The following is a 56,474-nucleotide window of genomic DNA, read 5'->3' on the forward strand; positions in this document are numbered from 1 at the left end:
AGCCCTTTGCTTACTTTGGGGCTTTTCCAAAGTGAGTCGCCGTAAGGGCGAAACCATAGGCGGCCATCACCCAAATACCGGATATACACCCAAAGCCCGACCAGCGGCCCCTTGCACCCACCCCGTTTCCTTGCTAGCTTCTAGCAAAATGTTAACGATAACATTTGCTCTAAAAATAAAAACAAAACAGAGACCCACGCCATGAAAATGCTCCCGAAAACCCTGTGTTTACTGGCTGTAAGCATCACCCTAGGCTCAGCTACCCCCGCTTTTGCCGACGCCGCCAAACCGATTCGCATCGGCGCCTCGTTCCAGGAAATCAACAACCCCTATTTCGTCACCATGAAAAACGCCCTTGAAGAAGCCGGCGCGACCATCGGTGCGAAACTGATCATCACCGATGCCCGCCACGACGTGTCCAAGCAGGTCAGTGACGTCGAGGACATGCTGCAAAAAGGCATCGATATCCTGCTGATCAACCCGACGGATTCGGTCGGCGTGCAATCGGCGGTCAAATCCGCCCACGCCGCTGGCGTTGTGGTGGTGGCGGTAGACGCCCAGGCTGAAGGCCCGCTTGATTCCTTCGTCGGTTCGAAGAACTTCGACGCCGGTTTCCAGGCTTGCGAATACCTGGCCAAGCACATCGGCGACAAAGGCAATATCGCGATCCTCGACGGCATCGCCGTGGTACCGATCCTGGAGCGTGTACGCGGTTGCAAAGAGGCCGTGGCCAAGCACCCGGAGATCAAGATTGTCAGCATCCAGAACGGCAAGCAGGAACGTGACCAGGCGCTGACCGTCACCGAAAACATGTTGCAGGCCCAGCCCACCCTCAAGGGTATTTTCAGCGTGAATGACAACGGCTCCCTCGGCGCCTTGTCGGCCATCGAAGCCAGTGGCCTGGACGTGAAACTGGTGAGCGTCGACGGCGCGCCGGAAGCGATCAAGGCGATCCAGAAGCCCGGCAGCAAGTTCATCGCCACGTCGGCCCAATACCCTCGCGACCAGATCCGACTCGCCCTGGGCATTGCCCTGGCCAAGAAGTGGGGCTCGCAAGTGCCCGCCACCATCCCGGTGGACATCACCTTGATCGACCAGGCCAAGGCCAAGGATTTCAGCTGGTAAATCACCCAGGCCCCACGTCAATCGTGGGGCCCCGGTCATCCTTCTGAATACGAGGTCGGCGGTATGAGCAGTCTTTTGCAGCTGGAAAACATCTGTAAGCGTTACCCGGGAGTACAGGCCCTCAAGTCCATCAACCTGCAAGTGGAGCGTGGTGAGATCCACGCCTTGCTCGGGGAAAATGGCGCGGGCAAGTCGACCCTGATGAAGATCCTCGGCGGCGTCGAGCATCAGGACGAGGGCCAGATTCTGATCGACGGCCAGGCGCAGCATTTCGCGACGTACCGCGATGCGATCGCCGCCGGCATCGGCATTGTGTTCCAGGAATTCAGCCTGATTCCCTACCTCACGGCGGTGGAAAACATCTTTCTCGGCCACGAGCTGAGCAACCGCTTCGGCCTGTTGCGCAAGCGCGAAATGGTCGAGGCCAGCGAGGCGTTGTTCAAGCGCCTGGGTGTGAGCATCGACCTGCAGTGCGCGGTCAAGTACCTGAGCGTGGCCGAGCAGCAGTTCGTTGAAATCGCCAAGGCCCTGGCCCTGGATGCACGCTTGCTGGTGCTCGATGAACCCACCGCGACCCTCACGCCCAGCGAAGCCGAGTTGCTGTTCGAGATCATGCGCGAACTCAAGCGCCAGGGCGTGGCGGTGATTTTTATCTCCCATCACCTGGAGGAAATTTTCCAGGTCTGCGACCGCATCAGCGTGCTGCGCGACGGGGGTAATGTCGGCGTGACCGATGTGGCCGACAGCGACATCGACCGCCTGGTGGAAATGATGGTCGGCCGGCGCCTGGAGTGCAGTTTCCCGCCCAAGCCCAGCGCCGAAAAAGGCCCGTTGCTGCTGGAGGTCAAGGACATCCAGCTGGTGCGCAATGGCCCGCACAACAGTTTCAGTTTGCACAAGGGCGAGATCCTCGGCTTCGCCGGGCTGGTCGGCTCCGGGCGCACCGAACTGGCCCTGGGCATGATGGGCGCGCTGCCGTCGGTGAGCAAAGACGTATGGCTGCGCGGCGCAAAAATCACCCTCGACGACCCGGCCCAGGCGCTCGCCCACGGCATCGGCCTGCTGCCGGAAAGCCGCAAGAGCGAAGGGCTGATCACCGATTTCAGCATTCGCGAAAACATCTCCCTGAACAACCTGCCCAAATACCAGTACGCCAGCGGCTTGATCGACAAGGGCCGCGAATGCGCAAGCGTCGACAGCCTCATGAAACAACTCTCGATCAAGGCTCCCAGCGGCGAAAGCCGGGTGTTCAACCTGAGCGGCGGCAACCAGCAAAAGGTCGTGATCGCGCGCTGGATCAACCACCACTGCGACGTGCTGGTGTTCGACGAACCCACGCGCGGTATCGACGTCGGCGCCAAAGCGCAGATCTACGCCTTGATGCGCAGCCTCACCGAACAGGGCTACGCAATCATCATGATTTCCTCCGAACTGCCCGAAGTCATCGGCATGTGCGACCGCGTCGCCGTGTTCCACAAAGGCGCGATCGTCAAGGTGCTGGAAGCGTCCGCCGTCAATCCTCAAGAGGTCATGCGCCATGCAACAGGGGGCTCAAGTGAATACGTCCATTAACACCGCCGAGGCCAGCCGGCTGCGCCTGAACCTGGCGCGGCTGCTGCGTTCGCCGGCGTTTTATCCGTTTGTGGGGCTGGTGGTGGTGACGTTGGTGATGATCCTCGCCAGCGACACCTTCCTCACCGCCAGCAACCTGTCGAACATCGCCCGCCAGGTGTCGATCAACGCGATTATCGCGGTGGGCATGACCTGCGTAATCCTCACCGGCGGCATCGATTTGTCGGTGGGGCCGGTGATGGCGTTGTCCGGCACCTTGACCGCCGGCCTGATGGTCGCGGGTGTACCGCCCGGCCTGGCGATTGGCGCCGGGATGCTGGTGGGCGTGGCCTTCGGTATCGGCAATGGCTTGTTCGTCGCCTACCTGCACATGCCGCCGATCATCGTGACCCTGGCAACCATGGGCATCGCCCGTGGCTTTGGCCTGATGTACACCGACGGCTACCCGATTTCCGGGCTGCCGGACTGGTTCGCGTTCTTCGGCCGCGAGAGCGTGTTCGGCATCCAGGTGCCGATCCTGATCATGTTGCTCACGTACCTGGCGGCCTATGTGCTGCTGCAACACACCCGTGTCGGTCGCTACATCTACGCCATCGGCGGCAATGAAGAAGCGGTGCGCCTGTCCGGGGTGCGTGCGGCGCGTTTCAAGTTGCTGGTGTATGGCATCAGTGGCCTCACCGCGGCGATTGCCGGGCTGGTGCTCACCTCTCGCCTGATGAGCGGCCAGCCGAATGCCGGCGTGTCGTTCGAGCTGGACGCGATTGCGGCCGTGGTGCTGGGCGGTGCCTCGATCGCCGGCGGGCGCGGAGTGATCGTCGGCACCTTGCTCGGCGCCATGCTGCTCGGCGTACTCAACAACGGCCTGAACATGCTCGGCGTTTCGCCCTACGTCCAGAGCGTGATCAAGGGCGGGATCATTTTGCTGGCGATCTTTATCAGCCGTCAGCGCCATCGCTAATTACCTATCAACACAGGACCGAACACCATGGACAAGCACACCGAAATGCAAGCCGTCGTCTGCCACGGCCCGAAAGACTACCGCCTGGAGCGCATCGGCAAACCCCAGGCGCGCCCGAATGAATTGGTGATCCGCATCGCCGCCTGCGGCATCTGCGCCAGCGACTGCAAGTGCCACTCCGGCGCGGCGATGTTCTGGGGCGGCGACAACCCCTGGGTCAAGGCGCCGGTGGTGCCGGGCCACGAGTTTTTCGGCTACGTGGAGCAAGTCGGCGAGGGCGCCGAGGAGCTGTTTGAGGTCGCGGTAGGCGACAAGGTCATCGCCGAGCAGATCGTGCCCTGCGCCAAGTGCCGCTTCTGCAAATCCGGCAAATACTGGATGTGCGAAGTGCACAACATCTTCGGCTTCCAGCGCGAAGTCGCCGAAGGCGGCATGGCCCAGTACATGCGCATCCCCAAGACCGCCATCGTGCACAAGATCCCTGAGTCGGTGTCGCTGGAAGATTCGGCGCTGGTGGAACCGATGGCCTGTTCGATTCACACGGTCAACCGTGGCGACATCCAGCTCGATGACGTGGTGGTTATTGCCGGTGCGGGCACCTTGGGGTTGTGCATGGTCCAGGTCGCCGCGTTGAAAACCCCGAAAAAACTGGTGGTGATCGACATGGTCGACGAGCGCCTGGAGCTGGCGAAAAAATTCGGCGCCGACGTGGTGATCAACCCGTCCCGCGACAACGCCCGCGAGATTATCAACGGCCTCACCGACAGCTATGGCTGCGACGTTTACATCGAAACCACCGGCGTACCGGCCGGCGTGACCCAAGGCCTGGACCTGATTCGCAAGCTGGGGCGCTTCGTCGAGTTCAGCGTGTTTGGCGCCGAGACCAGTGTGGACTGGTCGATCATCGGCGACCGTAAGGAACTCGACGTACGCGGCGCGCACCTCGGCCCGTATTGCTACCCGATTGCCATCGACCTGTTCGAGCGTGGCCTGGTCACCTCCAAGGGCATCGTCACCCATGACTTCCCGCTGGATAACTTTGCCGAAGCGTTCGAGTTGGCCAACTCGACCAAGTCGATCAAGGTGCTGTTGAAGCCGGTGGTCTGAGATGAACTACGTCATGGGGGTCGATATCGGAACCCAGAGCACCAAGGCGCTGCTGGCGGATGCGCAAGGCCGGATCATCGCCCAGCACAGCCAGGGGTATCGCGTAGACACCCCGAAAGTGCGCTGGGCCGAGCAATGGCCGCAGGTGTGGCTGGACGCCGTGGAGGCTTGCGTGGCGCAGTGCATGGCCAAGGCCGGGGTCGATAAAAGCCAGGTCAAGGCGCTGTGCATCAGCAGCCTCTACGGCGGGTCGGGGATTGCCGTGGATGCGCAAATCACCCCGCTGCACCCGTGCCTGATCTGGATGGACAGGCGCGCCGGCGAGCAGGTGGCGTGGGTGCGTGAGCATGTCGACCTGAAGCGGCTGTTCGCGGTCACTGGCAACTCGGTGGACAGCTATTACGGCTTCACCAAGATGCTCTGGCTCAAGCAGCACCAGCCCGAGGTGTGGGCCAACACCCGTTACCTGCTGCCGCCCAACAGCTACATCAACTGGTGCCTCACTGGTGAATTGGCGGTGGACCATAGCAGCGCCGGCAATATCGGCGGTGTGTATGACGTGGCGGCGCGTGGCTGGTCGGGCGAGATGCTCAATGCGCTGGGCATCCCGCAGGCGATGATGCCTGAGCGCCTGCTGCATTCCGGCGAAGTGGTGGGCGGGCTGCTTGAAAGCTGGGCCACGCGCCTGGGCTTGCAGGCGGGTACGCCGGTCCTGGCGGGCGGGGTGGACGCGGCCATGGCGACGTTGGCGGCGGGGGTGACGCAGCCGGGCAACCATGTGGCGATGATCGGCACCAGCATGTGCTGGGGCTACCTGAACCAGCACGTGGATGCGCACCATGGACTGGTGAGTTTTCCCCACGTCTACAACGGTCATCGCGACCTTTACATCTTCGGCGGCGCGATCACCGCCGGGGCATCGGTGAGCTGGTTTCGCGAGCAGTTCTGCCAGGCCGAGGAGCAACAGGCCAAGGCCAGCGGCCAGGACAGCCTGGTGCTGCTGGAACAGAGTGCGATGCAGATCCCGGCGGGCAGCGAGGGCTTGCTGTTCCTGCCGTACCTGATGGGCGAACGCAGCCCGGTGTGGGACGACCGCGCCAGTGGCAGTTTTGTCGGGCTCAACCTTTACCACAGCCGCATCCACCTGTACCGCGCGGTGCTCGAAGGCGTGAGTTTTGCCCTGCGCCACAACATCGAGGCCGGCACCCGTGGCGCGCATTCCCTGGACCCGCGCCTGATCGTGGTAGGCGGCGCGAGCCATTCGGATCTGTGGATGCAGATCATCGCGGATGTCACGCGGTACCCGGTGTACACCATCGTCCAGGAGGTCGAAGCGGCGTTGGGCGCAGCGTTGCTGGCGGCGCATACGGTGGGGTTGGTGACGGATGAAGCGATGGACACGGGCTGGGTGCAGCTGGAGCTGCGGGCTGAGCCAGAGGCGGAGCATGTCGAGGCGTATGACCGGGCGTTTGCCGAGTACTTGAAGCTGTACCCGGCCCTGAAACCGATCATGCATAACCTGCAAAACAGCTGACACCACACAATCAAAATGTGGGAGGGGGCTTGCCCCCGATGGCGGAGGGTCAGATTACAGATCTTTCAACTGACCCACCCTCATCGGGGGCAAGCCCCCTCCCACATGGGATCTCCATTGGTTTTGGGATGTTCATTCATGACGACGACTTTTGACTTTACTCACCAACGCATCCTCGTCACCGGCGCCAGCAGTGGCATTGGCCGGGAAATTGCTGTGCAGCTGATCAAGAGCGGCGCGCAAGTGATTGCATTGGGTCGGGATGCGCAAGCCCTGTCCCAACTCGGCTGCCAGACCCTGGCCCTCGATATCGCCGACAGCACCGCCCTCGACAAAGCCCTGCAAGACCTGCCGCCCCTGCACGGCCTGGTCAACTGCGCCGGCATCTCATGCCTGGAACCGGCAGCGGCGATCAGCGCCGAATCCTTCGATCAGGTGATGCACGTCAACGCCCGCGCCGCCGCGCAAGTCGCCAGCCGGGTGGCGGCCAAAATGATCGAGGCGAAGATCGCCGGCAGCATCGTCAATGTCTCCAGCCAGGCGTCGTTGGTGGCGCTGGACGATCACCTCAGCTACTGCGCCTCCAAGGCCGCACTGGATGCGATCACCCGCGTGCAATGTGCCGAGTGGGGTCGCTTCGGGATTCGCGTGAACAGCGTCAACCCCACGGTCACGTTGACGCCGATGGCAACCATGGCCTGGTCCGACCCGGCCAGGCGCGACCCGGCGCTGGCGGCGATTCCGCTGGGGCGCTTCGCTGAAACGCTGGAGGTGGCCTTGCCGGTGCTGTTCCTGCTGAGCAGCGCCGCCAGCATGATCAGCGGCGTCAGCCTGCCCATCGACGGCGGCTACACCAGCCGCTAGCCGTTTTCCAGAGTGCCTGCGATCACCACTTTGTCGCGTGGCTTGAACGGGTCTTCGAGGCGGTCCAGCAACAGGCGTACCGCGCTGCTGCCGGCCAGGGAGGCGTCGTGGGCCACGCAGGCGATGGGCACGCCGAAGATATCGGCGAAGGGCAGGCGGTCGATGCCGCAGATGGTCAGGCTGTCGTGGGGGATGTTGTGCATGCGCAACGCGCGCAGGGCGCCTAGGGTGATCAACTGGTTGAAGCCCATGATCGCGTCCGGCGCCGAGTGCTCGGCCAGGTAGTCGAGGGTGTGCAGGTAGGACGGCATCAAGGTGTAGTCGCCGGCCTGCACTTCGAGGTGCACCTGAGGGTGTTCGGCGAACACTTCGCGCAAGCCCTTGAGGCGCTCCACGGTGATGCGTGAATGCTCGGGGCCGGTCAGCACCAGCAGGCGCTTGAGGTTGGGCGTCTGGCGCAACAGGTAGTGCGCGGCCTGGATGCCGCTGTGGTAGTTGTCGAGCACCACGCGGCTGAACGGGCTGTCGTGGATCGTGCGGTCGAGCAGCACCACCGGGGTCTTGCCGTTGCCCAGGCGCTCCAGGTAATCGGGCTGGTAGCTCGGCTCATCGGAGACCGGCGACAGGATGATCCCCGCCACGCGGTAGCCCAGCAGGGTGTCCACCGCCTTGCTTTCCAGCTCCTCCAGCTCATCGGTGTCTACCAGCATGATGGTGTAGCCGTGCTTTTTCGCCTCGCGGGAAATCGCCTTTATCATCTCGCTGTAGAACGGGTTGTCGACCGACGCGGTGATCACGCCGATGATCAGGCTTTCACTGCGCTTGAGCCCACGTGCGAAGGCGTTGGGCACGTAGTCGAGTTCACGCGCCACTTCAAGGATGCGCTCCAGGGTGGCCGGCTTTACCAGGTCAGGTTTGCTCAGCGCACGGGACACGGTGATGGTGGTCATGCCGACGCGTTTGGCGATGTCGCTGATGGTGACGGATTTTTTCTTGTTCATCGGCAGGGGAGACCAGAAGAAAACAGTAGCAGGCTAACATGTGGCCTGAATCAAAGCACCGGATCCCAGCGCTGCGACCAATCCTTTTCGGCCTCGACCACTGTGCGCAATAACCCCAGCGCCTGTTGCAGCACCGCCGAATCCCGCGCCCGTGAGTACACCAGGTACGTCGGGAAACCGAACTCCGGCGCCTTGGCCACGCGTTGCATCACGCCGCTGTCCAGGTAGCTTTGCACCACCCGCGTGCGGAAATACCCGGCGCCGCCATTCTCCAGGATGTACTGCAACGCCAGCGGCCCCAGGTTGAAGCTCAACGCCGCGCGGGCGCGGTCGGGCAGGGCGGCGTCGTGCTGCTGGCGAAAGCCCTGGCCCCAGTCGATATACACGTAGGGGTCGGGCTTGCTCACCAACTCCACCAGGATGAGTTTTTCTTCGAGCACCTGCTCCACCTGCAACCCTGGCCAGTACTGCGGCTGAAACACCAGCGCGGCGTCAAGCACGCCGAGTTCCAGTTGGCGCAACAGGTATTCGCCTTCGCGGATTTCGGTGCGCAGGGCATGCCCGGGGATGTGTTCACGCAGGGCCTGGGCCCAGCCGAGCATCAGTGGGTTGCACAGGCTGACCTCACCGCCGATATGCAGCACGTTGCGGTAGCCGTCGGGCAGCGGCAGGTCGCGCCTGGCGGCTTCCCAGGTTTGCAGCAGCTGGTTGGCGTAGACCACAAAGGCCTCACCGTCGGCGGTCAGCTTGGCGCCGGCGCGGTTGCGGATGAACAGCGTACTGCCGAGTTGGCTTTCGAGGTTTTTGACCCGGGCGGTGATGGCGGTCTGGGTGACGTGCAGTTTCTCGGCGGCAGCGGCGAGGCTGCCGCAGCGGGTGATTTCGAGGAAGGTGCGTGCCAGTTCGATGTCCATGAAACCCCCGGGGATGAATGGGAGACATTCTCCCACATTTGGATCTTCATCTAACCACCCACCGGCCCCGCCAAATGCCGACCAGGAAACGCCTGCGAATAAACCTGACACACCCTCAACACCCGCTCATCCGCAAACCGCGCTCCCACCACATGCAACCCCACCGGCAACCCGTTCGCCAACCCGCACGGCACCGACGCCGCCGGTTGCTGAGTGAGGTTGAACGGATAGGTAAACGGCGTCCATTGCGTCCACTCCGTCATCCCCGACCCCGGCGGTACGTTATGCCCGGCCTCAAACGCGGTGATCGGCATCATCGGCGATACCAGCACATCGTAATGCTCATGAAACGCCGCCATCCGCGCCACCAGCGCAGCGCGCGCTTCCAGGGCCGCGTTGAAGTCGTCCAGGCTCAAGCGCTCTCCCTGTTGTGCAATACGCAGCAGGCCAGGGTCCAGCAGCTGTTTTTGTGCATCACTCATCGTACTGGTCAGCCGCGCCGCACCCGCCGCCCATAAGGTGCTGAACACCTCCAGCGGGTCGCTGAACCCCGGGTCGATCTGCTCGACATGGGCGCCGAGTTGCACCAGCCCGTCTACGGCCTGGGCGACTACTTTTGCCACTTCAGGGTCGACATCCACATAGCCAAACGTGGGGCTGTAGGCCACACGCAAGCCCTTCAGGTCCGTACCCGGCGTCAGCCAGGGCGTGGCGCGCGGCGCGCCGATCAGGCCATCGCGGGCGTCCGGTTGCGCGATGGTCTGCAGCATCAGCACCGCGTCTTCCACGGTGCGGGTCATCGGCCCCAAGTGCGACAGAATGGTCATGGAGCTCGCCGGCCACTGCGGCACGTAGCCAAAGGTCGGCTTGATCCCGAAAGTGCCGGTGAACGCGCAGGGAATGCGGATCGAACCCCCGGCATCGCTGCCCTGGTGCAACACGCCCAGGTTCAGCGCCGCCGCCGCGCCCGCGCCGCCGGACGAGCCGCCCGCCGTGGTGCGTGTGTCCCACGGGTTGCGGGTGATGCCGTACAGCGGGTTGTCGGTGACGCCTTTCCAGCCGAACTCCGGGGTGGTGGTCTTGCCCAGCAACACCGCGCCGGCCTTGCGCATCAAGGCCGGGAAGGGCGCGTCGACGTCCCACGGGCCTTCGGCGCTGGTGGTGCGTGAGCCCTTGCGGGTGGGCATGCCGAGGGTCAGCGTGAGGTCTTTGATCGATGCCGGCACGCCGTCCAGCGCACCGCACGGTTCGCCTTTGAACCAGCGCTGCTCGGAGGCCCGCGCGGCCTGCAGTGCGCCCTCCGGGTCGACATGGCAGTAGGCGTTTACCACCGGGTTGAAGCGTTCGATACGCAGCAAGGCGTCTTCGGTGACGTCCACGGGGGACAGGCTCTTGTTACGAAAACCCTGGAGCAATTGCACCGCCGTCAGTTGGCCGATCTCACTCATGCCACGTCCCCCTGCGCTGCGTTGACCATGGCGCGCAACAGCACCGCGCAACCTGCCGCGAGGTCATCCGGCGCGGCGTTTTCGATTTCGTTATGGCTGATGCCGCCTTCGCACGGCACAAAGATCATCCCGGCCGGGCCCAGTTCGGCGACGAAAATCGCGTCATGCCCGGCGCCGCTGACAATGTCCATATGGCTCAAGCCCAAGGCGCTCGCCCCGTCGCGTACGGCGTTGACGCACGCCGTGGCGAAGTCCAGGGGCGGAAAGTCGGCGGTTGGGGTCAGCTCAAAGGCCAGGCCGTTGCGGGCGCAGGAGGCTTCGATTACGCCGCGCACCTCGTCGACCATGGTTTGCAGCTTGTCCGCATGCAGGTGGCGCAGGTCGATGGTCATCTGCACTTGGCCGGGGATCACGTTGCGCGAACCCGGGTGCAGGCTCAGGCAGCCCACCGTGCCGCACGCGTGGGGTTGCTGTTGATGGGCGATGCGGTTGACCGCGCTGACCACCTCGGCGGCGCCCACCAGGGCGTCCTTGCGCAGGTGCATTGGCGTCGGGCCGGCATGGGCTTCGACGCCGGTGAGGGTCAGGTCGAACCACTTCTGGCCCAGGCAGCCCATGACCACGCCGATGGTGGTGGCCTGGTCTTCGAGCACCGGGCCCTGTTCGATATGCGCCTCGAAATACGCGCCCACCGGGTGGCCGAGCACCGCGCGGGAGCCGGCGTAGCCGATGCGCTGCAACTCGTCGCCCACCGACAGGCCCTGGTCATCGAGCTTGTCCAGGGTGTCCTGCAAGTCGAACTTACCGGCAAACACCCCGGAGCCCATCATGCACGGCGGAAAACGCGAGCCTTCCTCGTTGGTCCACACCACCACTTCAATCGGCGCTTGGGTTTCGATCTTCAGGTCATTCAGGGTGCGGATCACTTCCAGCCCGGCCATCACCCCGTAGCAGCCGTCGAACTTGCCGCCGGTGGGCTGGGTGTCGATATGGCTGCCGGTCATCACCGGGGGCAGCGCCGGATTGCGCCCGGCGCGACGCGCGAAAATATTGCCGATGGCATCGACACTGACGCTGCACCCGGCGGCCTCGCACCACTGCACAAACAGGTCGCGGGCCTGGCGGTCGAGGTCGGTGAGGGCCAGGCGGCACACGCCGCCTTTGGCGGTGGCGCCGAGCCGGGCCAGGTCCATCAAGGATTGCCACAGGCGGTCGCGGTTGATCAGCGGGGCGTTGCTCTTGAGCGGTTGCGCAAAGCTATTCATGGGCAATCTCCGGTCAGGCACTCAGGGCCAGATAACGATTTTTGATAGTCGGGTCGGCGCGGAAGGCTTCGGCGCTGCCCTCGTACACCACGCGGCCCTGTTCGAGCACGTAATGGCGGTCGGCGAGCTTGTCGCAGACCATCAGGTTCTGTTCCACCAGCAGCACCGGCAGGCCGTCGTCCTTGACCTTGCGCAGGATCTTCACCAGCTCGTCGACGATCACCGGCGCGAGGCCCTCGGTGGGTTCGTCGAGGATCAGCAGCTTGGGGTCGTTGAGCAATGCGCGGGCGATGGCGAGCATCTGTTGCTCACCGCCGGACAACGCGTGGCCGGCGTTTTTGCGCCGTTCCTTGAGGCGCGGGAACATGCCGTAGACGTCTTCGAGCTGCCAGCGGCTGGTTTTGCGCGCAGCGATGCGCAGGTTTTCCTCGACTGTGAGCAGGCGGAAAATCCCGCGGTTTTCCGGCACCAGTGCCAGGCCCTGGCGCGCGATTTCGAAGATCTTCTGCCCGACCAGCGCCTGGCCATTGAAATGAATCTGGCCCTGGCGCGGGCAGATGATGCCGAGGATGCTGCGCAACGTGGTGGTCTTGCCGGCGCCGTTGCGCCCCAGCAGGGTCACCAGTTCACCGGGGTTGACGGTCAGCGACACGCCTTCGAGCACGTGGCTCTTGTCGTAGTAGGAATGGATATTCTCGACGATCAGCATCAGGCAGCCTCCCCAAGGTAGGCAGTGCGCACCCGTTCATCGGCACGCACGAATTCCGGCGTGCCTTCCACCAGGATCTGCCCGTGGCTCATCACCGTGATGCGTTGGCTGATGGACATGACAATGCTCATGTTGTGTTCGATCAACAGCACCGTGTGGTCGCGACCAAGGTCGCTGATCAACTGGGTCATGATCGGGATATCGTCGATGCCCATGCCCGAGGTGGGCTCGTCGAGCATCAATAGTTTCGGTTTGGAGCAGATCGACATGCCCACCTCCAGTACCCGCTGCTGGCCGTGGGACAACTCGCCGGCCAGGGTGTCGGCGCGGGCGCTGAGTTGCAGGCGCTCCAGCACCTGGTCGGCCATCTCCAGGTGTTCGCGCTTGCTGTCGACGCGACGCCAGAAATTCAGGGCGCGCGCGCCGTCGCGGCCTTGGGCGGCCAGGCGCAGGTTCTCGCGCACGCTGAGGTTCTGGAACAGGCTGGTCAGTTGGAACGAGCGCGCCATGCCCAGGGCGACGCGGCCGTGGGCGGGTTTGCGCATCAGGTTCTTGCCGTCGAAATGAATCGCCCCGGCGGTGGCCTGGCGCTCGCCGGTGAGGCAGTGGAACAGGCTGGTCTTGCCCGCGCCGTTGGGGCCGATGATGGTGTGGATGGTGCCGGCCTCGACCTTGAGGTTCACGCCATTCACCGCATGGAACGCGCCATAGGCCAGTTCCAGGTCTTTGGTTTCCAGCAGGATGCTCATAGCCCTTCCTCCTTGGCGACGACGGCGGCCTTGCGGCTGCCGCGCACCCGTTCAAACAGCGACACCAGGCCGCCCCACAAACCACCGCGCATGAAGATCACCACCAGGATCAGAATCACCCCCAGCAGCATCAGCCAGCGCGGCCACAGGTCGGAGAGGAAATCCCCCAGCAGCACGATGGAACCGGCGCCCAGCAACGAGCCGAACAACGAACCCGTGCCGCCGACGATGGTCATGATCAGGATGTTCTCGGACATCATCAGGTCGATATTCGACAGCGGCACAAAGTGCAGCAGCATGGCGTACAGCGCACCGGCGATACCCGTGACCGCGCCGGACAGCACAAACACCAGGATCTTGAAGTGGCGTGTGTCATAGCCGATGGCCGAGGCGCGGGTTTCGTTTTCGCGGATCGCCATCAGCGTGCTGCCGAACGGCGAAGCGATGACCCGGCGTGCGCCGATGAAGATCAGCAGGAACAGCACGGCGACAAACCCGTAGAAGGCGCGGGCATCGGCCAGCGACAGCAGCACGGTGTCGCCGATACGGATCTCCGGGCGCGGCACGCTGAGCAGGCCGTTGTCGCCGCCGGTCCAGTCGCTCAAGGTGTAGGCGACAAAGTAGGCCATCTGGCTGAACGCCAACGTGAGCATCACGAAGTAGATGCCGGTGCGCCGGATCGCCAGGGCGCCCACCAGCAATGCCAGGAAACCACCCGCGATGGCGGCACCCAGCAGCGCGGTGAACAGGCCCAGTTGCAGGTGGATCATCAGCAGCGCAGCGCAATAGGCGCCTGCACCAAAGAAGATGCCTTGGCCGAACGACAGCAGCCCGGTGTAGCCCAGCAACAGGTTGCAGGCCAGGGCGGCCATGGCGAAGATCAGGATCTCGGTGGCCAGGGTCGCCGAGGGCAGAATCAACGGCAGGCCGATCAGCACCGCCAGTACCCACAGCAACATGGCTTTGGATTGGGTCTTGGCAAACGGCAGGGGGTTTTTCTCGCTCATGTCAGGCTCTCCCGAACAGGCCGTAAGGGCGCACCAGAATCACCACGGCCATCGCGCCGTAGATCATCAGGCTCGCGCCTTGGGGCCAGAGTGTGGTCATCAGGCTTTGCACCACGCCCACCAGCAAACCGCCGACCAGCGCACCGCTGAACGAGCCCATGCCGCCGATCACCACGACCACGAAGGCCACGCCGAGAATTTCCGGGCCTACAAACGGCTGGGCACCGCGCAACGGCGCGAACAGCACGCCGGCCATGCCCGCCAGGCCGACGCCCAGGGCGAAAGTCATGGAAAACAGGCGGAAGATATTCGTGCCCAGCAGCGACACGGTTTCGGTGCTTTCACTGCCGGCGCGTACCAGGGCGCCGAAGCGCGTGCGTTCCAGCAGCAGCCACAGGCCCAGGCCAACCAAAGCGGAAAACACAATCAGGAACAGGCGGTAGTAGGGGTAGACGAAATCCCCCACCACCAGCACGCCGCGCAGCAGTTCCGGCACGGCGACGCTCTTGCCCACCGGGCCCCAGATCATCACGCTGGCTTCCTGGATGATCAGTGCTATCCCCAGGGTGACCAGAATCTGGAACATATGCGGCAAGTGGTAGATCCGCTGGATCAGCAGGCGCTCGATCACCCACGCCAGCGCGGCCACCACCAGCGGCGCGATCAGCAGCGCCAGCCAGAAGTTGCCGGTGAGGCTCACGGCGGTGTAGCAGATGTAGGCACCCAGCAAAAAGAACGCGCCGTGGGCGAAGTTGACGAAGTTGAGCAGGCCGAAAATGATCGTCAGCCCGACCGCGATCAGGAAGTAGATCATCCCCAACCCCAGGCCGTTGAGTATCTGGAACAGGTAAAGATTAAGCATGCAGGAACCCTCGGGCAGGCGGCCACCGGGGTGGCCCTGCCGTATGCAACTGGTCAGTGTCAGGCGAGCGTGCAGCCCGTGGCGTCCACCGGCGGGAACGACTGGCCGGCGCTGAGCACCTTGGCGAGGTCGTCCTTGTCGGCCATCTCGCTGCTGGCTTTGCCGACCAGCAGGTAGTAGTCCTTGATCACCTGGTGGTCGCCGGCGCGGATCGATTCCTTGCCGGTGGGGCCTTCGAAGCTCAGGCCTTGCATGGCCTTGGCCACGGTGGGGCCGTCGAAGCTGCCGGTAGCAATGATGGTTTCGAGCATGACCTTGGTGCTGATGTAGTCAGCGGCCAGCGGGTAGGTGGGGTTGATGCCGTATTTGGCCTGGGTCAGCTTGACCAGCTCGCGGTTGAGCGGGGTGTCGACCTGGTGCCAGTACTGCGCGCCGAGGTACACGCCGTCGAGGATGTCGCTGCCCAGTTCCTGGAACTGGTCGAGGCCGGCGGACCATACCAGCAGCACTTTCATGCGTTCCTTGATGCCGAAGTTCACCGCCTGGCGCAGGGTGTTGGACGACTGGCTGCCGAAGTTCAGCAGCACCAGCACATCGGGTTTGGTCGAGATGGCGTTGGTCAGGTAGCCGGAGAATTCCTGTTCCTGCAGCGAGTGGTAGCTGTTGCCGACATGCTCCAGGCCGTGCTCCTTGAGCACATTTTTTGCGCCTTCAAGCAGTGCTTCACCGAACACGTATTGCGGGGTGATGGTGTACCAGCGCTTGGCGTCGGGCAGCAGCTTGATCAGCGGCACCATGGTTTCGCGGATCGCGCCGTAGGTGGGCACCGACCAGCGGAAAGTCGCCTTGTTGCAGTCCTTGCCGGTGACTTCATCAGCGCCCACCGGGGTCATGAACACGCCGCCGACCTTGTCGACTTCCTTGGCCACCGCCAGCGCGGACGACGACAGGGTACAGCCCTGGAAGAACCGCGCGCCGTCCTGCTGGATGGCTTCCTGCACCTTGCGCACCGCCTTGCCGGCGTTGCCTTCGGTGTCGATGACCTTGTAGTTCAGCGGGCGGCCGAGCACTTCGGGGTGTTGTTCCACCGCCAGGCGCGAACCCATGTCGGCAAACTTGCCATAGCTGGCGAACGCGCCGGACATGGACTTGAGGCCGTAAAAGGTAAAGGGCTCGGCGGCGAATGCCGAACGCACGCTCAGCGGGAGGCTGAGGGCGGCGGCGGCGGTGAGGCTGGCTTTCAATAACGTACGACGCTGCATGGGGTGACTCCCTGGTTTAGTTATTGGCAGGAGCGGCAAGGGCGATACGGTGGAGCAAGGGCCTGTGGGCAGGCCTTTTTTATTGAGGTGAAGCGGTCTATTGATTGGAATACAGGCCAAGTGTGGGAGGGGGCTTGCCCCCGATAGCGCTGTGTCAGTCAACATAAGTTTTGAATGTGCTGACCTCATCGGGGGCAAGCCCCTCCCACAGGGTTTTTCGGTGTTTTTACGAGTGATCGAACTCCAGCAGGAAATGCGGGCTGACCTGGCCTTCCAGCGCGGTCATGTGGTGTTCGGCGTCGCACATGTGTTCATGCATCAGGCTACGCACGGCGCTTTCATCACCGGCGCGAAAGGCGATCAGCAATTGCTTGTGGTAGTCCAGGTTGGCCGCGTCGAACTGCTTGCGCTTGGGCTTGTAGGCTTTTTTCAGCACCACAAGGTCGCGCAGCAGGTCGTTGAGAAACTGCGCCATGAAACTCAGCAACGGGTTGGGGCAGGCCTTGGCCAGCAGGTTGTGGAACTCCAGTTCCGCCAGGCGTTGCTCGCGCTGGCCGGCTTCGCTGTCTTCCGGGGCGCTGCAAAAATCCACGTTGTCCTGCAGGGCCCTGTAGTCGTCTTCGCTCAGGCGCCCGAGCACCGACACGGCCAGTTCCACTTCAATCACCTTGCGCAGCTGGTACACCTGCTCGCCGTCCAGGTGCTGGAAGTGCAGGTAGTTGCGCAGCGCCCGGCTGGCGGGTTCGGTACCGGCCTGGTTCAGGTATGCGCCGCCGCTGGGGCCGGTGCGCGTGCTCACCAGGCCTTCGACCTCGAGCGCCTTGAGCGCTTCGCGGGCCGAGCCCTTGGAGCACTGGAAGCTTTCCATCAGCTCGCGCTCGGTGGGCAGGCGGTCGCCGGGCTTGAGGGCATCGGTGACGATGGAGCGCTTGACCGACTCGACAATCACGTCGGACAGCTTCTGGCGTTTGCGTCGTAGCGGGCGGCTTAGCATGGCATCGATTTATCGTATTAATGCGGATAAATAGCACTTAATAGCGATTGTGCCGGAGCGTCAACGCCGGGTGTCGTTTTCGGCGGCAACAGGTCGTAAACGAGGCATTACTCCCAGCGGCCCGAATCAAGGCAGCGCGTCGATGCAGGCGGGCGTTTGCCGTATACCAGAAAGTCCCCCACCCAGCGGTTGATGCACCCGGCGCCTATGGCTGTGGGCTGCGTCGGCGCTTTGAGCAGCAACTGCTCCACGCTGGCGTTGAGCGGTGTATCGCGCCCGGTGTTGACCCAAACCATGCGTGCGACACGCTCGGGAAACAGCGCCGCGTAACGGCTGCCGAGCCGGGTGGCGTCGGCGTTGCCGAAATAGTGGAGGCGCGCGTCGCCCAGTTGTGCGCGCACAAACTCCATGTCCCGCGCTGCCTGTTCGATGCCGTTTTCCTGGCTCAGGTCGCGAGGGCTCAGTTCGATGACGTCATAACGGTTGACCAGGGTGCGATAGGCCGGGGTGGCGTAGGACGCCCAACGGCTGACCAGGTGGATGACGAACGTGGTGCCCTGGCCCGTTTGCGGCTCACCGGCCTGGATAAACACCACGCCTTCGCGGCTGAGCGGGTCGCGCGCGCCGACGCGGGTCAGGGCCAGGCGCACGTTGCCGCGCCGGGGTGCGGCGTGGTCGCGGGGCACGCTCACGCTGCCACATTGGGTTCGCTCAAGGACCTCGGCGTCCGGCCGCGCAAAGCCGGGGAAGGGGCAGTCCAGCAGCCAGTCAATGGCGGTGGGCGCAATCAGGGGCTGGGCAAGCGCAAGGTGAGCGGTCAGCCCGATGCAGCCGCACATCAGGCGTGTTAACAGAACGCCGGGTTTCATCACAAGGTACCAGGGAGCCGTCTAAGGACGGCTTTTTACCAAGGACCTTGGGTTGAAAAATGTAGGATATGGAGATGGGGTCTGTGGGATGTTTGATTTTTTATCGGGCGTCGCTACTCCAGCCGCCCCCCAATGCCTTGTACAGGGCAATGCTGGCTTGCAGCCGCGACAGCCGCAGTTGCACGTTCAAATCCTGGGCCGCATACAGCGTGCGCTGGGTTTCCAGCACGGAGAGCAAGTCTTCGGCCCCCGCCTGGTAGCGGCTTTCGGCGATCTGGAAGGCGCTCTGGGCCTGCTGCAGCTCTTCGGCCTGCCATTGGCGCTGCTGGTCCAGGCGCGTGATGCTGCTGAGGGCCTTTTCCACATCGGCAAAGCCATTGATGATCGCGCCGCGGTAGGTTTGCAGCAGTTCGTCCTGGCGCGCGCGGGCCTTGTCGCGTTCGGCGCTTAAACGCCCGTTGTTGAAGATCGGCCCCACCAGGCCTGCGGTCAGCGTGTAATAAGGGCTGCGCAGGATCTCCATGGCCTTGTAGGCGTCAGAGCCCAAGGTGGCGCCCAGGGTGACGGCCGGCAGCATGGCGGCACGGGCCACGGTAACGTCGGCTTGCGCCGCCGCCAGCTGCGCTTCGGCCTTGGCGATGTCGGGGCGGCGGCTCAGCAATTGGCTGGGCAGGCCCGCGCCGATGGTCGGCCAGGTCAACGCCTGGAACGGCTCGGCGCCCAGGTCCAGCGCCTGCACCGGCTGGCCGAGGAGGGCGGCGAGGGTGATTTGCGATTCTTCGGCCACTTGCTCAATCAACGGCAGCTGGCGTTGCTGGCTGGCCACCAGGCTTTTTTGCTGGGCCAGTTCCAGGGCGGTGGCGGAACCGGCGTCATAGCGGGTTTGTACCAGGTCGAGGACGTTGCGCGCATTGGCCAGGTTCAGCTCGGCAATCTGCTGGCGTTGGCGGGCTGCAAGGGTTTGCGCGTAACGGTCGGCGACATTGCCGAGCAAGGTCAGCTCCACGGTCGCCCGGTCAAACTCGCTGGCCCGCAGGCTGTACACGGCGCTGTCGCGCGCGGCGGCGCGGCCGCCCCAGAAGTCGACTTCATAGGTGGCAGTGAGGTTGGCGCCGAAATTGTCGACGGCGTCATCGCTTTGCGAGGTATCGAGGTCCGGGCCGCCCGGGCCGCGCAAGAGTTTCTGATGGCTGGTGGCAAGGTTGAACGTGACTTCGGGCAGCAGCGGCGCACCCGCAACCACTGCGCTGGCCTGGGCCTGGCGTACGCGGGCCATGGCGGCGGCCACGTCGAAGCTGTCACGCCGGGCCTGGTCGACCAGGCGGTTGAGCTGCGGGCTGCCAAATTGCGTCCACCAGCGCTGGTTGGTGGCCTGGGCCGCATCGCGCTCGGCAAACTGCCAGGCGGCCGGGGGCGCGATGCCGCTGTCGACGCGTGGCGGGGTGGCGGCGCAGGCACCGAGCAGCAGGCACAGGCTGAGCAGCGACAGGTGTGTGGGATGGGATCGTTTATTCACTGGTCAACGCCTTAACCGGATCGAGCCGGGCAGCTTTACGGGCCGGCATGAAGCCGAATACAACGCCGGTGACCAGCGCGCAACCGAATGCGCCAAGCACGGCCACCAGGGAAAACTGCACCGCCACCTTGGCCAGCATCAGCACGCCGCCCACCAGCAGCGCCAGGGCGATCCCGCACAGGCCGCCGACCACCGAGAGCATCACCGCCTCGGTCAGGAACTGGCGCAGGATGTCGCGCTGCCGGGCGCCGGTGGCCATGCGGATACCGATCTCGCGGGTGCGCTCGCGCACTGTCATGAGCATGATGTTCATCACGCCGATGCCGCCCACCAACAGGGAGATGGCGGCAATCGAGCCGAGCATCAGCGACAGGGTGTTCTGGGTGTGCGCTTCGGCCTGGATCATGGCCGCGTTGTTGGTGAGCTGGTAGTCACGCTTGCCGTTGTGCAGCCGCAGCATCAGTTGATCGATGGCCATTTCTGCCTCATGCACCTTGCGCGCATCGGCGGCGGCAATCGCCACGTATTCGGGGTCGTAGGTGCCGAACAGACGCACGCTGGCGGCGGTGTAGGGGATGGCGACACGGTCGTCGCTGTCTTTGTTGCCGGAGCTGGAGCCTTTTTCCGCGAGCACGCCGATCACTTGAAAGGGCACGTTTTCGATCAGGATGTATTGGCCAATGGGGCTGGGCAGGTCCTTGAACAGTTTCTCGCGGATGCGATGGCCGATCACGGCGACCGTGGCGCCCGCGCGCTCGTCGGCTTCGGTGAAATAACTGCCCTCGACCACCGGCCAGTTGAAGATCTCCGGGAAGTTGATGTCATTGCCGCCCACATAGGCCAGGTAGTCGAGGTTGCCGAAGCGCACCCCGGCATCGCTGCCGTTGACCGGCATGATGCGCTTGACCTGGGGCAGCGCCGCCAGCGCCGCCACGTCGTTGAGGGTCACCACACCCGGCGGTGTGCGCGGGTTAGGCGCAGAACCGCTGAGGTAGATGATGTTGGAACCGAACGCGCCCATCTGGGCCATCACCTGGCGCTTGCTGCCTTCGCCCACCGCCAACATCACCACCACCGACGCGACGCCGATGATGATCCCCAGCAGGGTCAACGCGGTGCGGAAGCGGTTGATCCACATCACCCGCCACGCCGCTTGTACCGCGTCCAGCAGCTCGGCCTTCCAGGCGCCGTTGTGTTCGGCGCCGTCGATCAGCCGTTGGCGCAGGTCCACCGCTTGCAGGGCGCCGGCCGTGGCGGTGGGGGCCACCGCGTTGCCCTCGGCCGAGTCACTGATGATCAAGCCGTCGCTGATCTCGATAATGCGATTGGCCCGCGCCGCCACGTCGCGGTCGTGGGTAATCAGGATCACCACATGGCCCTGGCTGGCCAGCTCGTCGAGCAGGGTCATCACCTCGGCGCCGCTGTGGGTGTCGAGGGCGCCGGTGGGTTCGTCGGCGAGGATGATATGGCCGCCGTTCATCAATGCGCGGGCGATCGACACGCGCTGCTGCTGGCCGCCGGACAACTGGTGCGGGCGGTTGCCGGTGCGCTCGGCCAGGCCCAGGCGAGTGAGCAGGGCCTTGGCGCGGGCATGGCGTTCGGCGGCGCTGATGCCGGCATAAATGGCCGGCATCTCGACGTTTTCCTGGGCCGAGCCCGAGGGGATCAGGTGGTAGCCCTGGAACACAAAACCGAATGCCTCGCGGCGCAGCCAGGCCAGTTCGTCGCTGTCCAGGTGCGCGACGTTTTCCCCGGCGAACAGGTAGTCGCCGACCGTGGGGCGGTCGAGGCAGCCGAGGATGTTCATCAAGGTGGACTTGCCGGAGCCCGAGGCGCCGACAATCGCCACGAATTCCCCGGCATGGATCGCCAGGTCAATGCCGCGCAGCACGTCGACCTGCGGGCTGTCGCCGCCGCCGTAGGATTTGCGGATGTTCTTGAGTTCGATCAGGGGCGTGGTCACCTCAACCCCCGTTGCCATTGGCCGGGCCGATCAGCAGGTGATCGCCTTCGTGCAGGCCTTCGAGCACCTCGACGCGCAGGCGGTCGCTGATGCCCAGGCGTACTTCACGGTCTTCGATGCGACCGTTTTGCGCGACCACACGGGCGATCTGCTTGTCGGCGCTCGCGGTGCCCTGCAGGGCGGCGACCGGTACGGTGAGCGCGTCCTTGACGGCCGCGGCGACAAAAAATACCTGGGTGGTCATCTCGGCCATCAAGGCGTTGTCGCCGTTGTCCACGTCCAGCAACACGGTGTACAGCACCACACGGCCGCTGCCGCTTTTACTGGAGCTGTTGGGGCTACCGCTGCCTTGGGTCTCGTTCAACGGTTTGGGCGGGATCGGCAGGATCTGGCGCACGGTGCTGGTCCAGCGCCGGTTGCCACCGCTGAGGGTGGTGAAATAGGCGGTCATGCCGGGTTTGACGTGGCCGATGTCGGCTTCGGAGACTTCGGCCCACACGGTCATCGGCGACAACTTGGCGATGCGCAGGATCAACGGCGTCTGTTGCTGGGCGTTGAGGGTCTGGCCGACGCGCGCATCCACCGCGACCACGGTGCCGGTCATCGGCGCATAAATGCGCGTGTAGCCAAGCTCGGCTTCGTCGCTGCGCAGGCTGGCCTGGGCTTGCAGGATCTGCGCCTGGAACATGTCCATGCGGGCCTGGGTTGCGCTCAGCTCGGCCTTGGCGGTTTGCACGTCTTCTTCGCGGGTGGCATTACCGGCGGCCAGGCGTTGCTGGCGCTGGTATTTCTGGCGGGCCAGTTCGTGCTGGGCCTTTTGCTCCTGCAACTGGGCCTTGAGGTTTTCGATGGCGTAGCGGCTGGCGTCGAGCTTGGCTTTTTGCGTGGACGGGTCGATTTCCACCAGCAGTTGGCCTTCCTGGACCTGATCACCGGCCTCGACGTGGATCTTGCGGATCTGCCCGGAGGCCTGCGCGCCGACGTCGACATAGCGGCGCGGTTGCAGGGTGCCGAGGGCGGTGACGCTGTTTTCGATATTGCCGCGGCTGACGGTGACGGTGGTGAGGGTGTCGCGCCCCGGCGGCATGACCTGCCAGGCGGCGATAGCGACGATGGGGAGCAGGCACGCCACAACAAGCAGGGCGCGTCGGGCAGGTCGAGGGCGTTTCATGCTTAGGTTCCAGCCAGGAAAGTTCGGAGCGCAGTTGCGCGCAGCTGACAAGTAAACGAGAGAATTGCGCGGGGATTTAGGCGGTTACATAAGCAGTTACAGCTCCCTGCAAGAAAAAAATCGTCCGTTGATGCAAGTCTGCTTTAAAAGTAGATGAGAATTACTATAAATTGCACGCACTCAAACTGCCATCACCAAACAGCTGTCTTTTTTGCACCCAAGGGCCTAATGCCGCCACCCGGCGGTCGGGAGTCATGTTGGAAAACTACTATCGCGAGCTGGTGTGTTTCCTGAACGCCAAGCTGGGCAACCGTCAGGTGGCCGAAGATGTGGTGCATGACGCTTATGTCCGGGTGCTGGAACGTTCCAGCGACGTGCCCATCGAACAACCCCGCGCCTTCCTCTATCGCACCGCGCTGAACCTGGTGATCGACGGCCATCGGCGCAACGCCCTGCGCCAGGTCGAACCGCTGGAGGTGCTGGACAACGAAGAGCGCTTTGCCGCAGGTTCCCCCCATACCAGCCACGACCACGCCCAGCGTCTGGAACTGCTCGAACGCGCCCTTGCCGAGCTGCCGTCGGCCTGCCGCAGCAGTTTCCTGCTGCGCAAACTCGATGGCTTGACGCACGTGCAAATCGCCGAGCGGCTGGGCATTTCCCGCGCGCTGGTGGAAAAACACATCGTCAACGCCATGAAGCACTGCCGGGTGCGGATGCGTGAGTGGGAAGCGCACTGATCACTGATCAGTTAAATTTTATTTCACTGTCCTCGTTTCCTATCAACACATGGCCTGTTGTTCAGGTCTTGAAGGTATTCCCGCCCCAACCGCCAAGGGGCTTATCCAGAGGACACTGGAATGACACAGGCAATTGCTTCGCCCGCGGTTCACGACCTGATCGGTATCGGTTTCGGCCCTTCGAACCTGGCGCTGGCCATCGCCCTGCAGGAGCGCGAAAAGGCGCAGGGCAAGCTGGACGTGCTGTTTCTCGACAAACAGGCTGACTACCGCTGGCACGGCAATACCCTGGTGACCCAGAGCGAGCTGCAGATTTCATTCCTCAAGGACCTGGTGACCCTGCGCAACCCCACCAGCCCTTACTCGTTCGTCAATTACCTGAAAGCCCACGACCGCCTGGTCGACTTCATCAACCTGGGCACCTTCTACCCGTGCCGCATGGAGTACAACGACTACCTGCGCTGGGTGGCGGGGCAGTTCCAGGCCCAGTCGCGCTACGGCGAGGAAGTCTTGGCCATCGAGCCGATCCTGCATCAGCAGCAGGTCGAGGCGCTGCGCGTGATCTCCCGCGATGCGCTGGGCGAGCAGCACGTGCGCACCACCCGTTCGGTGGTGGTCAGCGCCGGCGGCACGCCGCGTATCCCCGAGGCGTTCAAGGGCCTCAAGGGTGATAGCCGGGTGTTCCACCATTCCCAGTACCTGGAGCGCATGGCCAACCAGCCGTGTGTGGACGGCAAGGCCATGCGCATTGCCATCATCGGCGGCGGCCAGAGCGCGGCCGAGGCGTTTATCGACCTCAACGACAGCTTCCCGTCGGTGCAGGTGGACATGATCCTGCGCGGTTCGGCGCTCAAGCCGGCCGATGACAGCCCGTTCGTCAACGAAGTGTTCTCGCCGGCGTTTACCGACCTGGTGTTCCAGCAAGTCGGCGCCGAGCGTGAACGCCTGGTCGCCGAGTACCAGAACACCAACTATTCGGTGGTGGACCTGGACCTGATCGAGCGCATCTACGGGATTTTCTACCGTCAGAAAGTTTCCGGCATCGCGCGCCAGGCATTCCGCACCATGACCGTGGTCGAGAAGGCCACCCCCGGCCCGCTGGGCATCGAGCTGGTGCTGCGCAACAACGCCAACGGCGAAACCAGCATCAACCATTACGACGCGGTGATCCTCGCCACCGGCTACGAGCGCCAGACCCACCGTGCCTTGCTGGCGCCGCTGGAAGACTACCTTGGCGACTTCGAAGTGGCGCGCGACTACCGCATCGTCACCGACGAGCGTTGCAACGCGGGCATCTACATCCAGGGCTTCAGCCAGGCCAGCCACGGCTTGAGCGACACCTTGCTGTCGGTGCTGCCGATCCGCGCGGATGAGATTGCGGCGTCGTTGTATGCGCTGGATCGTGGGCGCGGTAAAGCGCGTTCGGTGCAGGATTTGCTCCTCGCCACCGCCAGCTGACAGGCTGCACTTGTGACAGAGGGGGCTGGCTGATACTGTACAAAAAACCAGTATCGGTAGCCCTCCATGCAGTTGATCGAAAAACTCAGCATCCTCGCCGACGCCGCCAAGTACGACGCCTCGTGCGCCAGCAGCGGCGCGCCCAAGCGCAGCTCGGAGGGCAAGGCGGGGCTGGGCTCCACCGATGGCATGGGCATCTGCCACAGCTACACGCCGGATGGGCGCTGCGTGTCGTTGCTCAAGGTGTTGCTGACCAACTTCTGCCTGTACGACTGCCAATACTGCGTCAACCGCCGCTCCAGCGACGTGCCCCGTGCACGCTTCAGCCCGGAGGAGGTGGTCACCCTGACCCTGGATTTCTACCGGCGCAATTGCGTCAGCGGGCTGTTTCTCAGCTCCGGCATCATCCGTTCGTCCGACTACACCATGGAGCAGTTGGTACGAGTCGCCAAGCTGTTGCGCGAAGAGCATGACTTTCGCGGTTACATCCATCTCAAGACCATCCCAGACGCCGACCCCGCGCTGATCGCCGAGGCCGGGCGCTACGCCGATCGCCTCAGCGTGAATATCGAGCTGCCCACCGAGGCCAGCCTGCAGACCCTGGCGCCGGAAAAAAAGATCGTGTCGATCAAACAGGCCATGCAGACCATCTACACCGGCGAACAGACGGTACGCAACGAACCACGCGCCCCCCGTTTTGCCCCGGCCGGGCAGAGCACGCAACTGATTGTTGGCGCCGACGACACCGACGACAGCACCATTTTGCATGGTGCCGAGGCGCTTTACGGCAACTTCAAGTTGCGCCGGGTGTATTACTCGGCGTTCAGCCCTATCCCCAACAGCCCGAAAAGCGTGCCCCTGGCCGCGCCACCGCTGATGCGCGAACACCGGCTGTACCAGGCGGACTTTCTGTTGCGCAGTTATGGGTTCAGCGCCAATGAACTGTTCGAAGGCCCCGGCCACCTGGCCCTGGATATCGACCCCAAGCTGGCCTGGGCGCTGGAGCATCGCGAGGTGTTCCCCCTGGACCTGAACCGCGCCGAGCCGACGTTGATCGCACGTATCCCCGGCATTGGGCTGCGCACCACCCAGCGCCTGGTCGACCTGCGCCGTGAACGCAAGATCCGCTTCGAAGACCTGGCCCGCATGCGCTGCGTGCTGGCCAAGGCCAAGCCGTTTTTCATCACCAGCGACTACCACCCGCAGCAGGCCGAGAGCACCAGCGTGCTGTTGCGCGAACAACTGCGCGACCGCCCGCAGCCGCAACAGATGGGGCTGTGGGGATGATCAGCCTGGAATGCGACAACCTGTTCAGTACCTGGCGCGAACAGGCGCGCTGGCTGCTCAGCTATCAGGTCGACCCCAGCGAGGTCAGCTGGGGCGAGGCCGAGGTCGCCGACCTGTTCGCCACTGACGAGCCTATTCCGGCCGGGCTTGGCCCGTACCAGACGCGGGTGCCCAAGGCTTTGCTGGAGCTGCTGGAGTCGGCCGCCTGTTACCACGGCGACCAGCGCTGGAGCCTGTTGTACGAAGTGTTGTGGCGCGTCAGCCATGGTGACCGCACCGCGATGCTGGCGGGGGACAAGCTGGGCAGCGAGTTGCAGCGGCGGATCAAGCAGGTCAGCCGCGAAGCGCATCACCTGCACGCCTTTGTGCGCTTTATTGCGTTGCCGGCCGAGGCAGGGCCGGAGTTGCCTGAGTATGTGGCCTGGCATGAGCCGGCCCACGATATTTTGAAGTCGGCCAGCCAGCACTTTATCGGGCGCATGGGCCGCCATCGCTGGATGATCGCCACGCCGCTGGATGGGGTTTATTACGACGGCCAGCAGTTGATCCATCAGCGCGAGTGCCCTGAGGCGTGGCGGCAGTTGGCGCAGAATGTTGAGGATCCGCACAGTGCGATGTGGCTGACGTACTACAGCCATATCTTTAACCCGGCGCGCTTAAATCCGAAGGTGATGGAGGGGCATTTGCCGAGTCGGTTCTGGAAGAATTTGCCGGAGGGTAAATTGATTCCGGGGTTGATCAGTGAGGCCAGGACGGGGAAGCAGAAGGATGGGCAGGCGAAGATGATTGGGGCCAGGCCCGGCAAGAAAATCTTGAGCGGGCACGGTTAAAAAATGTGGGAGGGGGCTTGCCCCCTCCCACATTTGGCCCTCATTGTTGTGGCGACTGAAGTTCAGGCCAGTTCGGTGGCGGTGTTTTTGACGACGGCCAGTTCGGGGTGCGCCACCAACTTGTCGATGTGCAATTCATCATTGTTCAGCCAGGTTTCGGTCAGCACGCGGTAATGCTCCATATCCCGGCAGCGCATGCGCAGGCTGTAGTCGAATGGCCCGCTGATCAGTTGGCATTCGAACACCTGGGGGCAGGCTTTGACGCAGGCTTCAAAGGCCTTTTGCGCCGAGCGCCCGCTTTGGTTGGACAAGGCCACCAGCACCAGCAGCGACAGGCCCGGTGAGACCATCTGCACATCGATGATCGCCCCGTAGCCCCGGATTACCCCGCGTCGTTCCAGCTTGCGCACCCGCTCCAGGCAGGGCCTGGGGGTGAGGTGGACCAGCGACGAAAGCTTTTCGTAGGTGATCCGCCCCTGGTGGCGCAGCACGTCGATGATCGCTTCATCGATGCGGTCCAGTACGGGGGTGGCGTTGTGGCCGGGGGCCTTGGTATCCATGGCGTTCACTTCAAGCGGTTGGAAAAAATGGCAGCAAACATTGCATGTTTGCCCGACCCTCCACATGGTACGGCCTTCCTCCGTCAACGTCTGTATGCGGCAGGGGGCTTGCCTGCAAACCTCAGGCGCGCTTTTTTTGCTGCGCGGCGGGTTGTTGGGCCAGGCGGGCAAACAGGTCTTTCGGGTCGGCGAGGTCTGGCACCAGTTCCAGCTCGCTGCCTATGTCCAGCGTCTTGGCCACATCCAGCACATAACGCAGAGCCGAGTAATCCTCGATGGCAAAGCCTACCGAGTCGAACAGGGTGACTTGAAGCGCATGCTCGCGGCCGGGTTTCTGGCCGTTGATCACTTGCCACAATTCGGTCACTGGTGAGTCCTCCGGCATATGCTGGATTTCGCCTTCGATGCGGCTTTGTGGCTCGTATTCGACGATGACTCGGGAGCGCTCGACGATGCGTCGGTCCAGCTCGGTCTTGCCGGGGCAGTCACCGCCGACGGCATTGAGGTGCATGCCGGGTTCGATCATGTCGTCCGTGAGGATCGTTGCATAGGCCTTGTCGGCGGTAACGGTGGTGACGATGTCGGCGCCTTTGACTGCTTCGGCGACGCTGCCGGCCAGGACCACCTTGATCGCCGGGAAGGCCTTGAGGTTGGCGGCGAGTTTGGCGGTGGCCTTGGCGTCGATATCAAACAGGCGGATTTCATTGATGCCGAGCATGGCGTGAAAGGCCAGGGCCTGGAATTCACTCTGCGAGCCGTTGCCGATCAGCGCCATGCTGCGGCTGTTGTCGCGGGCCAGGTAGCGGGCGACCAGCGCCGAGGTGGCGGCGGTGCGAATCGCGGTAGTCAGGGTCATTTCCGCCAGCAGCACCGGCTTGCCGGTGTCCACGTCGCCCAGAGCGCCGAAGGCCATCACGGTGAGCATGCCGGCCAGGGTATTTTTCGGGTGGCCGTTGACGTATTTGAACGCGTACAGCGAGGCGTCGGACACTGGCATCAACTCGATCACGCCATCCGGCGAATGGTTGGCCAGGCGTGCGCATTTTTCGAAGTCATGCCAGCGCAGGTAATCGGCGCGGATGTACTCGGCCATTTCGGTGATGCAGGTTTGCAGGCCTTTTTGCGCGACCAGGTCGCAGAGGTCGTTGACGTCGATATAGCGGGTCATGGAAATGCTCCTTGTTATTCGGGGCCGGCCAGCGTTTTCTGCTGCACGCAGAGCGGGGCGATGTGCAGGGCCAGTGCGGCTATTGTGTGGGTTGTGGCCGCAAAATCCCGGCTGTAACAAGGGGGCGGCTCAGCCGGGAAAGCTGAAAAGTGGGGTGGGGCAGCCGAATCGGCTGTTGAATTGAAGTGCATTCAATATGTGGGAGGGGGCTTGCCCCCGATAGCGGTGGGTCATTCAGAACATCTATAGCTGAAAGATTGCCATCGGGGGCAAGCCCCCTCCCACATTGGTATTGTGGTGGTTGGGGGATTTTTTTGGTCAGGAGGAATTATGTCTAGCGTTGTTCGTCTTGCCCAAGCCGCCGATGCGGAGGGGATCAGCCGGGTCATTCTGGCGGCTTTGCACAGCAGCAATGCGCGGGATTATCCGGCGGACGTGATCGCGCGGGTGGCGGGGAATTTTACGGCCGAGGCGGTGTTGGAACTGCTCAATCGGCGAGTTGTGTTGGTGGCGACGCAAGATCAGGTGGTCGTCGCTACCGCGGCGCTTGATGCCAGCGTGGTGCGTTCGGTGTTTGTGAACCCGACGTTGCAAGGGCAGGGCATCGGCCGGTTGCTGATGATCGAAATCGAATTGCGCGCCCGTGAGGCCGGGGTGACGGTATTGAGCGTGCCGTCTTCGCTGACGGCCGAGCCGTTCTATAGCAAGCTGGGGTTTCACACGGTGCGCGATGTTTACCATGGCAACGAGCGCACGTTGGTGATGGAGAAGAACCTGATGTGGGAGGGGGCTTGCCCCCGATAGCAGTGGGTCAGTCAATACATGTGTCGACTGGTACACCGTCATCGGGGCAAGTCGAATCGTCGCACCGCCCCTCCCACATTTGTTTTGCGGTGTTATTGGGTTAGACCTTGACGATCCAGCCGGCTGGGGCTTCGACGTCGCCGGTTTGCACGCCGGTCAGCTCTTTGTAGAGCTTCTGGGTGATTGGGCCGACTTCGGTTTCGCTGTGGAACACGTGCAGCTTGCCGTTGTACTGGATGCCGCCGATCGGCGAGATCACCGCAGCGGTACCGCAGGCACCGGCTTCCTTGAAGTCGGCCAGTTTGTCGATGAACACTTCGCCTTCGACCACTTCCAGGCCCAGGCGAGTCTGGGCCAGTTCGATCAGTGACAGGCGGGTGATGCCTGGCAGCACCGAAGGCGACTTCGGCGTGATGAACTGGTTGTCGTGGGTGATCCCGAAGAAGTTGGCCGAGCCGACTTCTTCGATTTTCGAGTGGGTCATCGGGTCCAGGTAGATCGCATCGGCGAACCCGGCTTTTTTCGCTTCCGAACCCGGCATCAGGCTGGCGGCGTAGTTGCCACCGACCTTGGCCGCACCGGTGCCTTGTGGCGCGGCGCGGTCGAAGGTGGAGATCTGGAAGTTGTGCGGCACCAGGCCGCCCTTGAAGTAGGCACCGACCGGTATCGCGAACACCGAGAAGATGAACTCCGGCGCGGTACGCACGCCAATGTTGTCACCGGTGCCGATCACGAACGGGCGCAGGTACAGCGCGCCGCCGCTGCCGTACGGCGGGATGAACCGCTCGTTGGCCTTGACCACTTGTTTGCAGGCGTCGATGAACACGTCGGTCGGCACATGCGGCATCAGCAGGCGTGCGCAGCTGCGTTGCATGCGGGCGGCGTTCTGGTCCGGGCGGAACAGGTTGATCGAACCGTCCTTGCAGCGGTAGGCCTTGAGGCCTTCGAAGCATTGCTGGCCATAGTGCAGGGCGGTGGAGCCCTCGCTGATGTGCAGCACGTTGTCGTCGGTCAGGCTGCCTGCTTGCCACTCGCCGTCTTTAAAGGTCTGGATAAACCGTTTGTCGGTCTTGATGTAGTCAAAACCCAGCTTGTCCCAATTGATGCTTTCGTTACCCATGACACCCTCTATCGTTGGTCAAGTCGGTTTTTTTCTGGATGGGCGCAACAATACTTCATTCTTGGCTTGTGTGGGAGCCACGGGGTGGATGCCTTTAGGCTCTGTATTGGCTGATCCACCGCTATCGGGGGCAAGCCCCCTCCCACATTTGGAATGCATTCCAAGTGTGGGAGGGGGCATGCTCCCGATGGCTTCACCACGGTTTTACAGGTGCAGCGCGTGACCCAAAGCCCTTAAAGCAGCTTCCTGTACGGCTTCGCCGAGGGTCGGGTGGGCGTGGATGGTGCCGGCCACGTCTTCCAGGCGGGCGCCCATTTCCAGGCTCAGGCCGAAGGCGGTGGACAGTTCGGATACGCCTACCCCCACAGCCTGCCAGCCGACGATCAGGTGATTGTCACGGCGTGCGACCACGCGTACGAAGCCGGTTTTCGATTCCAGGGTCATCGCCCGGCCGTTGGCCGCGAACGGGAAGCTCGAGACGATGCAGTCCAGGCCCGCCGCCTTGGCGTCGTCGGGCGTCTTGCCGACCACCACCAGTTCCGGGTCGGTAAAACACACCGCCGGGATCGCCGTCGGGTTGAATTCGCGGGTTTTACCGCTGATCAGTTCGGCGACCATCTCACCCTGGGCCATGGCGCGGTGCGCCAGCATCGGCTCGCCGCTCAGGTCGCCGATGGCATACACGTTGCGCATGCTGGTCTGGCAGCGGCTGTCGATCTTGATCGCCGCACCGTTCATGTCCAGGTTCAGCGCTTCGAGGTTCCAGCCCTGGGTGTTGGGTTTGCGACCAACGGCGACCAGCACCTGGTCGGTTTCCAGGGACAAGGTGTCGCCATTCGGGTCGCGTACTTGCAGGCTGCCGTCGGCAAAACCGGTGACGCTGTGCTGCAGGTACAGCTTCACGCCCAGGTGCTTGAGGGATTCATTAACCGGCTGGGTCAGCTCGGCGTCGTAGGCAGGCAGGACGCGATCCTGTGCCTCGACCACACTGACCTCGGCGCCGAGCTTGCGGTAGGCAATCCCCAGCTCCAGGCCGATGTAGCCACCGCCCACCACAATCAAGCGTTTCGGCACGCGGGTCGGCGCCAGGGCTTCGGTGGACGAGATGATCGGCCCGCCAATCGGCAACATCGGCAGGTTGACGCTTTTCGAGCCGGTGGCCAGCACCAGGTGCTCGCACTGGATGCGCTGGTCGCCGACGTCGACGGTCTTGCCGTCCACCACCTTGGCCCAGCCGTGGATCACTTGCACCTTGTGCTTCTTCAGCAGGGCGGCGACGCCGGTGGTCAGGCGGTCGACGATGCCGTCTTTCCATTCCACGCTTTTGCGGATGTCCAGGGTCGGCACATCCACTTCGATACCCAGTTGCGAACCCTGGCTGTGGTGGATGGTTTGCTGGAATTGCTCGGCCACGTGGATCAAGGCCTTGGACGGAATGCAGCCAATGTTCAGGCAAGTACCGCCAAGGGCCTGGCCTTCTACGAGGATGGTCGGGATGCCCAGTTGGCCGGCACGAATCGCTGCCACATAACCGCCAGGGCCGCCGCCGATAATCAGCAGTTGGGTGTTCAAGGTTTGCATGACTTACTCCAGGAACAGGCTGGCGGGTTGTTCGAGCAGGCCGCGAATGGCCTGGATGAATTGCGCCGCGTCCATGCCGTCGACCACGCGGTGATCGAACGAGCTGGAGAGGTTCATCATCTTGCGCACCACGATCTGGCCCTTGATCACCATCGGCCGCTCAACGATACGGTTGACGCCGACGATGGCCACTTCCGGCAGGTTCAGCACCGGCGTGCTGACTATGCCGCCCAACGCACCCAGGCTGGTCAACGTAATGGTCGAACCGGACAGCTCGTCACGGCTGGCCTTGCCATTGCGCGCGGCCGTGGCCAAACGTGCGATTTCCTCGGCATTGCCCCACAGGCTGCGGGCTTCGGCGTGGCGCACCACCGGCACCATCAGGCCCACGTCGCTCTGGGTGGCGACGCCCACATGCACCGCGCCGAGACGGGTGATGACCTGGGCTTCGTCGTCGTAACGCGCGTTGATCTGCGGGAACTCGCGTAGCGCCACGACCATGGCACGCACGATAAACGGCAGCAGGGTCAGCTTGCCGCGTGTGGCGCCGTGCTTGTCGTTGAGGTGCACGCGCAGTTCGTCCAGCGCGGTGACGTCGATTTCTTCCACATAGCTGAAATGCGCCGCGCGACGGGTGGCATCCTGCATGCGCTGGGCGATCTTGCGGCGCATGCCGATTACCGGAATCTGCTCTTCGCTGTTGCGTTCGGCGTAGGGGTTGGCCGCGGTTTTATTTTGCGCCGGACTCTGGAGCAAGAAAGCCTCCAAATCCTGGTGCAGAATCCGGCCCGCCGGGCCAGAGCCTTGCACCAGGCGTAGCTGGATGCCAGCATCCAGCGCGTGTTTGCGCACGGCGGGGGAGGCCAGCGGGCGTTCTTCGGCCTCGCGGGCAACCGGCGCAGCCGCAGGTTTTGCCACTGGTTTTGCTTCGGCAACCGGCGCCGGTTTGGCTTCAACCACCGGCGCAGGCGCTGCTTTTACGGGCTCAGCCACCACCTGCGCTTCCTTGGCATTGCCAGCGCCTTCCACTTCAATGCTGATCAAAATACTGCCCACGGCCATGACTTCGCCCGGCTCACCGCCGAGGGAAATGACCTTGCCGTGCACCGGCGAGGGAATGTCGACCATCGCCTTGTCGGTCATCACATCCGCCAGTACCTGGTCTTCTACCACCAGGTCGCCGACCTTGACGTGCCATACCGACAGTTCAACTTCTGCGATGCCTTCGCCAATGTCCGGCATCTTGATAACGTGCGTGCCCATTCAGACCTCCATGACCCGTTTCAACGCCGCGCCCACTCGGGTCGGCCCTGGGAAATACGCCCACTCCTGCGCGTGTGGGTAGGGGGTGTCCCAACCCGTGACGCGTTCGATCGGCGCTTCCAGGTGATGGAAGCAATGCTCCTGCACGAGCGCCACCAACTCGGCGCCGAAGCCGCAGGTGCGCGTGGCTTCATGCACCACCACGCAACGGCCGGTCTTTCTCACCGACTTGACGATGGTTTCCAGGTCCAGCGGCCACAGGCTGCGCAGGTCGATGACTTCGGCGTCGATGCCGGTTTCTTCGGCGGCGACTTGCGACACGTACACGGTGGTGCCGTAGGTCAGCACGGTGACGGCCGAGCCCGGGCGCACGATGGCGGCCACGTCCAGCGGCACGGTGTAGTAACCGTCCGGCACTTGGGCTTGCGGGTGTTTCGACCACGGCGTTACCGGGCGGTCGTGGTGGCCGTCGAACGGGCCGTTATACAGGCGCTTGGGTTCGAGGAAGATCACCGGGTCATCGTTTTCGATCGAGGCGATCAGCAGGCCCTTGGCGTCGTACGGGTTGGACGGCATCACCGTGCGCAGGCCGCAGACCTGGGTGAACACCGCTTCGATACTCTGGCTGTGGGTCTGGCCGCCGTAGATGCCGCCGCCGCAGGGCATGCGCATGGTCAGCGGCGCGGTGAACTGGCCAGCCGAGCGATAACGCAGGCGCGCGGCTTCGGAGATGATCTGGTCGGTGGCGGGGTACACGTAGTCGGCGAACTGGATTTCGGCGACGGGGCGCAGGCCATAAGCGCCCATGCCCACGGCCACGCCGACAATGCCGCTCTCCGAGATCGGTGCGTCGAACACCCGCGAGCTGCCGTACTTGGTCTGCAAGCCTTCGGTGCAGCGGAACACGCCGCCGAAGTAACCGACGTCCTGGCCGAACACCACCACGTTATCGTCACGTTCGAGCATCACATCCATGGCCGAGCGCAGCGCCTGGATCATGGTCATGGTGGTGGTGGTCATGGCGGTTTCCACTTCAATGCTGTTGTTGTGATCGTTCATGTCAGATCCCCAACTCTTGACGCTGGCGCTTCAAGTGCTCCGGCATCTCTTTATAGACGTCTTCGAACATGGTCGCGGCGCTTGGAATCTGGCCGCCGGCGAGGGTGCCGTACTGTTCGGCCTCTTTCTGCGCTGCGATGACTTCGGCTTCCAGCTCGGCACTGACCGTCGCGTGTTCCTCGTCGGACCACTGGCCAATCTTGATCAGGTGCTGCTTGAGGCGAGTGATCGGGTCGCCTAGGGGGAAGTGGCTCCAGTCATCGGCGGGGCGGTATTTGGACGGATCATCAGAGGTGGAGTGCGGACCGGCGCGGTAGGTGACCCATTCGATCAGCGTTGGCCCCAGGTTACGGCGCGCACGCTCGGCGGCCCAGGCGGAGGCGGCGTACACCGCAATAAAGTCGTTGCCGTCCACGCGCAGGGAGGCGATGCCGCAACCGACGCCGCGTCCGGCGAAAGTGGTGGCTTCACCGCCAGCGATGGCCTGGAAGGTCGAGATTGCCCACTGGTTGTTGACCACGTTAAGGATCACCGGCGCGCGGTACACGTGGGCGAAGGTGAGGGCGGTGTGGAAGTCGGATTCGGCGGTGGCGCCGTCACCGATCCACGCGGAAGCGATCTTGGTATCGCCCTTGATCGCCGAGGCCATGCCCCAGCCCACGCCTTGTACGAATTGGGTGGCGAGGTTGCCGGAAATGGTGAAGAAGCCGGCGTCTTTCACCGAATACATGATCGGCAGCTGGCGCCCCTTGAGCGGGTCGCGCTCGTTGGACAGCAGTTGGCAGATCAGGTCCACCAGCGGCACGTCGCGCGCCATCAGGATGCTTTGCTGGCGGTAGGTGGGGAAGCACATGTCGTCGATGTTCAAGGCCAGGGCCTGGGCGCTGCCGATGGCTTCTTCGCCAAGGCTTTGCATGTAGAACGACATTTTTTTCTGGCGCTGGGCGACCACCATGCGGTTGTCGAATATGCGCGTCTTGAGCATCGCACGCATGCCTTTGCGCATGATCTCGGTGGAGACGCCTTCAGCCCACGGGCCGAGGGCCTGGCCCTGGTCGTCGAGCACGCGGATCAGGCCCTTGGCCAGGTCGGCGGTGTCGGCGGGTTCTACGTCGATGGCGGGTTTGCGCACCAGGCCGGCGTCGGTCAGGCGCAGGTAGGTGAAGTCGGTCTTGCAGCCTGGGCGGCCCGAGGGTTCAGGGACGTGCAGGCGCAGTGGTTCGTACTGCTGGGTCATGGCTTCTACGCTCGATCTTGTGAATTTCTTGTAGTGGGCGCGCTAGCTGACAGTCAGTCTTCGGGTAGAAGAAATCTTGTCCTACAACAATCATAGGCGTGGCGTAGAAGAATATTTATCTGTGTTTCGTTGCGCTCTGGACCATTTGCGGATAAAAAAACTGCATAAACATAAAAAACAGGTGATTTTGTCTCATGCGCAAACTGGACCGTACCGATATCGGCATTCTCAACGCCCTGCAGGAGAATGCCCGCATCACCAACGCCGACCTGGCCCGTTCGGTCAATTTGTCGCCCACGCCGTGCTTCAACCGTGTGAAGGCGATGGAAGAACTGGGGCTGATCCGCGAACAGGTCACGCTGCTCGACGCTGACCTGCTGGGCCTGCACGTCAACGTGTTCATCCACGTAAGCCTGGAAAAACAGAACGAACTGGCGTTGCAGCAGTTCGAGGGCGCGATCTCGGACCGGCCCGAGGTGATGGAGTGCTACCTGATGGCCGGCGACCCGGACTACCTGATCCGCGTGCTGGTGCCGACGATCCAGTCGCTGGAGCGCTTCATGATGGATTTTCTGACCAAAGTCCCCGGCGTCGCCAACATCCGCTCCAGCTTCGCCCTCAAGCAAGTGCGCTACAAAACCGCACTGCCCCTGCCATCCAACGGCATCAACCTAGGCACCTGAAACAATATAATTCAAATGTGGGAGGGGCTTGCCCCCGATTGCGGTGTCTCAGCAACAGATGAGCTAACTGATACACCGCCATCGGGGGCAAGCCCCCTCCCACATTGTTCAACCACATTTCACAGCTGGTTCAGGGGGATCTTCAAATAAACCACCCCATTCCCCTCAGCCGGCGGCATATTCCCCGCCCGCACATTCACCTGGATCGCCGGCAACAATAACGTCGGCATCCCCAACCCCGCATCGCGCTGTGTACGCATCGCCACAAACGCCGCCTCATCCACCCCGTCATGCACATGAATATTCCCCGCCCGCTGCTCGGCCACGGTCGTCCGGCACTTGGCCTCACGGCCATCAGGCGGATAGTCATGGCACACATACAACTCGGTTTCAGGCGCAAACGCCAACAGCTTGCGCATCGACGCATACAACTGCCGCGCATCGCCGCCGGGGAAGTCGCAGCGCGCCGTGCCCACGTCGGGCATGAACAGCGTGTCACCCACCAGAATCAGGCGGTCATCAATCAGGTAGGCCATGTCCGCCGGGGTATGCCCGGGCACATGCAGGGCCTGGGCCTTGATGCTGCCGATATGGAAGATTTCATCCGGCGCAAACAAGTGGTCGAACTGCGAACCATCGGCGCGGAATTCCGGCTCCAGGTTAAACAGGTTCTTGAACACCCCCTGCACCTTGCTGATGGACTCACCGATGGCGATTTTGCCGCCCAGGGTGCGGCGCAAATACGGCGCGGCGGAGAGGTGGTCGGCGTGGGCATGGGTTTCCAGCAGCCACTGCACCTGCAGGCGATGTTCGCGCACATAGGCGATCACCTTGTCGGCCTGGCGCGTGTCGGTGCGCCCGGAGGCCGGGTCGTAGTTGAGCACCGAGTCGACGATGGCACACGGGCCATCATCGGCCTCATGCAGGACGTAGGTGTAGGTCGACGACGCCTCGTCCAGAAAGGCTTGAATCAACGCGGGCATGGCGGCGGTCCTTGGTATTGGATTGCGGCTTACATTCGGGATGTTTTCCACATAGGCTTGCGAGCTTAAGGGAAAAAAACGGTCCGAGGCAAAGGATCGACCTGTAACGGGACGTGACGCCGTACGGCAGCGATCCTTGTGTGCATTGACCATAAAAGGCAAAAGACCATGACCGAGCAACACTGTGGCCCTACCATCAGTGGCGATATCGTAGTCATTGGCGGCGGCTCGGCAGGCATCGGCCTGCTGGCCAGCCTGCTCAAACGCGACCCGCAGCTGCATATCATCCTGATCGAACCCAGCGACTTTCACTGCTACCAGCCCGCCTGGACCCTGGTGGGCGGCGGCGCCTACGACCTGAAAAAGACTCGCCGCCCCCTGGCCGACGTACTGCCCAACGGCGTCACCTGGGTGCAGGCCGCCGTCACCGAACTGCTGCCCGACGCGCACACCCTGGTGCTCGACAGCGGCCAGCGCGTGAGCTGGAAAAACCTCATCGTCTGCCCCGGCCTGCGCCTGGCCTGGGAGAAAATCCAAGGCCTGCAAGACACCCTAGGCCAGCACGGCGTCACGTCCAATTATAGCTATGAACACGCCGCCTATACTTGGCAGTTGGTGCAGGGACTCAAGAGCGGCAAGGCGATCTTCACCCAGCCGGCCATGCCGATCAAATGCGCGGGTGCGCCGCAGAAGGCCATGTACCTGTCCTGCGACCACTGGCTCAAGCAGGGCAATCTGAAAAACATCGACGTCGAATTCAACCTGGCTGGCGCGGCGCTGTTTGGCGTGGCGCACTTTGTGCCGCCGTTGATGAAATACGTCGAGAAATACCACGCGCGCCTGGCCTTCAATGCCAACCTGGTGAAAGTCGACGGGCCGGCCCGCAAGGCCTGGTTCGAGGTGAAGGACGCCGAGGGCAACGTCACGGTTGAAGAAAAATCCTTCGACCTGCTGCACGTGGTCCCACCGCAAGTGGCCCCGGATTTCATCCGCCAAAGCCCGCTGGCCGACGCCGCCGGCTGGTGCGAAGTCAACCCCCACAGCCTGCAACACCTGCGTTACCCGCACATCTTCGGCCTGGGCGATGTGTGCGGCACCACCAACGCCAAGACCGCCGCCGCCGCACGCAAGCAGATTGTGGTGGTCGCCGAGAACCTGCTGGCCCTGCGCAAACAGGCGCCCCTGCCGCTGAAATACGACGGCTACGGCTCCTGCCCGCTGACGGTGGAGAAGGGCAAGGTGGTGCTGGCCGAGTTCGGTTACGGCGGCAAGCTGCTGCCGACCTTTCCCCTGGACGCTACCCAGGCGCGCCGTTCGATGTGGTTCCTCAAGGCCACGCTGCTGCCGTGGTTCTACTGGAACGGCATGCTCAAGGGCCGCGAGTGGCTGACCCGCCTGAGCAAGGTGGACTGAATGCTGCTGGCAAGTGTTTTGGGCCTGTTGATGGGCCTGGTCATGGGGCTCACCGGCGCCGGCGGCGGCATCCTTGGGGTGCCGGCGCTGGTGCTGGGGTTGGGGCTGAGCATGACCCAGGCGGCGCCGGTGTCGCTGCTGGCGGTGGGCGCGGCGGCGGCCGTCGGTGCGATCGATGGTTTGCGCCACGGCCTGGTGCGTTATCGCGCCGCGTTGCTGATCGCCTTGCTCGGCGCGCTGTTTTCGCCGCTGGGGGTGTTCCTCGCCCACCAGTTGCCCGAGGCGGCGTTGATGGGCCTGTTCAGCGCGCTGATGGTGCTGGTGGCCTGGCGCATGTTGCAGCGCGAAAAGCTCGAGGCCGGGCCGAGTGACCACGGCGCCGCGTCCTGGGGCCAGAAAAACTGCATGCTCGACCAGCAGACCGGGCGCCTGGCCTGGACCGCCAAGTGCAGCGCCACCCTGGCCGCACTCGGTGCTGTGACCGGTGCGGTGTCCGGCCTGCTCGGCGTCGGCGGTGGGTTCCTGATCGTGCCGGCGTTCAAGCAGCTCACCGACGTGCAGATGCGCGGCATCGTCGCCACCTCGCTGATGGTGATCAGCCTGATCTCGCTGATCGGCGTGGTCGGCGCGTTCCATGCCGGGGTGCGCATCGAGCCGGTGGGGTGGGTGTTTATTGGCGCGAGCATCGTCGGCATGCTGGCGGGTAGACGCCTGTGTTCGGTGATTCCTGCACGGACCTTGCAGGTAGGGTTTGCAAGCCTGTGTGTGCTGGTGGCGGTCGGTATGCTGGTTAACGCTTTGCTCTAAACCTGAAATGCAATCCAACTGTGGAAGGGGGCTTGCCCCTCCCACATTTTGATCTCGGCCGTCACCCACAGAACGGATTGGCCCTCTATCAGAAGATGGCAAGATGAACCCCGCTCAGGTTTACTACTCCCAGAGTAACGGTTCACCGACCCACGCCGTCGGTTCATCAAGGCCATCGCATGAACAAATACACCCCCCACACCTGGGAGCCCCACGAGCGTCCGAGCCTGCCCGGTTCGCCGTCGACGCCGTTGCACCCCACCCACAAGCGCTGGCTGTTTGCGCTGGTGGGCGTGCTGGTGGCCATCACCGGCGGCCTCGGCAATAGCCTGGTGATCGCCAACCTGCAATACCTGCAAGGCGCCCTCGGTGCGACCACCGCCGAGATGGCCTGGCTGCCCGCCGCCTATGTGATGACCAACGTGTGCATGAACCTGCTGCTGGTGAAGTTCCGCCAGCAATTCGGCCTGCGCGCATTCACCGAGGTGTTCCTGGTGCTCTACGCGCTGGTGACCTTCGGCCACTTGTTCGTCAACGACCTCAACTCGGCCATCGCCGTGCGCGCGGCCCACGGCATGGTCGGTGCGGCGCTGAGTTCGTTGGGTTTGTACTACATGATCCAGGCATTCCCGGCCAAGTGGCGGCTCAAGGCCCTGGTGCTGGGCTTGGGCACGGCGCAGCTGGCCTTGCCGCTGGCGCGGCTGTTCTCCGAAGACCTGCTGCAGATCGCCGAATGGCGCGGCCTGTATCTGTTCGAATTGGGCATGGCGCTGATCTGCCTGGGCTGCGTGTTCCTGCTCAAGCTGCCGCCGGGCGACCGCTTCAAGACCTTTGAAAAACTCGACTTCCTCACCTTCGCCATTCTCGCCACCGGCGTGGCCTTGCTCTGCGCGGTGTTGTCCCTGGGGCGTATTGACTGGTGGCTGGAAGCGCCGTGGATCGGCATCGCCTCGGCCTGTTCCCTGGTGCTGATCATGGCCGGCCTGGCCATCGAGCATAACCGCGCCAACCCGATGCTGATGACCCGCTGGCTGGGCAGCGGCACCATGATTCGCCTGGCGCTGGCGGTGATCCTGATTCGCATGGTGCTGTCCGAGCAGTCCACCGGCGCGGTGGGGTTCATGCAGATGCTCAACATGAGTTACCAGCAGATGCACACGCTGTACGTGGTGATGCTGGCGGGCGCGATCAGCGGGCTGGTGGTCAGCGCGTTGACCATCAACCCGGCGCACCTGTTGATGCCGCTGATCATCTCCCTGGCGCTGATGGCCGTGGGCTCGGTGATGGACAGTTTTTCCAGCAACCTCACGCGCCCGCAGAACCTGTATATCAGCCAGTTCCTGCTAGGCTTCGGGGGCACCTTCTTTCTGGGGCCGACCATGGTGCTGGGGACGAAAAACGTGCTGACCAACCCGCGCAACCTGGTGAGTTTTTCGGTGATGTTCGGGATCTGCCAGAACCTCGGCGGCCTGATCGGCGCGGCGCTGCTCGGCACCTTCCAGATCGTGCGCGAGAAGTACCACTCCAGCATGATCGTCGAACACCTGACCCTGCTCGACCCGCGTGTGGCCGCGCGGGTGCAGAGCGGCGGCTCGGCCTATGGCGGTATCATCGCCGACCCCGAATTGCGCAACCTCGCGGGCATCCGCAGCCTGGCCACGGCGGCGACCCGTGAGGCGAACGTGATGGCCTACAACGATGTCTTCATGTTGATCGCGATCATCGCGATCCTGACCATGATCTGGATCTTTATCCGCAGTCTGTGGCTGATGAGCACCACCAAAGCAGCCACTCCCGTTCAACCCAGCGGCGCACCTTCATGACCGAACCTTCAACCACCACTACCACCGCCATCGCCTCCACCCCGGAAGGCAGCACGCCGCCCGGCGCCGTGCCCACCGAGTTGCGGCCGTTGCGGGTGCGCATTCTTTCGTCCCTGGGTTTTGCCGCAATTGCCATCGTGGGTGTGCTGATCGTGCTGTATGCCTGGCAATTGCCGCCGTTCAGCAGTGCGGTGGAAACCACCGAGAACGCCCTGGTGCGTGGGCAAGTGACGATCATTGGCCCGCAGCTCAGCGGCTATGTGTTCGAAGTGCCGGTGCAGGACTTCCAGTACGTCAAGGCCGGCGATTTGCTGGTGCGCCTCGATGACCGCATCTACAAGCAGCGCTTCGACCAGGCCCTGGCGCAGTTGGCGGTGCAGAAGGCCGCATTGGCGAATGTGGTGCAGCAACGCAACAGCGCCGAAGCCACGATCAAACTGCGCCAGGCCGCGCTGGTGGACAGCCAGGCCCAAGCGCGCAAAAGCACGGCTGATTTGCGTCGCAATGAAGAACTGATCAGCGATGGCTCGGTGTCCAAGCGCGAGCTGGACGTGACCCGCGCCGCGAATGCGCAGACGGTTGCCGCCGTGGCCCAGGCCCAGGCCAACCTCGAAATCGCCCGGCAGGATTTGCAAACGGTGATCGTCAATCGCGGTTCGCTGGAAGCGGCAGTGACGAGTGCCGAGGCAGCGGTGGAGCTGGCGCGGATCGATCTCTCCAATACGCGCATCACTGCGCCGCGCGACGGCCAGCTGGGGCAGATTGGCGTGCGCCTGGGTGCCTACGTCAACTCCGGCGCGCAGCTGATGGCGCTGGTGCCGCCGCAGCTGTGGGTGATCGCCAATATGAAAGAAACCCAGATGGACAAGGTGCAGGTTGGCCAGCCGGTGACCTTTACCGTGGATGCGCTGAACCACCGCAAGTTTCACGGCACGGTGCAGCGTATTTCCCCGGGGACCGGGGCGGAGTTCGCGCTATTGCAGGCGGATAACGCCACCGGCAACTTTGTGAAGATCGCCCAGCGGGTGCCGGTGCGGATCACGGTGGATCCGAACCAGGCGGAGAGTGAGCGGCTGCGGCCGGGGTTGTCGGTGGTGGTGAGTATCGACACTGCCGGCCGCCTTAAAAGCTCACCACCCTGAAATCACCGCCCCTCCCACATTTGGAATGTATTTCAAGGTGAAATCCAAGTGTGTGGACTGGCCTTGCTCCAACAGCTTCAGGCCCGGCCTACCCGGCAGGTGATGCGCATTCACCGGATGACTCACCGGTTCAACACAAAAGAACTCCAACCCCGGCGGGCAGAACAACAGGAAGTAATCAGCGCCACTGGCCTGGCATTCCAGCGCATAACCCAGCTCCGGCTGCTCGATCCGACAATGCCCATCCCACTGGCAAAACCCGTTGTCCACCAGGCCCTCCGGCAAGGTTTTTAAGACCCCGAAATCCCAGGCATCCGGCACCGGCGCCAACCCGGTCGGCAGCTTGGTGGCATCACTCAACCACACCTGCGATGCCTTGGCCTGCAGCCGTGTCCCCGGCAGGCGCGGCAGGTAGGGATGCAAGCCCACGCCATGCCACGCCGCTTTTTCTGCCAGATGGGTCACACGCAACTCAATACTCAACTCACCGTCGCGTAAACGAAACCGCTGCTCGGCGCGATAGGCGAACGGCGTGTCGCACACCACCTCCAGCACCACCTCATCCGCCGTCTGGCTCGCCACCTGCCACGCCTGTTGCCAGGCCGAGCCATGAATCGGCAGCGGGTCGAGCGGGCTGTTGGGCGCAAGGGCCAACCAGCCCTCGGGGTTGTCAAAACCGCCATGGCCGATGCGATTCGACCATGGCGCCAACGGATAGCAACCCAGCTTGCCCGGCAGCCCGGTATGGATCGCTTGCGCATCGCTGTGGCGCAACAGCGGCTGGCCGGTGGCGCGCACCGTCCAGTTGACGATGCTGCCACCGATGGCCGGGGCCAGGGTGAGGTGGGTCAGGTGGTCTTCGAGTTCGATCAGCATCACAGCACCAGCCCTGGCAGCCAAAGGGACAAGGCCGGAATGTAGGTCACGGCCATCAACACCAGGAACAGTACCCCATAGAACGGCAGCAATGCCTTCACGGTTTTTTCGATGCTGACCTTGCCCACCGCCGCGCCCACAAACAGCACCGCGCCCACCGGTGGCGTAATCAAGCCGATGCCGAGGTTGACCAGCATGATCATGCCGAAGTGCACCGGGTCGACGCCGATACCGAGGATTACCGGCAGCAGAATCGGGGTCAGGATCAGGATCAGCGGGGCCATGTCCATCACCGTGCCAAGCAACAGCAGCATGGCGTTGATGCACATCAGGATCACGTAGCGGTTGTCCGACAGGGTCAGGAACAGCGTGGTGATCTTCGCCGGGATCTGCATCAACGTCATGATGTAGCCGAAGCTGGCGGCGAAGGCGATCAGGATCATCACGATGGAAATGGTGCGCACCGTGCGGTGCATCAGCTTGGGCAGCTCGCGCCATTTGTAGTCGCGGTAGATGAACATGGTCACGAAGAACGCCCACAGCACGGCGATCGCGGCGGACTCGGTGGCGGTGAAGATGCCCGAGAGGATACCGCCAAGGATGATTACCATGGCCATCAGGCCCCAGAGCGCGTCGGCGGCAATCTTCAGCGCCTGCTTGAGGGGGATGACTTCGCCCTTGGGGTAGTTGCGTTTTTTCGCGAAGATCAGGCACAGCACCATCAGGCACGCGCTCATCAACAGGCCCGGGACCACGCCAGCCATGAACAGCGAGGCAATGGACACCGTGCCGCCGGCCGCCAGGGAGTAGAGCACCGAATTATGGCTGGGCGGGGTCAGCAATGCCTGCACCGAGCCGCTGACGGTGACCGCCGTGGCGAATTCGCGAGGATAGCCGCGACGCTCCATTTCCGGGATCAACACCGAACCGACCGAGGCGGTGTCGGCCACCGACGAGCCGGAAATCGCGCCAAAAAACGTCGAGGCCATGATGTTGACCAGCGACAGGCCACCGCGCACAAAGCCCACCAGTACACCGGCAAACGCCACCAGCCGCCGCGACATGCCGCCCTCGGCCATGATCGCGCCGGCCAGTACAAAGAACGGAATCGCCATCAGCGAAAACTTGTTCACCCCGCCGGCCACCTGGATCATCAGGGCCTGGAAGGGGATGTCGATCCACCACGCGCCGATCAGCGCCGACAGCCCGAGGGCGTAGGCCACCGGCATGCCGATGAGGATCAAGGCGATAAAGCTGCCCAACAGAATCAATGCGTCCATATCAGGCAGCCCCTTCGCTTTCTTCTACCAGGTCGAAGCGCACCACGCGCCGGTTGCTCTGGTCACCGAGCAGGAGTTTTTCCAGCACGAACACCAGGGTCAGCACGCCGCCCACCGGGATCGGCATATAGGTGATGCCCACGCGCAGGGTGGGGATGGCGCTCATGAACTGGTTCCAGGTGGACAGGCACAGCTTGGTGCCCCAGACGGTCATGAACAGGCAGATGGTTGCCATCAGCAGTTGCGAAACGATGCCGACGATTCGGCGTTGGCTGGGAGACAGACGATCAGTGACCACCGCCACCGACATATGCGCCCCGGCGCGGTAGCTGGCGGCAGCGCCGACAAAGGTGAAGACCAGCATCAGCAGGATGGCGGTGGGCTCCGGCCAGCTGGAACCGGCGCCGAGGATGTAGCGGGCGAAGATGCCCCAGGGAATGATCAGCGCGACCCCGAGGACCGCGAGGCCGGCGACCCAGATGCAGGTCATGTAGATGCGGTCGTTGATGCGCAGCAGTAAATTCTTCATGGCGTTCACCGTGACCGGGCACGTCGATGCGGACCGCGCCGGGCCTTGCTAAAGGGGAGGGTGATTACTCGACGGCGTCGATGCGCTTGATGATGTCGGCGTAAGCCGCGCCGTACTTGGCGCGAACCGGAGCGGTGGCGTCATAGAAGGGTTTTTTGTCGACGCTGATGAACTCGACGCCGGCGGCCTTGAGCTTGGCTTCGCTGCTGGCGGACTTGGCGTCCCACAGCACGCGCTCGTCGGCCTGGGCGGCCTTGGCGGCGGTTTTCACCATGTCCTGCTGGGCGGGAGTGAGTTTGTTCCAGGTGATTTTCGACATCACGATGGGCTCGGGCAGAATCAGGTGTTCGGTGAGGGTGTAGTACTTGGCGCTCTGGTAGTGGTTGTGTTCGAGCAGGGTCGGCGGGTTGTTTTCGGCGCCGTCGATCACTCCGGTCTGCAAGGCGCTGAAGATCTCGCCGGTGTCCATGGCGATACCGTTGGCCCCCATTTCATTGAAGGCTTCGATGAACAGCGGGTTGCCCTGCACGCGAATCTTCATGCCCTTGAGGTCTTCGATCTTGCGCACCGGTTTCTTGGTGTAGAGGTTGCGCGTGCCGCCGTCCATCCAGGCCAGGGCCACCAGGCCGAACTCGGAGTTGGTGATCTTGGCGAGGATTTCGTCGCCGATTTCGCCATCGATGACCTTGCGCATATGCGCCTGGTCGCGGAACACGAACGGCAGGTTGAACACGTTCACGTCCGGCACCACCGGGCCGACGATGCCAAGGCTGACGCGGGTCATCTGCACCGCACCGACCTGGGCCTGTTCGACCACTTCCTTCTCGGAACCCAGCACGCCGCCGGGGAAGTATTTGAACGTCAGTTCGCCGTTGCTTTGCTTGGTCAGGGCCTTGCCCATGTTTTCTTCGGCGACGACGGTGGGGTAGCCGGCGGGGTGGATGTCGGCGAATTTGATTTCCAGCGCGTGGGCGGCGCTGCTGAGGGTGAACATTGCGGCGACGAGCAAAGTGCGTTTGAAGTCCATGGGGTGTCACTCCTGTGTTTTATTTTTGTTGTATTCAAGGCACAGCGATGCAGTTAGAGGATGAATGTGGGCTCCGGCAATCCGGTGATGCCGGGGTTGAGGGCGAACACGCCGCCGGCCAGTGACTGTTCACTCTGGTCGTCACGGATCGAGGTGACGAACAGGGTGTCCAGGCGGCTGCCGCCGAAGGCGCACATGGTGGGTTTTTTTACCGGCACGTTCAGGGAACGGTCCAGGCGGCCATCGGGGGTGAAGCGGTGCACCAGGCCGGCGTCGTTGGCGCAGATCCAGTAGCAACCGTCGGCATCCACCGCTGCACCGTCGGGGCGCCCGAGGTGCCGGTGCATGTCCACGAACACGCGGCGGTTGGACGGCGTGCCGGTGTCGATGTCGTAGTCGAAGGCCCAGATCTGCTGGACCAGCGGGTGGGAATCCGAGGCATACATGGTGCGGCCATCGGGGCTGAAGGCCAGGCCGTTGAGGGTGATAAAACCGTCCAGCTGAGGATGGGGCGCCGAACCTGCCGCGTAGCGATACAGAATGCCTTCGGCGGCGTTCAGGCCCATGTTCAGCACCATGCTGCCGGCCCAGAACCGGCCCTGGCGATCGCAGCGGCCGTCGTTCAGGCGCATGTCGGCGCGGGGGTGCGTCACACCGGCGAGGGCGGTGGTGTCGAGGCTGCCGTCGTTGTGCGGCGTAAGCTGGAAAAAGCCGCTTTCCATCCCGGCCACCCAATTGCCCGCGCTGGTGCGGGCGATGCAGGCGAGCATTTGCGGGGCCTTCCACGAAGCGACATGCCCACTGGCAGCACTCCAGCGTTGCAGGCCGCCGTTGGGGATGTCCACCCAGTACAGCGCGTTTTCCTCGGGCACCCACACCGGGCATTCGCCCACGGCATTGCGGGCGTCGACAATCAATTCAGCAGTCATGGCCACTCATTCCTTTGGGGTGGTCTGGATCAGTCACCGAACGGCCCGGCCGCGCAGAACGCACCGCCCTGGTAGACCTTGGCCGGGTCGTTATCGGCCACTGGCGGCTGGGCTTCGACCTGGGCGCGGAATACTTCGGAGCTGTCTTTGGGGGCAAAACCCAGGTGCGCGGCGTAGCGGTTGTCCCACCAGACGCCGACGTTATCCGACATGCCGTAGACCACCGTGTGGCCGACATTCGGCGTGTACAGCGCGCGTTCGAGCAGTTGGGTCAGGTCGTCGAAACTCAGCCAGGTGTGCATCATCCGGCGGTTATGCGGCTCGGGGAACGAGGAGCCGATGCGGATGCTCACGGTTTCGATGCCGTAGCGATCGAAGTAGAAACTGGCCATGTCTTCGCCGTAGGACTTGGACAGGCCGTAGTAGCTGTCCGGGCGGCGTGGCGAGTGGGCGTCGATGGTTTCGGTTTGCTTATAGAAGCCGATCACATGGTTGGAGCTGGCGAAGATCACACGTTTTACGCCATGGCGACGCGCGGCTTCGTAGATATGGAAGGTGCCGCTGATATTGGCGCCGAGCACTTCTTCAAACGAGCGCTCCACCGACACACCGCCAAAATGCAGGATGGCGTCGACGCCTTCCACCAGGTGGTGCACGGCTTGTTTATCGGCGAGGTCGCAGGGTTGCACTTCTTCGTGGGCAGCGGCGGGGGCCATGTCGGCGATATCCGACAGGCGCAGCACCGTGGCGTAAGGGCGCAGGCGTTCGCGCAAAACTTTACCTAGGCCGCCGGCGGCACCGGTGAGCAGCAGGCGGTTGAAGGGTGCAGGCGTGGTGGTGGTCATGGGAATTCCAATTTTTTGTTGTAGGTTGTCGTATGACTATGGCGAAGTATTGTTAGGGATTCCCCAGCTTGTCAACGTCCTCCAGATGACCGTGTACAAATGTGGGAGGGGGCTTGCCCCCGATGAGGGAGTGTCAGTGAATGGAGCTGTGACTGACCCACCGCTATCGGGGGCAAGCCCCCTCGCACATTGGTTTTGTGGTGGTTTATAGAGCGTCGCTGAACTTTAGAGCAAAGAAATTGGATAGCTGATAAAGATCCGGTTTTCATCAAACTCGTTATTGCTGAAATCCCGACGCATGGTCGAGTTGCGCCACTTCACATTCAAGTCCTTCAGCGCACCGCTTTGCACCGTGTAGGCCAGTTCCGATTCGCGGCCCCATTCCTTGCCATCGGTGATCGCCCCGGTGTGCACGTTACTGCCACTGATGTAGCGGTTCATCATGGTCAGGCCGGGAATGCCGAGCACCACGAAGTTAAAGTCATGGCGCACCTGCCAGGATTTTTCCTTGGCGTTGTCGTAGCTGGCGTTGTAGCTGTCGTTGGCCAGGGTGCCGCCACTGGTGCCGTTGACGCGCATCCACACGCTGTCGCCGGTGAGTTTCTGCAGGCCCACATAAAAGGTGTTGCCCAGGTATTTGGCCGAGAGCAGGGCGAATGCGGTTTTGTTGTCGAGGTCGCCGGCCAGCGCGCTGCCGTCTTCCTTGCCGGTGAAGTAGCCGAGGTTGGCGCCCAGGGTCCAGTCGCCCACGGGCTGGCTGTGGGTCAGGTTGAAATAGCGCTGCTGGTAGATGTCGCTCAGCTCGGCGTACCACACGCCGACCTGGGTGCGTTTGTCGTTGAAAGTGTATTCGCCGCCGCCGAAGTTGAAGCGGTCCGAGGTGAACGCGGCTCTGCCGTTCATGAACATGTCTTCCATGCTCGCGTCGTTGCGCGGGCTGTTGCCGCGAAACTGCCCGCCGTAGAGACTCAGGCCGTCGATTTCCTTGGAAGTGACCTGGCCGCCACGAAAGGTCTGGGGCAGTGAGCGGCCGTCGTCGGAGCGCAGGATCGGCAGCACCGGCATCCATTCGCCGACTTTCAATTCGGTATTCGACAGCTTGGTCTTCAGCGCCACGCCCAGACGCCCGAAGTTGTCGGCGGGGCGGCCGTCGTCATGGATCGGCAGCAGTTGCGTGCCACCGGTGCCTTTGCCGCCATCGAGCTTTTGCGAGTACAGGCCCAGCACGTCAATCCCGAAGCCGACCGTGCCCTGGGTAAAGCCGGACTTGGCGTCGAGAATGAAGTTCTGCGTCCACTCTTCGGCCTTGCCCTGGGGGTTGGTCGGGTTGGTGAAATTGCGGTTGAAGTAGGCGTTGCGCAGGGTGAGCGTGGCCTTGGCGTCGTCGACAAACCCATCGGCGTGGGCCGTGAGGGGCAGGCTGAAGGCGAGGCTGCTGAGGCTGATGAGACCGAGACGAGAGGAGGAATTGCGGACGAATGGACGCACAGTGAAGCTCCCTTTTCTTTTGTTGTTTTTATTATTTGTTATACGTCGTCGTACAACATTGGGGCGATATTTGCGGGGTTTTTGTAGGGTGTCAAGCAGAAGTTATACGATGACCCGGGTTTGCCGCGATCAAAATCGGGCAGAGTTAATGTGGGAGGTGGCAAGCCCCCTCCCACATTGGAATGCATTCCAATGCAGGTTTTCAGTGGGTCATGACCATCGGCGGCAGCGTTCCCAGCAGCGACACCGCCGCGACTGCTGAAACACCCAGTAACCATTCCAGCATCACACTGGCCTTCAAGGTGCCCACCCGTCCTTCACAGCGATCCAGGCGTAACCGATTCAGCAAGGCCAGTGCCAGCATGCCCAGCACCAACAGCACCTTGATCAACAGAATCAGCGCGAAACCATCGAACAACGGCGTGGGCCACCACTGCCCGGTAAGCACACGCACATTGATCAACCCGGTCACCAGCAAACCGGCGACCAGGCCATAACCCACGCCGCTGAAGCGTCGCAGTATCGGCACCAGGGCCAAGCGTTGCGGCTGTCGGAGGATCAACACCAGCAGCAACAAGCCACCGAGCCAGGCACCGACGCAGACCAGATGCACCACCTGGTTGAGTATCAGCAATTGCCCACTCAGCCCATTGAGCATGGCGCCATGGCCGACCGGGGCGAGGGTGGCCAGCAGCAGGGCGGCCAACGGCAGGCGCAGGGCGGGCCAGGGTTTGATCAGTACCATCACCAGCAGCAGGTTGAGCAGCAGATGCCAGACCCACACCTGGCCAAAAAAGGTTTTGCCCAGCACCAATTGCACGGTGGCGGGTTGCAACGCAGCGTCCCAACTGCCGGCCATGCTCGCCGTGATCAATAACAGCCAGGTGATGCCCGAGAGCAACCCCACCCAGGCCAGGCCGCGGTGGATGCGCAGCAACTGCCGGTCCAGCGTCGGCCGGGCTTGCGTGCCGAGTAACCAGGGCCTGAATACACAGGCCCCGAACATCAACAACACCACCACAAAATGCACGAAGCGGCACAGCACCAGCAGGGTCGCCATGGGTTATTGGCCGACCTTGAAGCTGTATTCACCGTTGCTCTTGTGGGTATCGACCGACACCGCGTTCCACACTACCTTGTAGGTGCCGGCGGCCAGTGGTGCGGCCGGCGTGACCACCAGCACTTTCTTGTCGGCGTCCGGGGTTTCCAGGCCTTTGATGGCAATTTCGGTGCCGTCCTTGCTCAGCGACACCTTGGTGAACGTGGCTTCGACGCCTTCGCTGAACGTAAGGCGCAGATCGGCCGGGGCGGCGACGCTGCTGTCCGCCGCCGGTGTGGAACTCTTCAAGTGGGCATGGGCAAAGGCCGCCGAAGCGCCCAGCAAGGAGGCAAGCAGGGCAAGGGCGGTGAGGGTTTTCTTGATCAACATTGTGCAATACCAATCAATGGGTAGGAGCGGGCAGTGTACGAAGTTTCGGTTCAGCCTGTCGCCCCGATCTAGAGCGGATGGTAGTCTTTGAACCACGTAGTTGTCAGGGAGCCCTTATGGGCAATCACAAGATCGGAATTCGTCGGAACAACGTCGAAAAAATTCTGCTGGCGGCGGAGAAGATCTTCGCCGAGAAAGGCTATGGCAGCACCGCCATGGCGGATATCGCCGAAGAAGTGCAACTGCCGCGTTCCAACCTGCATTACTACTTCACCACCAAAAGCGAGCTGTACAGCGCAGTACTGTTCGACTTGCTGGAAGTGTGGAAGCAGGACGCCCTGAGCTTCGAGACCTTCGACGACCCGCGCGTGGTCCTCAGCAGCTACATCCGCGCCAAGATGCAGCGTTCGCGCACGCGGCCCTATGGCTCGAAAGTCTGGGCCAACGAAATCATCCACGGCGCGCCCACCCTCGGTGAGGCATTGGATGAAAGCCTGTACGACTGGGCCAAGATGAAGGAAGCGAAAATTCGCCAGTGGGTGGAAGACAAACGCATCCTGCCGGTGGAGCCGTCGACCCTGCTGTACATGATTTGGGCGTCGACCCAGCACTATGCCGACTTTGATCACCAGGTGAAGATTTTGAATGATCACCAGCCGTTGTCGGATATGCAGTTCGAGAAGGCGATACAGACGGTGACCGGGGTGATTTTGCGGGGGATTGGGTTAGAGCCTTGAGCTGGGCCTTGTGGTGGGGCTGAGGGCCCAATCGGGAGCAAGCCCCCTCCCACACTTGACCGCATTTTGCCTGGAGGAATGCAGTCAAATGTGGGACGGGGCTTGCCCCCGATGAGGCCCTAAAGACCTACACCGCCTCGCGATAAGGATTCCTCGGATCCTGCGTCCAATTCAGAAACGGCTTACCCGTGTCCATCGGCACCATTTCGATGCACTCCGCCACCGGGCAGGTGATCTGGCACAGGTTGCAGCCCACGCACTCGTCATCAATCACCTCGTATTTATGGGTGCCATCCGCCAACTTCACACTGGCGATGGCCTGGTGCGAGGTGTCTTCACAGGCAATATGGCAACGCCCGCAGCCAATGCACGACGCCTGATCGATCTTGGCGATGACCTGATAGTTGATGTCCAGGTACTTCCAGTCCGTGGTATTGCCCACCGCGCGGCCGGAAAACTCCTGCAAGCTCGCGTAACCCTGACTGTCCATCCAGCGCGACAGCCCGTCTTTCATTTCCTCGACAATCCGAAACCCATGCAGCATCGCCGCTGTGCACACCTGCACCGCGCCGCAGCCCAGGGCAACGAATTCCGCCGCGTCGCGCCAGTTGCCGATCCCGCCGATGCCGCAGATCGGCAGGCCTTGGGTCTGCGGGTCGCGGGCAATTTCGGCGACCATGTTCAGTGCAATCGGCTTCACCGCCGAGCCGCAATAGCCGCCGTGGGTGCTCTGGGTGCCGACCACCGGTAGCGCGACCATGCGTTCCAGGTCGACGCTGGTGATGGAGTTGATGGTGTTGATCAGCGACACCGCATCCGCGCCGCCGCGATAGGCCGCGCGCGCCGCCACACGGATATCGGTGATGTTCGGTGTGAGCTTGACGATTACCGGCAGCGAGCAATAGGTCTTGCACCAGCGCGTCACCTGCTCCACATACTCCGGCACCTGGCCCACCGCCGCGCCCATGCCGCGCTCGGGCATGCCGTGGGGGCAGCCGAAGTTCAGCTCGATGCCGTCACAGCCGGTGGCCTCCACCAGGGGCAGGATGTTTTTCCAGGACTCTTCTACGCACGGCACCATCAGCGACACAATCAGCGCGCGGTCTGGCCAGTCCTTTTTGACCTGGGTAATTTCCTTGAGATTGATCTCCAGCGAACGGTCGGTGATCAGCTCAATGTTGTTGATGCCCAGCACTTCACGGTTGGCGCCGTAGTGCGCCGAGTAGCGTGACGACACATTCACCGCCGCCGGGTCTTCGCCGAGGGTTTTCCACACCACGCCGCCCCAGCCGGCTTCAAACGCGCGGACCACGTTGTAGGCCTTGTCGGTGGGCGGCGCGGAGGCCAGCCAGAACGGATTGGGGGCTTTGATACCGGCAAATACAATCGAGAGATCGGCCATTACGCAGCCTCCACAGTCAGCATGAGTTGGGCGTGCATGGCTTCGGCGGCCAGCTTGCCGTGTTGCACCGCCTGCACGGTGAGGTCCTGGCCGAGGCTGACGCAATCGCCGCCGGCATACACTCCCGGAATGCTGGTTTGCAGGTGTTCGTCGACAAAGATCCGCTCGCCGACGCGGTGCAGTTGCTGGGCCAGCGGGTCGTGCAGGGCCTCGTTGTCAAACCCTTGGCCGATGGCTTTGAAGATCGCATCGGCGGCCAGTTCGAAGGTTTCGCCGGTGGGGTGCAGGCGGCCGTTTTCCATGCGGGTGCGCAAAAAACGCATGCCGCGTACCTGGCCCTTATCGTCCAGCAAGACGGCTTCGGGTTGGGCCCAGGTCAGCAGGCGCACCTGGTTGGCCTTGGCGATGTCCTGTTCATGCTGGGTGGCGCCCATGTCGGCGAGGCCACGGCGGTACACCAGGTTCACATCGCGCGCACCGAGGCGGGCCATTTGCACGGCCATGTCGATGGCGGTGTTGCCGGCGCCGAGCACGATGCAGCGGTCGGCCAGGGGCAGTTGGGTGAGGTCATCGGACTGGCGCAGTTCGCGGATATAGTCGGTGGCGGCGAGCAGGCCGGGGGCGTCTTCGTGGGGCAAGCCGAGTTGTTTGCTGGCGGCCAGGCCGAGGCCGAGGAATACCGAGTCGAATTGCTGGTGCAGGTCGCTCAAGGTCAGGTTGGCACCCAGGCGCTGGCCGTGGCGGATCTCGATGCCGCCGATCTGCAGGAGGAAATCCAGTTCCTTTTGAGCGAAGTCATCCACCAGCTTGTACTTGGCGATCCCGTATTCATTCAGGCCGCCGGCTTTTTCCCGCGCCTCGAAGATCACCACGTCATGCCCGTGCAACGCCGCGCGATGGGCGCAAGCCAAGCCCGCCGGCCCGGCGCCGACCACGGCGATGCGTTTGCCGGTGGGCGCGGCGCGCTGGAACGGGTGCTCGCTGAAGTGCGCGTTGTCGATGGCGTAGCGTTGCAGCAGGCCAATCAGCACCGGCGCGCATTCTTCGGCGTTGTTGCGCACGCAGGCTTGCTGGCAAAGAATCTCCGTGGGACAGACCCGCGCGCAACTGCCGCCGAGGATGTTGGCCGAGAGGATTTTTTGCGCGGCGCCCTGTACGTTTTCGGTGTGGATATTGCGGATGAACGACGGGATGTCGATTTCGCTGGGGCACGCGTTCACGCACGGCGCGTCGTAGCAATACAGGCAGCGCGAAGCTTCCAGTTGGGCCTGGCGCGCGTTGAGCGGCGGCGCCAGGTCGGTGAAATGGCTGGCGAGGGTGGCGCCATCTTCATGGGGGTGGGGGAGGTGGGTCAGGGTCTGGATCACGGTTTGGGCCTCACGGTTTTTTGCCTCTGGCGGGCATTGATTTTTTTGTTGCCTGGACTGGCCTTATCGGGGGCAAGCCCCCTCCCACATTTTGATTTGTGAATACATTCAAGGGTGGGAGGGGGCTTGCCCCCGATAGCGGTCTCAGCGCTTCACAGCCACCGGCCTGGAATGCTCGGCCCGCTTGCTCAGCTGCTCAAACACCGCCGGATACGCCGGCCGCTCCACATACCGCCCGGCGCCGCGTTCGGCGCGCAAGTCACCATCGGCCCAGACCAGCTTGCCCTGGCTGATGGTGTGGCTCGGCACGCCGCGCACGGTCTTGCCTTCGAAGATGTTGAAGTCGACTTTCTGGTGATGGGTCTTGGCCGAAATCGTGCGTGTGCCTTCAGGGTCCCACAGCACCAGATCCGCATCCGCACCCACGCGAATCGCGCCTTTGCGTGGGTAGAGGTTGAAGATTTTCGCGGTGTTGGTGGAGGTGAGCGCGACGAATTCCTGCATCGACAGGCGCCCGCTGTTGACGCCTTCGTGCCACAGCAGCGCCATGCGGTCTTCGATGCCGGCGGTGCCATTGGGGATCTTGCTGAAGTCATCGCGCCCGGCGGCTTTTTGCTCGGCGCAGAAGCAGCAGTGGTCGGTGGCGGTGGTGTGCAGGTTGCCCGATTGCAGGCCGTGCCACAGCGCGTCCTGGTGCCCGCGTGGGCGAAACGGCGGGCTCATGACGTAGCCGGCGGCGGTCTGCCAGTCGGGGTGTTGGTAGACGCTGTCGTCCAGCAGCAAGTGGCCGGCCAGCACTTCGCCGTAGACCGGCTGGCCCTTGCCTCGGGCGTAGGTGATTTCATCCAGCGCCTCTTTGGTCGAGACGTGCACCAGGTACAACGGCGTGCCGATGGTTTCGGCGATGCGGATCGCGCGGCTGGCCGCTTCGCCTTCTACCTGGGACGGGCGCGACAGCGGGTGCGCTTCCGGCCCGGTGATGCCCTGGGCCATCAGCTTGCGTTGCAGGTGGTACACCAGTTCGCCGTTTTCCGCGTGTACCGTCGGCACTGCACCCAATTCCAGGCAGCGCTCGAAACTTGCGACCAGCGTGTCGTCGGCGGCCATGATCGCATTCTTGTAGGCCATGAAATGCTTGAAGCTGTTGATGCCGTGATGGCTGACCAGTTCGGCCATTTCCTCGCGCACCTGCTCGCTCCACCAGGTGATCGCCACATGAAAACCGTAGTCGGACGCCGACTTCTCGGCCCAGCCGCGCCACTGATGAAAGGCTTCCATCAGCGACTGCTGCGGGTTGGGAATCACAAAGTCGATGATCGACGTGGTGCCCCCGGCCAAGCCCGCCGCCGTGCCACTGAAAAAGTCTTCACTGGCCACCGTGCCCATGAAGGGCAGTTGCATATGGGTATGCGGGTCGATGCCGCCGGGCATCAAGTATTGGCCGCTGCCATCGAGTATTTCAGTGCTGGCGGGAACATCCAGATCCGTGCCAATAGCGCGAATTAGACCGCCTGCGCATAAAACATCGGCGCGGTAACTTTCATCATGGGTAATAACGGTGGCGCCACGGATCAACAGCGACATGTCGAGTTCCTCACAGGCTTGACCGGCTTGTGCCAGTTCTAAGTGTTGTAATGCTACTTGCCGATGGTCGGTTAATTCCTGTCATCGGTGACAGGAATAGAAACTAGCCCGAGTTTTTCGATTGAGCAAGAATATT

50 protein-coding genes and 1 pseudogene are annotated in these 56,474 nt (G+C 63.0%); 17 read left to right on the forward strand and 34 right to left on the reverse strand.

All coding sequences use genetic code 11. The features are described 5' to 3' along the window. Positions 1 to 201 precede the first annotated feature (201 nt). From AC0IYH_RS25170 to AC0IYH_RS25195, 6 genes are all read left to right on the forward strand, one after another. On the forward strand, positions 202 to 1,125 hold the full coding sequence (locus AC0IYH_RS25170) for a substrate-binding domain-containing protein (protein ID WP_471836759.1): 924 nt from the start codon (positions 202 to 204) through the stop codon (positions 1,123 to 1,125). A gap of 63 nt (positions 1,126 to 1,188) precedes the next feature. After that, positions 1,189 to 2,697: a sugar ABC transporter ATP-binding protein gene (locus tag AC0IYH_RS25175; protein ID WP_471836761.1), complete on the forward strand. Its 1,509-nt coding sequence runs from the start codon at positions 1,189 to 1,191 to the stop codon at positions 2,695 to 2,697. Next, positions 2,663 to 3,655, forward strand: a complete 993-nt coding sequence (locus tag AC0IYH_RS25180) for an ABC transporter permease subunit (protein ID WP_116626655.1) — start codon at positions 2,663 to 2,665, stop codon at positions 3,653 to 3,655. The genes AC0IYH_RS25175 and AC0IYH_RS25180 overlap by 35 nt, the downstream gene beginning before the upstream one ends. 27 nt (positions 3,656 to 3,682) lie before the next feature. Continuing rightward, positions 3,683 to 4,762 carry an alcohol dehydrogenase catalytic domain-containing protein gene (locus AC0IYH_RS25185; RefSeq protein WP_116626567.1) on the forward strand — a complete coding sequence of 360 codons (1,080 nt, stop codon included), beginning with the start codon at positions 3,683 to 3,685 and terminating at the stop codon, positions 4,760 to 4,762. 1 nt (position 4,763) lies between these two features. After that, entirely contained in the window at positions 4,764 to 6,296 is a 1,533-nt protein-coding gene (locus tag AC0IYH_RS25190) for an FGGY-family carbohydrate kinase (RefSeq protein ID WP_471836763.1), read from the forward strand. A gap of 138 nt (positions 6,297 to 6,434) precedes the next feature. Then, the gene (locus AC0IYH_RS25195; protein WP_471836765.1) at positions 6,435 to 7,160 is read left to right on the forward strand and encodes an SDR family oxidoreductase; all 726 of its coding nucleotides are present in this window, start codon (positions 6,435 to 6,437) and stop codon (positions 7,158 to 7,160) included. Here AC0IYH_RS25195 and AC0IYH_RS25200 read toward each other — a convergent pair. The 14 genes from AC0IYH_RS25200 to AC0IYH_RS25265 form a co-directional block, all read right to left on the reverse strand. Continuing rightward, positions 7,157 to 8,161, reverse strand: coding sequence for a LacI family DNA-binding transcriptional regulator (locus AC0IYH_RS25200; RefSeq protein WP_471836767.1), 1,005 nt, complete (start codon positions 8,159 to 8,161; stop codon positions 7,157 to 7,159). The genes AC0IYH_RS25195 and AC0IYH_RS25200 overlap by 4 nt on opposite strands. Before the next feature lie 50 nt (positions 8,162 to 8,211). After that, positions 8,212 to 9,075 carry a LysR family transcriptional regulator gene (locus AC0IYH_RS25205; protein WP_471836769.1) on the reverse strand — a complete coding sequence of 288 codons (864 nt, stop codon included), beginning with the start codon at positions 9,073 to 9,075 and terminating at the stop codon, positions 8,212 to 8,214. Positions 9,076 to 9,125: 50 nt separating this feature from the next. After that, complete coding sequence (locus tag AC0IYH_RS25210) at positions 9,126 to 10,523, reverse strand: amidase (protein WP_471836771.1); 1,398 nt, start codon at positions 10,521 to 10,523, stop codon at positions 9,126 to 9,128. Then, positions 10,520 to 11,788 carry a Zn-dependent hydrolase gene (locus tag AC0IYH_RS25215; RefSeq protein WP_471836773.1) on the reverse strand — a complete coding sequence of 423 codons (1,269 nt, stop codon included), beginning with the start codon at positions 11,786 to 11,788 and terminating at the stop codon, positions 10,520 to 10,522. The genes AC0IYH_RS25210 and AC0IYH_RS25215 overlap by 4 nt, the downstream gene beginning before the upstream one ends. A gap of 13 nt (positions 11,789 to 11,801) precedes the next feature. Next, entirely contained in the window at positions 11,802 to 12,497 is a 696-nt protein-coding gene (locus tag AC0IYH_RS25220) for an ABC transporter ATP-binding protein (protein ID WP_016974863.1), read from the reverse strand. Beyond that, a complete protein-coding gene (locus tag AC0IYH_RS25225; RefSeq protein WP_471836775.1) occupies positions 12,497 to 13,246 on the reverse strand; it encodes an ABC transporter ATP-binding protein in 750 nt (249 codons plus the stop codon). The genes AC0IYH_RS25220 and AC0IYH_RS25225 overlap by 1 nt, the downstream gene beginning before the upstream one ends. Further along, the gene (locus AC0IYH_RS25230) at positions 13,243 to 14,253 is read right to left on the reverse strand and encodes a branched-chain amino acid ABC transporter permease (protein ID WP_122773181.1); all 1,011 of its coding nucleotides are present in this window, start codon (positions 14,251 to 14,253) and stop codon (positions 13,243 to 13,245) included. Before AC0IYH_RS25230 ends, AC0IYH_RS25225 begins: the two co-directional genes overlap by 4 nt. 1 nt (position 14,254) lies before the next feature. After that, the gene (locus AC0IYH_RS25235) at positions 14,255 to 15,115 is read right to left on the reverse strand and encodes a branched-chain amino acid ABC transporter permease (RefSeq protein ID WP_471836777.1); all 861 of its coding nucleotides are present in this window, start codon (positions 15,113 to 15,115) and stop codon (positions 14,255 to 14,257) included. Between the two features lie 59 nt (positions 15,116 to 15,174). Then, entirely contained in the window at positions 15,175 to 16,377 is a 1,203-nt protein-coding gene (locus tag AC0IYH_RS25240; protein ID WP_116626575.1) for an ABC transporter substrate-binding protein, read from the reverse strand. Between the two features lie 226 nt (positions 16,378 to 16,603). Next, on the reverse strand, positions 16,604 to 17,371 hold the full coding sequence (locus tag AC0IYH_RS25245; protein WP_116626576.1) for an FCD domain-containing protein: 768 nt from the start codon (positions 17,369 to 17,371) through the stop codon (positions 16,604 to 16,606). 107 nt (positions 17,372 to 17,478) lie between these two features. Next, positions 17,479 to 18,240 (reverse strand): alpha/beta fold hydrolase, encoded by a 762-nt coding sequence (locus AC0IYH_RS25250; protein WP_471836778.1) that lies wholly within the window; start codon positions 18,238 to 18,240, stop codon positions 17,479 to 17,481. A gap of 100 nt (positions 18,241 to 18,340) precedes the next feature. After that, positions 18,341 to 19,756 carry an efflux transporter outer membrane subunit gene (locus tag AC0IYH_RS25255; protein WP_471836780.1) on the reverse strand — a complete coding sequence of 472 codons (1,416 nt, stop codon included), beginning with the start codon at positions 19,754 to 19,756 and terminating at the stop codon, positions 18,341 to 18,343. Then, positions 19,749 to 21,737, reverse strand: a complete 1,989-nt coding sequence (locus AC0IYH_RS25260; RefSeq protein WP_163821409.1) for a MacB family efflux pump subunit — start codon at positions 21,735 to 21,737, stop codon at positions 19,749 to 19,751. The genes AC0IYH_RS25255 and AC0IYH_RS25260 overlap by 8 nt, the downstream gene beginning before the upstream one ends. Further along, positions 21,721 to 22,890: an efflux RND transporter periplasmic adaptor subunit gene (locus tag AC0IYH_RS25265; protein ID WP_471836782.1), complete on the reverse strand. Its 1,170-nt coding sequence runs from the start codon at positions 22,888 to 22,890 to the stop codon at positions 21,721 to 21,723. The genes AC0IYH_RS25260 and AC0IYH_RS25265 overlap by 17 nt, the downstream gene beginning before the upstream one ends. Positions 22,891 to 23,144: 254 nt before the next feature. Here AC0IYH_RS25265 and AC0IYH_RS25270 point away from each other — a divergent pair, with 254 nt between their 5' ends. The 4 genes from AC0IYH_RS25270 (at position 23,145) to AC0IYH_RS25285 (ending at position 27,202) form a co-directional block, all read left to right on the forward strand. Further along, the gene (locus tag AC0IYH_RS25270; RefSeq protein WP_116626580.1) at positions 23,145 to 23,627 is read left to right on the forward strand and encodes a sigma-70 family RNA polymerase sigma factor; all 483 of its coding nucleotides are present in this window, start codon (positions 23,145 to 23,147) and stop codon (positions 23,625 to 23,627) included. A gap of 120 nt (positions 23,628 to 23,747) precedes the next feature. Beyond that, positions 23,748 to 25,085 carry a SidA/IucD/PvdA family monooxygenase gene (locus AC0IYH_RS25275; RefSeq protein WP_116626581.1) on the forward strand — a complete coding sequence of 446 codons (1,338 nt, stop codon included), beginning with the start codon at positions 23,748 to 23,750 and terminating at the stop codon, positions 25,083 to 25,085. A gap of 66 nt (positions 25,086 to 25,151) precedes the next feature. Beyond that, complete coding sequence (locus AC0IYH_RS25280; protein ID WP_116626582.1) at positions 25,152 to 26,372, forward strand: putative DNA modification/repair radical SAM protein; 1,221 nt, start codon at positions 25,152 to 25,154, stop codon at positions 26,370 to 26,372. After that, positions 26,369 to 27,202 carry a TIGR03915 family putative DNA repair protein gene (locus AC0IYH_RS25285; RefSeq protein ID WP_471836784.1) on the forward strand — a complete coding sequence of 278 codons (834 nt, stop codon included), beginning with the start codon at positions 26,369 to 26,371 and terminating at the stop codon, positions 27,200 to 27,202. The genes AC0IYH_RS25280 and AC0IYH_RS25285 overlap by 4 nt, the downstream gene beginning before the upstream one ends. Positions 27,203 to 27,264: 62 nt before the next feature. Here the strand turns inward: AC0IYH_RS25285 and AC0IYH_RS25290 are convergent, their stop codons facing one another. Together AC0IYH_RS25290 and AC0IYH_RS25295 are read right to left on the reverse strand one after the other, a co-directional pair. Next, positions 27,265 to 27,762: an Lrp/AsnC family transcriptional regulator gene (locus AC0IYH_RS25290; RefSeq protein ID WP_122773176.1), complete on the reverse strand. Its 498-nt coding sequence runs from the start codon at positions 27,760 to 27,762 to the stop codon at positions 27,265 to 27,267. Positions 27,763 to 27,883: 121 nt separating this feature from the next. Further along, positions 27,884 to 28,930 carry an ornithine cyclodeaminase gene (locus AC0IYH_RS25295; protein ID WP_471836787.1) on the reverse strand — a complete coding sequence of 349 codons (1,047 nt, stop codon included), beginning with the start codon at positions 28,928 to 28,930 and terminating at the stop codon, positions 27,884 to 27,886. A 330-nt stretch (positions 28,931 to 29,260) separates the two neighbouring features. Here AC0IYH_RS25295 and AC0IYH_RS25300 point away from each other — a divergent pair. Beyond that, positions 29,261 to 29,710: pseudogene (locus tag AC0IYH_RS25300) on the forward strand (GNAT family N-acetyltransferase); the annotation flags it as partial. Between the two features lie 124 nt (positions 29,711 to 29,834). Here AC0IYH_RS25300 and AC0IYH_RS25305 read toward each other — a convergent pair. The 5 genes from AC0IYH_RS25305 to AC0IYH_RS25325 form a co-directional block, all read right to left on the reverse strand. Continuing rightward, the gene (locus AC0IYH_RS25305) at positions 29,835 to 30,854 is read right to left on the reverse strand and encodes a branched-chain amino acid aminotransferase (protein WP_116626590.1); all 1,020 of its coding nucleotides are present in this window, start codon (positions 30,852 to 30,854) and stop codon (positions 29,835 to 29,837) included. Between the two features lie 204 nt (positions 30,855 to 31,058). Then, complete coding sequence (gene lpdA / locus AC0IYH_RS25310) at positions 31,059 to 32,435, reverse strand: dihydrolipoyl dehydrogenase (RefSeq protein ID WP_471836789.1); 1,377 nt, start codon at positions 32,433 to 32,435, stop codon at positions 31,059 to 31,061. A 3-nt stretch (positions 32,436 to 32,438) separates the two neighbouring features. After that, complete coding sequence (locus AC0IYH_RS25315; protein WP_471836790.1) at positions 32,439 to 33,698, reverse strand: dihydrolipoamide acetyltransferase family protein; 1,260 nt, start codon at positions 33,696 to 33,698, stop codon at positions 32,439 to 32,441. Continuing rightward, positions 33,699 to 34,757, reverse strand: a complete 1,059-nt coding sequence (locus AC0IYH_RS25320; RefSeq protein ID WP_471836792.1) for an alpha-ketoacid dehydrogenase subunit beta — start codon at positions 34,755 to 34,757, stop codon at positions 33,699 to 33,701. It lies immediately after the preceding gene. 1 nt (position 34,758) lies between these two features. Then, complete coding sequence (locus AC0IYH_RS25325; RefSeq protein ID WP_116626593.1) at positions 34,759 to 35,994, reverse strand: 3-methyl-2-oxobutanoate dehydrogenase (2-methylpropanoyl-transferring) subunit alpha; 1,236 nt, start codon at positions 35,992 to 35,994, stop codon at positions 34,759 to 34,761. Positions 35,995 to 36,188: 194 nt separating this feature from the next. Between AC0IYH_RS25325 and bkdR the strand changes: the two genes are divergently transcribed. Beyond that, complete coding sequence (gene bkdR / locus AC0IYH_RS25330; RefSeq protein WP_116626594.1) at positions 36,189 to 36,677, forward strand: Bkd operon transcriptional regulator BkdR; 489 nt, start codon at positions 36,189 to 36,191, stop codon at positions 36,675 to 36,677. A gap of 119 nt (positions 36,678 to 36,796) precedes the next feature. Here the strand turns inward: bkdR and AC0IYH_RS25335 are convergent, their stop codons facing one another. Next, positions 36,797 to 37,660, reverse strand: a complete 864-nt coding sequence (locus AC0IYH_RS25335) for an MBL fold metallo-hydrolase (protein WP_471836793.1) — start codon at positions 37,658 to 37,660, stop codon at positions 36,797 to 36,799. A 168-nt stretch (positions 37,661 to 37,828) separates the two neighbouring features. On the opposite strand from AC0IYH_RS25335, the gene AC0IYH_RS25340 reads away from it, so the two are divergent. The 4 genes from AC0IYH_RS25340 (at position 37,829) to AC0IYH_RS25355 (ending at position 42,845) form a co-directional block, all read left to right on the forward strand. Further along, the gene (locus AC0IYH_RS25340; protein ID WP_471836795.1) at positions 37,829 to 39,073 is read left to right on the forward strand and encodes an NAD(P)/FAD-dependent oxidoreductase; all 1,245 of its coding nucleotides are present in this window, start codon (positions 37,829 to 37,831) and stop codon (positions 39,071 to 39,073) included. Next, positions 39,074 to 39,880, forward strand: a complete 807-nt coding sequence (locus AC0IYH_RS25345; protein ID WP_116626597.1) for a sulfite exporter TauE/SafE family protein — start codon at positions 39,074 to 39,076, stop codon at positions 39,878 to 39,880. Positions 39,881 to 40,059: 179 nt separating this feature from the next. Further along, on the forward strand, positions 40,060 to 41,703 hold the full coding sequence (locus AC0IYH_RS25350) for an MFS transporter (RefSeq protein ID WP_116626598.1): 1,644 nt from the start codon (positions 40,060 to 40,062) through the stop codon (positions 41,701 to 41,703). Further along, on the forward strand, positions 41,700 to 42,845 hold the full coding sequence (locus tag AC0IYH_RS25355) for an HlyD family secretion protein (protein ID WP_471836797.1): 1,146 nt from the start codon (positions 41,700 to 41,702) through the stop codon (positions 42,843 to 42,845). Before AC0IYH_RS25350 ends, AC0IYH_RS25355 begins: the two co-directional genes overlap by 4 nt. On the opposite strand, the gene AC0IYH_RS25360 is transcribed toward AC0IYH_RS25355, so the two are convergent. The 9 genes from AC0IYH_RS25360 to copC form a co-directional block, all read right to left on the reverse strand. Continuing rightward, the gene (locus AC0IYH_RS25360; RefSeq protein ID WP_471836799.1) at positions 42,834 to 43,721 is read right to left on the reverse strand and encodes an aldose 1-epimerase; all 888 of its coding nucleotides are present in this window, start codon (positions 43,719 to 43,721) and stop codon (positions 42,834 to 42,836) included. The genes AC0IYH_RS25355 and AC0IYH_RS25360 overlap by 12 nt on opposite strands. After that, entirely contained in the window at positions 43,721 to 45,001 is a 1,281-nt protein-coding gene (locus tag AC0IYH_RS25365; protein ID WP_116626601.1) for a TRAP transporter large permease, read from the reverse strand. Before AC0IYH_RS25365 ends, AC0IYH_RS25360 begins: the two co-directional genes overlap by 1 nt. 1 nt (position 45,002) lies before the next feature. Further along, on the reverse strand, positions 45,003 to 45,530 hold the full coding sequence (locus tag AC0IYH_RS25370) for a TRAP transporter small permease (protein ID WP_116626602.1): 528 nt from the start codon (positions 45,528 to 45,530) through the stop codon (positions 45,003 to 45,005). A gap of 64 nt (positions 45,531 to 45,594) precedes the next feature. Further along, positions 45,595 to 46,557, reverse strand: coding sequence for a TRAP transporter substrate-binding protein (locus AC0IYH_RS25375; protein WP_116626603.1), 963 nt, complete (start codon positions 46,555 to 46,557; stop codon positions 45,595 to 45,597). A gap of 53 nt (positions 46,558 to 46,610) precedes the next feature. Further along, positions 46,611 to 47,486 (reverse strand): SMP-30/gluconolactonase/LRE family protein, encoded by an 876-nt coding sequence (locus tag AC0IYH_RS25380; protein ID WP_471836802.1) that lies wholly within the window; start codon positions 47,484 to 47,486, stop codon positions 46,611 to 46,613. Between the two features lie 29 nt (positions 47,487 to 47,515). Continuing rightward, positions 47,516 to 48,331 carry an NAD-dependent epimerase/dehydratase family protein gene (locus tag AC0IYH_RS25385; RefSeq protein ID WP_471836803.1) on the reverse strand — a complete coding sequence of 272 codons (816 nt, stop codon included), beginning with the start codon at positions 48,329 to 48,331 and terminating at the stop codon, positions 47,516 to 47,518. A 225-nt stretch (positions 48,332 to 48,556) separates the two neighbouring features. Continuing rightward, positions 48,557 to 49,819, reverse strand: coding sequence for an OprD family porin (locus AC0IYH_RS25390; protein ID WP_116626606.1), 1,263 nt, complete (start codon positions 49,817 to 49,819; stop codon positions 48,557 to 48,559). Between the two features lie 202 nt (positions 49,820 to 50,021). Further along, positions 50,022 to 50,879 carry a copper homeostasis membrane protein CopD gene (gene copD / locus AC0IYH_RS25395; protein WP_471836805.1) on the reverse strand — a complete coding sequence of 286 codons (858 nt, stop codon included), beginning with the start codon at positions 50,877 to 50,879 and terminating at the stop codon, positions 50,022 to 50,024. 3 nt (positions 50,880 to 50,882) lie between these two features. Then, positions 50,883 to 51,248 (reverse strand): copper homeostasis periplasmic binding protein CopC, encoded by a 366-nt coding sequence (gene copC, locus AC0IYH_RS25400; protein ID WP_116626608.1) that lies wholly within the window; start codon positions 51,246 to 51,248, stop codon positions 50,883 to 50,885. Between the two features lie 116 nt (positions 51,249 to 51,364). Between copC and AC0IYH_RS25405 the strand changes: the two genes are divergently transcribed. Continuing rightward, positions 51,365 to 51,985, forward strand: a complete 621-nt coding sequence (locus AC0IYH_RS25405; protein ID WP_471836807.1) for a TetR family transcriptional regulator C-terminal domain-containing protein — start codon at positions 51,365 to 51,367, stop codon at positions 51,983 to 51,985. A 127-nt stretch (positions 51,986 to 52,112) separates the two neighbouring features. On the opposite strand, the gene preA is transcribed toward AC0IYH_RS25405, so the two are convergent. The 3 genes from preA to hydA form a co-directional block, all read right to left on the reverse strand. Next, a complete protein-coding gene (gene preA, locus AC0IYH_RS25410) occupies positions 52,113 to 53,387 on the reverse strand; it encodes an NAD-dependent dihydropyrimidine dehydrogenase subunit PreA (protein WP_471836808.1) in 1,275 nt (424 codons plus the stop codon). Beyond that, positions 53,387 to 54,754 (reverse strand): NAD(P)-dependent oxidoreductase, encoded by a 1,368-nt coding sequence (locus AC0IYH_RS25415; protein ID WP_471836809.1) that lies wholly within the window; start codon positions 54,752 to 54,754, stop codon positions 53,387 to 53,389. The genes preA and AC0IYH_RS25415 overlap by 1 nt, the downstream gene beginning before the upstream one ends. Positions 54,755 to 54,898: 144 nt before the next feature. Next, positions 54,899 to 56,338, reverse strand: a complete 1,440-nt coding sequence (gene hydA / locus AC0IYH_RS25420; protein WP_471836810.1) for a dihydropyrimidinase — start codon at positions 56,336 to 56,338, stop codon at positions 54,899 to 54,901. Positions 56,339 to 56,474 lie beyond the last annotated feature (136 nt).

This window comes from Pseudomonas sp. AC463 (genome assembly GCF_979253585.1).

Excerpts from the sequence above, each read along its gene's own strand:
- AC0IYH_RS25170 (WP_471836759.1), top strand. The coding sequence starts at position 202 with ATGAAAATGCTCCCGAAAACCCTGTGTTTACTGGCTGTAAGCATCACC.
- AC0IYH_RS25175 (WP_471836761.1), top strand. The coding sequence starts at position 1,189 with ATGAGCAGTCTTTTGCAGCTGGAAAACATCTGTAAGCGTTACCCGGGA.
- AC0IYH_RS25180 (WP_116626655.1), top strand. The coding sequence starts at position 2,663 with ATGCAACAGGGGGCTCAAGTGAATACGTCCATTAACACCGCCGAGGCC.
- AC0IYH_RS25185 (WP_116626567.1), top strand. The coding sequence starts at position 3,683 with ATGGACAAGCACACCGAAATGCAAGCCGTCGTCTGCCACGGCCCGAAA.
- AC0IYH_RS25190 (WP_471836763.1), top strand. The coding sequence starts at position 4,764 with ATGAACTACGTCATGGGGGTCGATATCGGAACCCAGAGCACCAAGGCG.
- AC0IYH_RS25195 (WP_471836765.1), top strand. The coding sequence starts at position 6,435 with ATGACGACGACTTTTGACTTTACTCACCAACGCATCCTCGTCACCGGC.
- AC0IYH_RS25200 (WP_471836767.1), bottom strand. The coding sequence starts at position 8,161 with ATGAACAAGAAAAAATCCGTCACCATCAGCGACATCGCCAAACGCGTC.
- AC0IYH_RS25205 (WP_471836769.1), bottom strand. The coding sequence starts at position 9,075 with ATGGACATCGAACTGGCACGCACCTTCCTCGAAATCACCCGCTGCGGC.
- AC0IYH_RS25210 (WP_471836771.1), bottom strand. The coding sequence starts at position 10,523 with ATGAGTGAGATCGGCCAACTGACGGCGGTGCAATTGCTCCAGGGTTTT.
- AC0IYH_RS25215 (WP_471836773.1), bottom strand. The coding sequence starts at position 11,788 with ATGAATAGCTTTGCGCAACCGCTCAAGAGCAACGCCCCGCTGATCAAC.
- AC0IYH_RS25220 (WP_016974863.1), bottom strand. The coding sequence starts at position 12,497 with ATGCTGATCGTCGAGAATATCCATTCCTACTACGACAAGAGCCACGTG.
- AC0IYH_RS25225 (WP_471836775.1), bottom strand. The coding sequence starts at position 13,246 with ATGAGCATCCTGCTGGAAACCAAAGACCTGGAACTGGCCTATGGCGCG.
- AC0IYH_RS25230 (WP_122773181.1), bottom strand. The coding sequence starts at position 14,253 with ATGAGCGAGAAAAACCCCCTGCCGTTTGCCAAGACCCAATCCAAAGCC.
- AC0IYH_RS25235 (WP_471836777.1), bottom strand. The coding sequence starts at position 15,115 with ATGCTTAATCTTTACCTGTTCCAGATACTCAACGGCCTGGGGTTGGGG.
- AC0IYH_RS25240 (WP_116626575.1), bottom strand. The coding sequence starts at position 16,377 with ATGCAGCGTCGTACGTTATTGAAAGCCAGCCTCACCGCCGCCGCCGCC.
- AC0IYH_RS25245 (WP_116626576.1), bottom strand. The coding sequence starts at position 17,371 with ATGCTAAGCCGCCCGCTACGACGCAAACGCCAGAAGCTGTCCGACGTG.
- AC0IYH_RS25250 (WP_471836778.1), bottom strand. The coding sequence starts at position 18,240 with ATGAAACCCGGCGTTCTGTTAACACGCCTGATGTGCGGCTGCATCGGG.
- AC0IYH_RS25260 (WP_163821409.1), bottom strand. The coding sequence starts at position 21,737 with ATGGCAACGGGGGTTGAGGTGACCACGCCCCTGATCGAACTCAAGAAC.
- AC0IYH_RS25265 (WP_471836782.1), bottom strand. The coding sequence starts at position 22,890 with ATGAAACGCCCTCGACCTGCCCGACGCGCCCTGCTTGTTGTGGCGTGC.
- AC0IYH_RS25270 (WP_116626580.1), top strand. The coding sequence starts at position 23,145 with ATGTTGGAAAACTACTATCGCGAGCTGGTGTGTTTCCTGAACGCCAAG.
- AC0IYH_RS25275 (WP_116626581.1), top strand. The coding sequence starts at position 23,748 with ATGACACAGGCAATTGCTTCGCCCGCGGTTCACGACCTGATCGGTATC.
- AC0IYH_RS25280 (WP_116626582.1), top strand. The coding sequence starts at position 25,152 with ATGCAGTTGATCGAAAAACTCAGCATCCTCGCCGACGCCGCCAAGTAC.
- AC0IYH_RS25285 (WP_471836784.1), top strand. The coding sequence starts at position 26,369 with ATGATCAGCCTGGAATGCGACAACCTGTTCAGTACCTGGCGCGAACAG.
- AC0IYH_RS25290 (WP_122773176.1), bottom strand. The coding sequence starts at position 27,762 with ATGGATACCAAGGCCCCCGGCCACAACGCCACCCCCGTACTGGACCGC.
- AC0IYH_RS25295 (WP_471836787.1), bottom strand. The coding sequence starts at position 28,930 with ATGACCCGCTATATCGACGTCAACGACCTCTGCGACCTGGTCGCGCAA.
- AC0IYH_RS25305 (WP_116626590.1), bottom strand. The coding sequence starts at position 30,854 with ATGGGTAACGAAAGCATCAATTGGGACAAGCTGGGTTTTGACTACATC.
- lpdA (WP_471836789.1), bottom strand. The coding sequence starts at position 32,435 with ATGCAAACCTTGAACACCCAACTGCTGATTATCGGCGGCGGCCCTGGC.
- AC0IYH_RS25315 (WP_471836790.1), bottom strand. The coding sequence starts at position 33,698 with ATGGGCACGCACGTTATCAAGATGCCGGACATTGGCGAAGGCATCGCA.
- AC0IYH_RS25320 (WP_471836792.1), bottom strand. The coding sequence starts at position 34,757 with ATGAACGATCACAACAACAGCATTGAAGTGGAAACCGCCATGACCACC.
- AC0IYH_RS25325 (WP_116626593.1), bottom strand. The coding sequence starts at position 35,994 with ATGACCCAGCAGTACGAACCACTGCGCCTGCACGTCCCTGAACCCTCG.
- bkdR (WP_116626594.1), top strand. The coding sequence starts at position 36,189 with ATGCGCAAACTGGACCGTACCGATATCGGCATTCTCAACGCCCTGCAG.
- AC0IYH_RS25335 (WP_471836793.1), bottom strand. The coding sequence starts at position 37,660 with ATGCCCGCGTTGATTCAAGCCTTTCTGGACGAGGCGTCGTCGACCTAC.
- AC0IYH_RS25340 (WP_471836795.1), top strand. The coding sequence starts at position 37,829 with ATGACCGAGCAACACTGTGGCCCTACCATCAGTGGCGATATCGTAGTC.
- AC0IYH_RS25345 (WP_116626597.1), top strand. The coding sequence starts at position 39,074 with ATGCTGCTGGCAAGTGTTTTGGGCCTGTTGATGGGCCTGGTCATGGGG.
- AC0IYH_RS25350 (WP_116626598.1), top strand. The coding sequence starts at position 40,060 with ATGAACAAATACACCCCCCACACCTGGGAGCCCCACGAGCGTCCGAGC.
- AC0IYH_RS25355 (WP_471836797.1), top strand. The coding sequence starts at position 41,700 with ATGACCGAACCTTCAACCACCACTACCACCGCCATCGCCTCCACCCCG.
- AC0IYH_RS25360 (WP_471836799.1), bottom strand. The coding sequence starts at position 43,721 with ATGCTGATCGAACTCGAAGACCACCTGACCCACCTCACCCTGGCCCCG.
- AC0IYH_RS25365 (WP_116626601.1), bottom strand. The coding sequence starts at position 45,001 with ATGGACGCATTGATTCTGTTGGGCAGCTTTATCGCCTTGATCCTCATC.
- AC0IYH_RS25370 (WP_116626602.1), bottom strand. The coding sequence starts at position 45,530 with ATGAAGAATTTACTGCTGCGCATCAACGACCGCATCTACATGACCTGC.
- AC0IYH_RS25375 (WP_116626603.1), bottom strand. The coding sequence starts at position 46,557 with ATGGACTTCAAACGCACTTTGCTCGTCGCCGCAATGTTCACCCTCAGC.
- AC0IYH_RS25380 (WP_471836802.1), bottom strand. The coding sequence starts at position 47,486 with ATGACTGCTGAATTGATTGTCGACGCCCGCAATGCCGTGGGCGAATGC.
- AC0IYH_RS25385 (WP_471836803.1), bottom strand. The coding sequence starts at position 48,331 with ATGACCACCACCACGCCTGCACCCTTCAACCGCCTGCTGCTCACCGGT.
- copD (WP_471836805.1), bottom strand. The coding sequence starts at position 50,879 with ATGGCGACCCTGCTGGTGCTGTGCCGCTTCGTGCATTTTGTGGTGGTG.
- copC (WP_116626608.1), bottom strand. The coding sequence starts at position 51,248 with ATGTTGATCAAGAAAACCCTCACCGCCCTTGCCCTGCTTGCCTCCTTG.
- AC0IYH_RS25405 (WP_471836807.1), top strand. The coding sequence starts at position 51,365 with ATGGGCAATCACAAGATCGGAATTCGTCGGAACAACGTCGAAAAAATT.
- preA (WP_471836808.1), bottom strand. The coding sequence starts at position 53,387 with ATGGCCGATCTCTCGATTGTATTTGCCGGTATCAAAGCCCCCAATCCG.
- hydA (WP_471836810.1), bottom strand. The coding sequence starts at position 56,338 with ATGTCGCTGTTGATCCGTGGCGCCACCGTTATTACCCATGATGAAAGT.